The sequence below is a fragment of the Catalinimonas locisalis genome (assembly GCF_038039535.1).
Taxonomy (GTDB): Bacteria; Bacteroidota; Bacteroidia; order Cytophagales; family Cyclobacteriaceae; genus Catalinimonas.
Genome location: NZ_JBBPHP010000037.1, coordinates 1 through 57,671 on the forward strand (window position 1 = coordinate 1; position 57,671 = coordinate 57,671).

The following is a 57,671-nucleotide window of genomic DNA, read 5'->3' on the forward strand; positions in this document are numbered from 1 at the left end:
CAAGTTACCCACATTTCCACAACTCAACAACAACTGATTCTTCTAAGAATATTCATATGTAACAAACCTAAAGGTATCCACGCCGGGCGGCTATTTCCTATATACAAACTTTAATATAAGCTTATTTCCTATACTTTAAAGGGATAATTTATAAAAATAATAAGTTTGCAATATATCCATTTTAAACGCTTACAAACTTTTGCGAACCACTATTCCTACCAACTCTCATTTCGTTTTGGGAAGGGGATTTGTGAAAGAAGCTTTCTGAATTGACTCATGCCTTAATTTAATTCTTTTGAACTGCTATGCTAGCATTCAAAAATGCTGTTTCACACATTACTAAGCTCATAAAGTTCATAAACACGCCTCCCTACCCTTTTTCCATTGCTTCCCCTACCCCAAAAATAGTCTTTTTACTCCTCCTCAGAGTTACCTGTAAGCGGCCGCCGGAGTGGCGACTCCCGGAGTGGCGACTCCCGGAGTGGCGACTCCCGATGCGGGAACTCTGAGTTCTTCAACAATATTCAGTGTCCTCTGACGACAATTCCATTGGGGGTGGCACTGAGGGTGATTAAAGTATATATTTTTAGTCTTCATATCATCACTGATAGGTTGCAAGGTCCATGCTTATGTTGGCGGTAACGGTCTCTGGTATGAAATGTGGGCGATTAAATTACTTAAGTTTCTGCCCATGAAAAAGCTTATTAAGTGACGACAACTAACGGAAAACACTTTCTGCGCTTTGTTTTATAATCATTGTTGATTGTAGTGGAATTTATTTTTAGTCCCATATATCTGGGCGATTAATTTTCATTGTTCTTATATACGAAAGGAATTGCCCTGCGTGAACAGCTTCGTGGTATCCAATCCGTAATAAATATTTTCCAAGAATTTTCTTTTCTCCATTTCCGGGATGAATAATTATTGTTTCGTTTAATTCTGTATCTGAAAATTGACGAATACTTTCTAAAAATGTATTTCTATAGGGTTCGGCAAATTTAAGTTCGTCAGCAATGCTAATGAATGGACGATTTTCCCAAGGCGTTTTATAATTTGTCATACTTCGGTTATTAATTATCATATCCCATCCGTAATCGGCTTCTAATACATGCCTAATCATTTCTATGGCAGTCATTGCTTTTTCGTCAGGTTTCCAATTGTAATTGCTTTTAGGAAGTCCATTCCAAAGTTTTATGCTTCTTCTCCTTATTTCTGTTAAATTTAAAATTATGAGTTCAGATAGGGTCATTTTCTTTTTTTCAAGAATGTCGTTTAACAATACAACCAACATCCGAATAAACATAATTACATGGACAACTTGTATATATTTCCTTTACCTATTAACTTGGCTTTAGCTCTTACTCATCCTCAGCCTTAGCTACAGGCGGCCGCTCGAGTGGCAACTCCATTGCGGCAATTCCATTGGGGCAACTCCGTTATGGGAGACACTAAGGGTGGTTAATTAGTATCACGGTTTGGTTTTGCTTACAAAGTATAGTTTTATCCGAATACCACTGAACCCCGGGCTGTTTCATAACACATGTCAACCATAGGCCTCTTAATCTAGTATATCGCTTACACTGTTATTTCCTCTAATTATGATCTTTTGTTCTCTTTCTTCAGTCTCTAAATCAATATTTATAATTTGAAGAGAATCAAACCTATCAGATAAGTATTCAACATCTGAAATCTTATCCACTGTCACATAAATAAAATATGAATCATCAATCTTGATTGAGCTTGTATCATTGATGAGCTTTCCATTAATTTTAAAAGCAATATCCTTATCTTGTGCTGAATCTATATATTGACTTATAATCTCGCTTAATCTTAAAAAATCAAATTCATTGTTTTTAGTGTAAATGAAAACCTCTCCGGATCTTGACTGTTTTGATACGGAAATTGAATCAATACTTGAAGGGTTGATATAAACTTTTTTCCAATCAACTTTCTGATTATTTAAAAAGTAGTTGGGAGTATTACGCTCTTGTCCGCAAGCACTAAATCCGTTAATAATGACAAAAAACACCAATATCAGTTTATTCATGGGTATTCCTTTTGATTTATGTGATAGGTTCAGATCATTGATTATGGCCAACGGCCACCATAACCGCTGGCGAGGGTATTACCCGAAGCATAGAGGCTATGGCTTGTTGTGCGTTCGTTGAATTTATTTTTACCAACATTGTAACTCTTTTGTACTGTCTAACCTTGATAGTCTGGCATTGGTAGTAGTAGGAATCACATCTATTCTTTTGAACTCTTCAAAGCTATAGGGTATGCCTTTTACTTTAAATATCTTTTTTACAATAGCTTCTCTGCTGGGTGCATTGAAATAAGACTCTGTATGCGACAACATTATGCTGGTTTCTTCCGGACGCCATACTCCCTCACTAAGATATAAACCACCTTCATGGGCGCCTACAGTTTCATATCCATTTTCCCCAATGAAGTGTGACCATTTAATTTGTTCTAAATCAGGCTTTAGATCTACATTCGGACTTCTACTAACTAATTCATCAAGATTTCTTGAACCGATATAATACTCCGCTCTACTTGGACTGATGTACTCATCAGCGAGATTGGCAAAGGTATGACCTACTTCGTGTACAGCCATTTTTTCTTTCATTCTTCTACATGTGACTGCAATACCATAGGCCGCAATTCCCATTTCCCTATAATCATTGGCCAATACAATGATGATATCTCTTTGAGAATCGTAGTTAACAGCTTTGTGAGCATAGCGAAAACATGCATCAGGATCTTGAATAGTCAAGCGATCAGTTGCAAGACTTATTTCAATACCAAAAGCCGTTTGCCTGGGGAAAGACTTCTGCCTGATAAATTCATCTTTAGATTCAGCAAAAACAATATAAGCATTAAAATACTCCTGGTGAGTGGAAAAGGGCGGCACTGTAAAAAGATGTTCTATGATACTCCTCCCGGATTTTTCATAACTACCTCCCTTAGTTAAGTCTTTCTCGATAAATCCATCACCTAAAAAAATGACATTGATTCCCTTTGGGTCATTCTCAAAAAGCGTCAGTACCTCACCATTTTGGTAAAGTTCCGGTTGTTCACCAACATCTTCAGCTTCCTCACAACCTAGAATTGCGAGGACAATGAAAAATAGAATAATTTTTTTTTTCATTTAATAATGTATTTTTTTGGCTTATATGACGGCAACTGCAGGCGCTAGCGAGGGCATCGCCAGAAGCATAGCGCTTGCAGAGTGTTACAGCGCGTTTTCACTTTTTGGGTTTAAAATTTTAATCACTAGCTTAATCAAATTGCTACATCAAAATAGCTTTTCCTAATCTTATCTCATCAATTCCAGTAGTAAACTTGTATACGCACTATTGGTGCAATGAATAAACGGTCATCATCTACGTCACTGGTAAAACCTTTTCTCCAAAGTAGTGGTGCCGCTCCCAGGTCTGCACTTAAGCCCCAGTGTTTAGGTAAATCTATGGATATACCTAACGCAAAGTTGAGAAAGAGAAAACTATAAGAATTGCCGGTGTTAAAAGAGTCAGTATTGCCATTATATGTGTAATGCTGATCTTTACGATAGGTAAGACCAGTTCGGAAATAAAAAGGAGTTACATTATCATTGCCGTCTTTGAAAAAATATATATGATCTAATGAAAATGCGGTATGGTGGAGTTTGCTATTGATTCCTCGCCAAGGGAACAAAAGCCAATGATTAAAATCACGAACTATCCCAAATGAAGAACTCAAACGACCGCTGGGATATAGTTGATAAGCCCCTCCTACATGAAAAGTTTCCGCAGCACCTCCTCCGACGAAAAAGCTATATCTTTGCTGCTGTGCATGTCCCTCAATTATGAAAAACAGAATAGCCAAAATCGAAATTGCGATATGCTTCTTCATGTTTTGATCTTGGTTTTTCATTTTTTATGCGCTGTAACAACAGGATAGCGCAAATATCCACGCCGGGCGGCTATTTCCTATATACAAACTTCAATATAAGCTTATTTCCTATGCTTTAATTGGATAATTTATAAAAATAATAAGTTTACAACATATCCATTTATAAACATTTACAATCGTTTTTAAACTACTATTCCTGCCACCTCTCATTTCGTTTCGGGAAGGGAATTTGTGAAAGAAGCTTTCTGATTAACTTATGCCTTAATTTCATACTTTTCAACTGCCAGGCTGGCATTCAAAAATGCTGTTTCACACATTATTAAGCTCATAAAGTTCATAAACACGTCTCCCTACCCTTTTTCCATTGCTTCCCCTACCCCAAAAAACCGCTTTTCGCAAGTCCGTTTGCCGTTATGACGAATAGATGAACGCTTATTTATAGTTTGTAGAATCGTTCGGAACATAGATAAGGGCTTATCTATACTTTATCTGACCGTTCAACTAATAAATCAAGGGTGATCTATACTTTATTTCACGCGACAACTTATAGATAAGCAGTGATATGCTAATTATTCGGTCGTTCATGTAATAGATAAACGTTGATCTGAATGTTTTCCACCAGTACATGTAATAGATCACCATTCATCTGTTATTTTTCTGCTCGTTCATGTAATATATCACTGCTGATCTGTCAATGGTCCGATGCGATGAAGCCTGTTTTTATCGCGTAAGCCCATGATGTAAGAAAGCAAAGAGCGTAAAGAAGCAAAGTTATTTTATTTATATTATTTATTATTTTAATTATAATTAACCAGCTAACTTTATCTTGTTGAGCGGTCGTTCAATGCTGCGCTGGCGCGGGCCAAAAGCTCTTAAGTATATTTTAATAGCCCTTATGCCCGCATACGAAACCAAAACAGCTTTATCAAACGAATACAACTTCTTATGACAAGCAATAAGAAAGAGTACAAAAAAGGCTGGGTGAAAAATTCGCTGAGTGCTGCCCGCCAGCATACTGACATTCAAACTAGTATGCTCAACTTTGGCTATGATGATGTCAAGCTGGGGTTTGCCGACAATCTGCTGGTGGAGGTGGAAAAGTGGGATGCACTTTACTCGGAGCACTTGGGCGGACAGAAAAAGGCTACCCAGGATATCAAAGAGGCCCGGCAGGAGGTAAATTCCCGCTACAAAAAGCACCTGAAAATCGCCAGGGTGGCTTTGGAGTCTCGCAAAGACCTTTGGGACCTGCTCAGAATGGAAGGTCGCCGCAAAGTATCTCTACCCGAATGGCTGGGACAGGTAAAAGCCTTTTATTATCACTATGACAGGGCGGCCGACATCCTCAAGAAATTCAATATCACACGGAGTGAGGTAGACCAGACCATCGCCATGATAGAGGCCATTGAGGACTATAGGGTGCAGCAGGCGATGAGCCGCTCTCATGCGCAGGAAGCTACACAAAGACGTGATCAGTTCTCCCGTGAGCTGGACCGGTGGATGAGTGAGTTTATGTACGTCGCCAAGCTTGCCCTTAAGGCCCATCCGCAGTACCTGGAAGCTCTGGGTAAAACGGTGAAGTAGCTAAAAGAGCTCTGCCACCCTGAACAAACCTGACCTGACGACAGGCGGTAGCCAAATGTCAGGATCTCAGGGTGGCAGCGCTTTTCTTTCCAATGCAGTTGGTCAGCATTATTTGTCATCTCCTGCGCTAAGAAGAACCAGAAAGGCAGAAAAAGTCCTGAGAGACACAGGACCTGGAGACAAGTTTCTACTACACCAGCGTAAGCGTCCCGCTTGTGCGTAACAATATGGACCTGCTAAACCAGCGCATGCGTCCTGCTTGTGCGCCAAAATATGCACTATCTTTCGTTCAACATAAATTATGAGACAGCCATCTGCTGGAGCAGACACTACTCGATAAATACAGCAGGCTTTTCAGTTTTCTTGTAAGCCTGTAACATTTCATGATTGACAAGATCCCTCCGGCAGTCGCCACTGCGGGATGACTCAAACCAGCGCAAGCGTCCCGCTTGTGCGTACCCAAATGCACAACACCCCTGTGCTAAAAAGAATCATTCAGGGAGCTACTACTTAATCAATACAGCAGTCTTTCCAGATTTTTTATAAGCTTGAAGAGCCTTTTCTGCCTGTACCATATGGCGGCGATTATGGTAGATGACTACTCTAAAGGTATCGCCCAGTCTTAGCCTGATCCATTTTGAAATACTGATACCCGTTTTGGTACGACTCAGGCTTACTTTCCTGCTCTGGTCCAGTAATTCCAGGGTTTGCTTCTGCTGATCAATGAAGCGATCCAGCACTGACCTATCCAGTTTACTGTCCAGGGGATTTTTATCCTGGAAAGTCTTCATCTTATTCAGTTTTTCTCTGGGCAACATCGTCTTGGCAAAATAATTACCCAGCAAGCCGCTTTTAAAAACCTCTTCCGCAGGATACCTGCTCCGACTGATCTGCTTTTCTATTTCCGGCAGATAATAATCACCGTACAGATTGAGATGTTCTATGCACTCCAGCACATTCCACTGCTGCTCTGAAGCTTTCCACCTCAAAGCATCAAGAGGCATTTGTTTCAAGGCTTCCGCATCATTCAGATGTTGATGTGTCCATGCGATAAGTTCGCCGCGCAATTGTTCTGATTTCATTTTCATGGGTTAATGTTTTTTGTTCAAAGCTTAATGTATACCAAAGGTCAGCATCTGATTAGTTAAAAACATTGATTGAAATCAAGACTTTTTAAGTCGCGACAAAGTTTCGGGCGTCATCCGGAGGTAGGAAGCGATGTATTTGTGCGGTATTTCCTGAAAGAGCTGCGGGCTGCGTTTCAACACGCGCTGGTAACGTTCCTGCGGACTGGAAGTCAGTATATCTCTTTCCCGCTCCATCTGCTGATACACCATTTGCTCCATGATGGTATGCCAGAGATGAAGGTTTTCTGCTGAGCTGTTGACCAGTTCCATAAAAGCAGCCTTGCTGATAACCAGCAGCTCAGTCTGCTTTAAGGCCTGTATATAGAGTTCAGAAGCTTGCTCAGTGATGAACGAATCCAGGGCAGCGATAAAATTACCCTGATAGCCAAAGCGAATGGTATGTTCCTCATAAGCATCAATGACAAAGATCCGCAGGCTTCCACCTTGCACGTAATAAAGCCTGGTATCAACACTTCCCTTTACCTTGAGGTATTCATTTCGCTTCAGGCAAAGCTCTTTCTCCCACAACTGAGCTGTATTGATTTTATCAACGATTGCATGGATAGGGTTCATTGATTCTATAACATTGATCAGTTCTTTTTCAAGCTATCCAGCGCTTCATTGACCTGTTCAAAGGTGAATAGTGATAATACCTGCTTCATTTTACCAACGATCTGCTCATTGCAAAGATTGCCCAGACTACCTTCATGTGTGTGTTTCAATTCTTTCATCGGCCGATAAGTGCCATCGGCAATCTGGGCACCTACCTTTTTGTAAGCATCCCGGAAAGGTACACCATTCAGCACTTCCTGATTAACCGCCTCTACCGAAAAAAGATATTTGTACTTCTCATCCTCCATAATCTGCGTATTGACCTGCACATGATTGAGCATGTACTCGCTGATACTCAGGCAGTCTTTCAGGTCTTCAAAAGCAGGTAGAAAGCTTTCTTTCACCAATTGCAGATCACGATGATAGCCGGAAGTGAGGTTGGTAATGATGAGCGTAATCTCATTGGGCAAAGCCTGTAGTTTATTGGCCTTGGCACGCATCAGTTCAAACACATCGGGGTTCTTTTTATGCGGCATGATGGATGATCCGGTAGTCAGATGATCAGGCAGGGTGATGAAGCCAAAGTTCTGGCTCATATACAGGCATACATCAGCGGCCATCTTCCCTAGAGTCGCTGCCAGTGAAGCCAAAGCAAAGCTTACTGTCTTTTCTACCTTTCCCCTACCCATCTGCGCATAAACGACATTGTAACTCATGCTTTCAAAACCCAGCAATTGGGTAGTCATGCTGCGGTCCAGCGGAAAAGAACTGCCATAACCGGCAGCTGAACCCAAAGGATTCTGGTTAGAGACTTTGTAAGCGGCCTGCAATACTGTCAGATCATCCACCAGACTTTCGGCATAGGCACCAAACCATAAGCCAAAAGAGGAAGGCATAGCCACCTGGGTATGGGTATAGCCGGGAAGCAGCACATCCTTATGCTTTTCGGAAAGCCGGATGAGGGTGTTAAATAGTTTATTGGCTAGTTGTACCAGCGTTTCTATTTCATGACGAATATACAACCGTAAATCCAGCAGCACCTGGTCATTGCGGGAGCGACCGCTATGCACTTTCTTACCAACATCGCCCAGTTTACGGGTCAGCATCAATTCTACCTGAGAGTGAACATCTTCAATTCCCTCTTCTATCTCAAATTCACCTTTCTCTACCTCTGCATAAATGTCTTTCAGGCCTTGCAGCAACTGCTTAAGCTCTTCTTCTTCCAGCAATCCAATTTTGTGCAACATACGGCTGTGGGCCATAGAGCCTAAAATGTCAAATGGTGCCAGCCATACGTCCAGTTCCCGGTCTTTGCCGATGGTAAATGTTTCTATACGTTTGTCAATGGAAAAACCTTTGTCCCAGATTTTCACGATGCGCTAAATTTATAAGGTTAGTTCTTCTAATAATGCTAAATAAATACGGATGCCCTCTCTGATCTCTTCCGTAAGAATAAATTCGTCGGCCGTATGCGAGCGTTCGGATAAGCCCGGCCCTATTTTGAGGCTGGGAAAACCACTCATCAATGCCTGATCGGATAAAGTGGGTGAACCATAAGCATTCAGCCCTAACTGCTTACCCTTTTGCACGATGGGATGCTCCATTGGAATACCGGAAGCATTGAGGCGAAACGAACGAGGCGTAAGCACTGACTTCACTTCCTTTTGTAAAATCTCATACACCTGCTGATTGGAATACTGCTCATGCGTACGCACATCCACCACAAAGGTACAGGCATCCGGCACCACATTATGCTGCGTCCCGGCCTGGATTTGAGTCACTGAAATATGTATTTCACCCAGTGTTTCAGACTTAAGGGGAAACTGAAAGTCTTTGAGTAACTGAATATCTTCCAGGGCGATGTAAATAGCATTGACTCCCTCATTACGAGCGGCATGACCGGACTTGCCTTTGGCTTCGCCATCTATTACCATCAAGCCTTTCTCAGCCACGGCCATTTGCATACCCGTAGGTTCACCTACTATCGCCAAATCTATTTTTCCCAGTTCAGGCAATAATGCTGCAATTCCTTGTTTGCCAGAGATTTCTTCCTCAGCGCTGGCGGCAAAGATTAGGTTATAGGTTCTATCGCTTAAATCATTCAACTCTAGGAAAGTGTGTAACAGACAGACGAGCGCGCCGCCGGCATCATTGCTACCCAGGCCGTAGAGCTTACCATCCTCAATATCAGCAGCATAAGGATTACGGCTGTACGTAGAAGCTGGCTTTACTGTATCATGATGAGAGTTGAGTAAAATAGTAGGTTTCTGATCATCAAAATCCCTGGATTTCACCCATACATTGTTCATCAGACGGTTTACAAACAATCCCTGCTTTTCCAGATAATCTGCCAATATATCAGCGGTCTGATCTTCATCTTTACTCAGGGAAGTAGTCGCAATCAGTTTTTGCAGCAAATTAATAGCCTGCTCAGCAAGTATATCCAGTCTTGAGGTATCTACTTCAGGCATAGGGTTGTTCCTTCAAAACTTTCACCACCTACATGCTGTAATCCTTCGTAATGCATGATGCATACTTTTTCTACTCCAGCATGCAGAGTTTTAAAAGCATTTTCCAGCTTGGGAATCATTCCTTCTACCACTATGCCATCCGATTTGAGCTGGGTAAATTCTTCGGCAGTAATTCTTTCAATCAGGCTCGTATCATCCTCAGGATCAACCATTACGCCTTTCTTTTCAAAGCAATAGTATAACTCCACTGTTTTGTGCTTCGCCAATCCCTTAGCAACACTTGCCGCAATGTGATCGGCATTGGTATTGAGCATCTGACCTTGTCCATCGTGGGTAAGGGGGGCCATTACCGGAACTATCCCCTGTTCCAATAATCCTATGATGCCGAGAGCATTGACCTCATCAATATCTCCTACCAAACCATAATCCACAGGATTGGGAGCACGTTTGTGGGCTTTCATGGCATTCATGTCTGCTCCAGTGAGGCCTAGTGCATTACAGTTTTCAGCCTGTAGCAAAGCGGTTATCTTTTTATTCAGTCCACCATAGACCATGAGCACAATTTCCAGCATGGCTTCGTCGGTCACCCGACGGCCTTCTACCATTTTGGTCTCAATGCCCATCTTTTCGGCCAAAGTAGTAGCTGATCTTCCTCCGCCATGCACCAGTATTTTGGGTTGAGGTAGGGAAGCGAAGTCTTTCAGAAAGCTTTTAAGCAGTTCGGGCTGCTCAATCACCCTTCCTCCTATCTTGAATATTTTGATGTTTTCCACGACTACAGATTTAGGATTGCAAAATACTTTTGATCACGGCCTGGGCGGCTACTACACGATTGGCGGCCTGCTGAATGACGATGGATTGTTCGCTGTCTATTACTTCATCGGCTACGATTACATTCCGACGTACCGGCAGACAGTGCATGAATTTGGCCTGATTGGTCAGTTTCATTTTGTCAGCAGTCACCATCCACTGATCTCCTTTTTCTAATATCTCGCCGTAGCTTTGGTATGATGACCAGTTCTTGGTATAGATAAAGTCTGCGCCTTCAAATGCTTTTCGCTGATTATACTCTACTTTAACTCCCTGGGTAAACTGTTCATCCAATTCATAGCCCTGGGGATGAGTAACGGTAATATCCTGACCGGAAGCCAGCATCCACTCCAGAAATGAATTGGCCACCGCCTGCGGCAAAGCCTTGGGATGAGGTGCCCAGGTGAGCACAATTTTAGGCTTTTCTACTGTTTTGTGTTCTTCAATGGTAATCAGGTCGGTGAGGGATTGCAGCGGATGCCTTACCGGAGATTCCAGGCTGATCACGGGCACACCTGCATATTTTTGAAACTGCTTGATGACCAGTTCGGCATAATCTTCGGTTCTGTTTTGTAAATGTGCAAAGGCACGGATGCCGATGATATCATAGTACTGTCCGATCACAGCAGCCGCTTCTTTGACATGCTCCGGCTTATCCACATTCATGATGGTACCATCCTGAAACTCAAGATTCCACCCCCCCTGATTCATATCAAAAACCACAGTATCCAGACCAAGATTCATGGCCGCCCTCTGCGTACTGAGGCGAGTTCGGAGGCTGGGATTTAAAAAGATCAGGCACATGGCCTTGTTGGTGGAAAGATTTTTATCCGTAAAAGGAGAAGACTTTACATGAGCAGCAGTCTCAAGCAAAGTTTTTAGGTCAGGAACATCTTTTACAGAGGTAAAATGCTTCATAGGTATAGGTAATCTTAATAAAAAATCAAATCATCAATGATTTGCAAATACGTAGTTTTATTCAATCAACATCAAAGTTAAAGCTTCTTGTTGAACCTTTCCCAAAAAAACGGATAAAAAGGAAGAGACTTTATTTATGGAAGCTTAAATTTCCAGAAAAGATTTAACAACCACACATCTTTATGTTCAAGCCCATTTTTATCACGCTTAGTCTGTTCTTTTTTCATGCGTTTACTTTTGCACAAGCCAATATTCAAATAGGAGCAGCCCAATTGGATGCCTATCTGCCCCTGATCGGCTCAAAGAAGGTAGGCATGGTGGTTAACCAAACTACTACTGTAGGGGAAACACATCTGGTAGATACTTTACTGAGCAGAGGGGTAAATATCGCTGCCATTTACGCACCTGAGCATGGCTACCGGGGAACTACTGAAAGAGGAAAAACTGTTGATAATCAGGTAGATGAAGCTACTGGTATTACAATTCATTCCATTTACGGAAGCAAAAAGAAACCTTCTCCTGAAATTCTGAAAGACATAGACATCATGATCTTTGACATGCAGGATGTCGGGGCCCGTTTTTTTACTTATATCTCCTCTATGCATTACATCATGGAAGCCTGTGCCGAGAATAATATTTCTCTGTTGATTCTGGACCGTCCCAATCCACTGGGCCACTATGTTGATGGGCCCGTCCTGGATACAAGGTTCAGCTCGTTTATCGGCATGCACCCTATTCCCATTGTACATGGCATGACAATAGGTGAATATGCCCGGATGGTTAATGGAGAAGGTTGGCTCAAAAATGGTGTGAAGTGTGAACTGGAAATAATTAAAGTCAAAAACTACAGCCATCAAACGCATTATCAATTAGCCATACCGCCCTCTCCCAATGTACCGGATATGAAATCCATTTACCTATATCCCAGCATCTGTCTGTTTGAAGGTACAAAAGTGAGTGAAGGGAGAGGGACAATGAAGCCTTTTCAGCAATTCGGAACGCCTGATTATACTCCACAGCAAAATGCTTTTGTCCCAAAGCCTATCCCCAGCATGAGTTCTGAGCCTAAGTTTGAAGGAAAAACCTGTTATGGCTATGATTTATCCAGCCTCTCTTTGGAAGAACTTCAGCAAATTGATCGCATTGATTTATCTTATTTGCTGGAATTTTACCAGAAAGAAAAAGACAAGGAACATTTCTTTGAGCAATCATTTAATCTGCTGGCAGGATCAGAACAGTTGAAAAAGCAGATCATTGCAGGAAAAAGCGAAGAAGAGATCAGGGCAAGCTGGCAGCCTGCGCTTGAACAGTTCAAGCAAATGAGAAAAAAGTATCTGCTTTATGAAGAATAAATGATATGGATGGTGATAAGTACTACCGTCAATATATATTGATTTTAAGAAGTATGCGTATTATATTTCACCATTCCTGACTTCTTACCTACACTATCAACTAAGATGTATTACCCTCGACGTGCCTTTCTCAAAAAAGCAGGAAGCCTGAGTGCTTTTGCCGCTACTCTTCCACTTGCCAAAGTCCATCAAAATTTAAAGGGCTATGTAGCATCCGTAAGACATAAGTCTGCTATGGATGTGGCACAAGACGAAGCATTTTGGGATGAAGTACGAAAAACGTACAAAGTATCTGATGATTTTATCAATCTGGAAAACGGATATTACAGTATGGTTGCCGAGCCAGTCATCAATGCGCAGGAAGAGCATATTCGAATGATCAACCAGATTCCTTCCTACTATATGCGGAAACAGCAGTGGGATGATCATAAGCAGGTTAAACAAGCCATGGCTGATTTTGTAGGCGTAAGCCCTGAGGAGATTGTCATCTGCCGCAATACGACTGAGGCACTGGATACCGTGATACTGGGATTGAAAATGAATGCAGGGGATGAAGCCATCATGTGCGATCAGGATTATGGCAGTATGTTGGCAGCATTCAAACAGAGAGCCAGGCGAGATGGGATAGTGAATAAAGTCATCTCCTTACCCCTGCATCCCAAAAATGATCAGGAAATTGTGGATGCTTATGAGCAAGCCATTACGCCTAACACCAAAATCATACTGGTGACGCACCTGATCAACATCACAGGACAGGTGCTTCCGGTTAGAACAATTGCTGAAATGGCGCATGGCAAAAACGTTGAGGTCATTTCTGACTCCGCACATGCTGTGGGTCATCTTGATTTCAAAATCCACGAGCTGGGCTGTGATTATCTGGGTAGCAGTCTGCACAAATGGATAGGTGCTCCATTGGGTTCCGGACTTTTGTATGTGCGTAAAGACAAAATTGAAAAGGTATGGCCTCTCTTTGGAGATGATACTTATGCAGATGATGATATCCGAAAATTTGAACACATTGGCACACATCCCTGCTCCACAGATCTGGCCATTATTGATGCGCTCAACTTCCAGAAAACCATCGGGATTGCACGTAAGGAAGCCCGACTGAAATATTTGAAAAAATACTGGGTAGATCAGGTAAAAGGCCTGCCCAAAATTGTGATCAATACTCCTTTTGAAGAGGCACGCTCATCTGGTATTGCCAATGTAGGTGTTGAAGGTATTCCACCCGCTGAATTAGCTGACAAGTTATTTGAGGACTTTAACATCTTCACAGTGGCTATTGATACTGAAGCTGTAAAGGGTACAAGGGTAACCCCACATTTGTACACCAGCCTGAATGAGCTAGATCAGTTGGTTAGCGCGCTTAAAAAACTGAGTGCTTAATTCTTACTTAAAAAAGATAAATTTTCTAAGGCTATCAAAGTTTTGCTTAGTACTTTTACCGCATGAAATGGATTAAAATCATCACCCTCGTAATACTTACTGCTTCTCTGCAACATTGCATGATGGATGGTAGCAAGGAAAGTGCAACCATTGAAGAAAGTCAGGAAATGCAAAAGTCAATTTTGATTTACGGAAGCGATGAATGCAGTCACTGTGTAAACATTAAGAAGAAACTTGATTCTGCCGGATACACTTACACTTTTTATGATGTAGACAAAGACCAAAGCTATGCAGATCAAATGCTTCTCAAATTACAGCAAGTTGGGTTTAGGGGCAACATCAGCCTACCAGTAGTAGTACTTGAAGATGACATCAAAGTAGGGGCTACTTTTGAACAGGTAGAAAATTCTTTATAAGTTACTATTTCCTTCAAGCAAAGGATAATAGCGTTCTTTCAGTATTTTAATGTGGTGGAGTACATGTCCAACTATGGTAAATCCCAGTGCACCCACTGTGGTTTTCCGACCAAAGCAAACACCTTCTCGCTTCAGCATTTCCTGATTAAAGCTTTTATATAGAAAAATAGTAGACTGTCGCACTACTGAAAATTCATACAGCAACTCATCTACCGATCTTTCATTAGCATTAGTATTTGCTGCGAAAAGACGCTGATCCATACCAGCAAGTTCAGTATGATCATTTCTGGCAAAACGGAGGGCACGGTAAGCGAACACCCTTTCAGTATCTATCACATGCTGGAGAATATCTTTTACTGTCCATTTACCGGGGGCATAAACCTGATCTCTCAAAGCCATGAAATTCTTTTCTTCTCCTGTGACAAAATCAGCTCCATATTCATGAAGCGCTGAAGATAGCTCTATCGTATCACCTATCTGATTGATGTAGGTATCATAAAAGTCGGGGATGAAAGGTAGGTTGGATTTTAGCATTGTAATTCAGTTTTGTAGAATCTTTCTATTGATTACTCGCTTAATCAAGCTGTTAGTTTGCATTTTCACTTATTTCCAGCATTTTGAGCATAGTTTTCCAGTTTCTTGTGGTAGCGGGCTGCTTTAGTTTCTTTTCAAAAAAATCATTGGATAGTTTAGTTTTTCCGTAGCCATTCGTGCAATACAGGTAAATAATATCATCCATCAAATGGAATTCATCATGTGGAAATTTTAGTGCACTTAGTAATTCAGCTTGTTCTTTTTTCGAAATATCGGTGAGTAGAGTCAGGTAACATTTAGATATATCAGCACTTTCGTCCGATAAGTAAGGATTTTTTGTAATAATTTCCTTCAGTTGCGCTCCATTCTTTACAATGACCTTCACTTCAAATCCAAAGTCTTTCTCTATGCTTACTTCAATTTCTTTGCTTAAATAATCTGCTTTATTTTCTGAAGCACTGAAAACTATATTTCCACTCTGAATATACGTTTTCACATTGTTTAGGCCCATTCTTGCAAGGCTAAACTGTAAATCCTGCATCTTGATTTTTCTATGCCCACCAACATTGATCCCTCTTAAAAAAGCTACATAGGTCATAAGCTTTGTTGAGTTTGCATATTCTTTAAGAAGCTTGGCAGTGACTGAAAATGAGGCTTCTTCAGCCATCATTAAAGGAGTTTGACCACTTTCCATTACTGCATGTACATCTGCTCCATGATCAATCAGCAACTGAGTAATAGAGGTAAAACCATTGTGCGCTGCAGAATGAAGCGGTGTTACTCCCTGCTGTTGACGAGCATTAGGGTCAGCTCCATGTTCAAGCAGTAACTTGCATAGATCGTAATTCCCAATTGCCACAGCGGAATGTAGAGGTGTGACCTTGAAGTTATTTTCTGAAGGCTGATTTACATCGGCACCTTCTGAGATCAGATACGCTGCAATCGCCTCTTGACCAAAAAAGCAGGCCAGTCCCAAAGATGAAAAACCATCTGGAGAAGGTTGATGTACGATACCACTATCACTTTCTATGTGTGTCTGGACTATCTCATTATTACCAATACAGACTGCCTCATAGAGATTTAGAGACTCTTTGTATGCTACAAGCAAGTTTATCGCTTCCTGATTACGGCAATAAGCGGCAAACTGAAGTAAAGAGATACCCTGGGGGGTAAATTCATTTGCCAAACTTGGCTTTTCCTGGAGCAGTTGACTTAAGTCATCATTAAGACCTTTTTGTATAAGTTGCTGAATATCAAATACCTTCACCATCTTTATTTTTAAAGAAATAGATTGTTCTTTTTTTCTAAATATGAGAAATCAGCATTTCCTAAATATAGCTAATGGATCACAATTCCTGAATAAAAATATCTTTGTAATGAACTTCTAGGGGTGGTCCTGAATGTACCTGCAATCCAATTACTCCTTTTTGAGGCATATCTTCTTTTTCTCTGTATTCGGTGATGAGTTGATTATTGATCCATATTTTAATAAAGTTGTCTTCCGCTCTTATTCTGATTTCATTCCAATCTCCTTTTTTCAGCACCTCCGAGACCTTTCCGTAGTTCCCTAACGCAAGCACACGGGCTCTTCTGGATTCATCATACAGGCTTCCCCACAGCGGATAGGGCGTGTCATCTTCAAGGTTAGCTACTTGCTGTTTGAACTGATCAAAACTTTTCACCCAGGAAGCAGGAATAAATCCAATATCCGCCTGATAACCAGAAACTTCAGAACTATTAGAAACCCTTTCACTTCTGAATTGTACACCGCCATTATCCCCCTCTCCTACAAGCTTTGCTTTCAATATCAGATCAAAGTCTTGATACTCTTTGGTAGTACATAAAAATTCGTTTTGAGGAATGATAGAATCTAGTCTGCCCGCTACAATGGCATTATCCTCCACCCGAAAAAATTCTTTGTTTCCTTCCCAACCCTGCAACGACTCACCATTGAACAGAGGTGTAGTGATGGTTCTTTTATCGCAGGAAATGTTTACAAATCCGATCAATTGCAAAAAGAATATTATCACTACCTTAAAGTTGATCCTATGATGTTGCCAATAGCAATTCATATTTGTTGGTGTGGTTTGGTGTATTGTAATCTTATTACACTCACAATATCATCAACTGAGTGTTAAGACTCAAGCTTAGCTTTAAATATTCATCATACTTAAAAAATGCTCAGATTTAGCTTCATGGCGACTATACTTTAAACTCAAATATTGAGGATGTAATCCTTGTGGGTACTATGGTATTTTAGCATAAATCATGTACTTTTCCGTATCAATATGAATTGTAAAACCTAGCATTAAATACTTCTTAATACGATGAAAATTAGATTTATCATTCTTTTACTTGTTCTAGCAAATTGTCAAAGGGTTAAAATAAATGAGAGGATTTATACTTTGAAAAAAGGGGAAGAGAAAAAAATAACCGTACTCGGTGCCGTTGATAAAGAAGATCTAAGCTGGCAATCAGTCAACACAATGGTAGCTGTGGTAGATGAAGAAGGGCTGGTGAAAGGAGTAAATGCAGGTGAAACTTTTGTCAGAATGTTGATAAGTGCCAACAATCAATTGTTAGATAGCGTAAAAATTATCGTAGAACCATCTGGTGAAGATAGTACGGAGCGTGATACAGATGATCTTACTGAAGCAGGTAGCTTCACGCGTGGTATTGAAGGCCCGGCGGTTGATACTAATGGAAATGTGTATGCTGTTAATTTTCAGGAACAGGGTACTATCGGAAAAGTAAGTCCTGACGGAGAAGCTTCTTTATTTGTCAGACTTCCTGAAGGAAGTATCGGCAATGGTATACGTTTTAATAGTAAGGGTGAAATGCTCATTGCTGATTATCCTCAGCACAACATTCTCAAAGTAAATATGCAGGATCAGAGCATCAGCGTTTATGCACATGAAGCTAACATGAACCAGCCCAATGATATCGCGATCATGGACAATGACATTGTGTTTGCCAGTGACCCCAATTGGTCAGAAAATACCGGAAATCTCTGGCGTATCAATACGGATGGCTCAGTTGATTTGCTGGAAGAAAATATGGGTACCACCAATGGAATCGAGGTAAGTCCTGATCAGTCCAAATTGTATGTCAATGAAAGTGTACAACGTAAAGTCTGGGTATATGATTTAAGCCCTGAAGGTGAAATCAGCAATAAACGTCTACTAACCGAATTTCCCGATTTTGGCATGGATGGCATGCGTACGGATGTAGAAGGCAACTTGTACATTACCCGACATGGCAAAGGTACCGTGGCTATTGTTTCACCTGATGGGGAGATTTTAGACGAGATCTTTATGCAAGGGGAGCTACCTTCCAACATTGCTTTTGGTGGACCTGACGGACGTACCTGCTACGTAACCTTGCAGGACAGAGGCTGTATTGAATCTTTTCAGGTGGAAAACCCAGGCCGGGTCTGGAAAAATACTCCTTAAATAAATGTTTACTTGGTGAAGGAGGCTGTCTCGTTTCTGAGACAGCCTCTTTTATGTTTATAATTATTCGTAAACTTCCATGCTGGTCAGTTCTGGCCCACCACCCCGGTTACCACTTCCGGCAGCTATGTAGATTTTATCGTTGAAGACAAAAGCCTGTGTTCCGTGTCGTCCCTGATTCAAAGAAGGTAATGAATCCCATTCTCCGGTATTGATATTCAATGCTTCTACGTGATGATGAGCAGGCTCCATAGCTCCACTTTCACCACCAATGACAATTACCTGGTCTCCAATATTAACCGAAGCAGTACCAGCCCTTTCAGTCGGAATATTATTTTCCCAGGTAGACCATTTTCCAGAGTCAAAATCATAGACATCTACTTCAGGTACTGTCAATTCCATGGTTTGTCCGGTAGCAGCAGAAGTGGTTCTTCCCCCCGCAACGAATATCTTATTATCAGCAACTACAGCCTGCACGTGATCTCTCTGGTGAGGAGCATCTGGCAAAGTAGTCCAGGTATCAGTAGCAGGATCATATTCATCCAGCCAGTTGACGTATCCATCGGTATGGCCATTCTGTATACCATCTACTAAATAGAGCTTATCATTATAAGCAAAGGCACCCGCAGCTCCTCTCCTTCTGTCCTCAGGGATTTCGGGCCCCTTGGTCCATTCATCGGTAGCCGGATCGTAGATATAGATGTTAGGAATGGGTTTTTCATCAGGAAAGCCACCAGTCAGTGCTCCCATCACATATAATTTGCCATCATAGGAAACGGCTTGAAAATGGTGCATCTCCAGGGGTGGTGTTTGACCCTTAGACCACCGATTGTTTTCAGGATCATAGATATCTACAGGTCTTTCACCCCGACCTCCTACCAGATAGAATTTACCGTCTACTTCAGTAAAAGCATTTTCATGGCGGGCGGTAGGTTCATTCTCGGCGTTTACGGTTGACCAGGCCTGCTGTTCTTCTTCTGTATTAGTCTCCTGCTGTGCGGTAGTGTCAGTTTCTTCTTCGTTATTAGACTGACAAGCAAATACAAATAAGATGAATACGATTAGTAATTTATTCATAAGATAGATTTTAGTTGTATACTGATTTGCAATTTAGCTTTGTTTCTCTTTCCAGCCATCTAAAGCGAATAGAAATTTATCAATTTTACCCTGAGTAACATGCTCCATCACCACAATTTTTAACCAGCTAGGCTGAGTTTCATGGGTATCAGGAACCAGAAGAAACTGTCTGGCTAAAGTCGATGGAATATCTTCCGCCCGGATGGATACAATATTCATCGCCGGATTTCTAAAAAAGCGGATTCCTCTTTCACTCAGGTTTTCACAAAGGCGGTCCGTACGATCTATCAGTTTAAGGATTTTTGCTTTCCAGCCTTCCGAGCCATACGTACGCAATATCATCCAGACCGCAATCGCGTTGGCACCCGAACGGCTGCCCACTAAGGTATAATCCTTTCCTTTGACATATTGCGCTTCTTCCGTAAGGGCGTATTCTATCAGGGCTTTTCGTAAGAGGCAAATTCCTGTGCCGTAGGGTGACTGAACCAGTTTATGGGCATCAATAGAAAAGGAATTGATTTTAGAGTTCTGAAAGGTGAGGGATTCATTGCTGCATGTAAAAGGATAGATAAACCCACCATAAGCCCCGTCTACATGAATTCGGTAATCACAGTGCAAGGCATCCATTACCTCCATCGCCTGATCTACATCATCTACTGAGCCAAACATGGTAGTAGACATATTCATGATCAAGATAAAATACTTGTACCCTTCCGCCTGGACTTCGGCTACTATCCTTTTCATCGCTGCAAACTCAATCTCTCTGCTATTTTTCTCCACGGGTAATATTACCGACTTCAGCTGCAGCAGATTAGCCCCTTTGGGGATAGAATAGTGCGTATCCTCAGAGTAGATCACTGCTATTTCATCCAGCCGGGCGTTGTAGTCCCGCATATAAAGATTACGGTGTACCCATAAAGATTCAATATTGGCTTCGGTACCCCCGGAGGCGACATAGCCATCATAGCTCTTTTCTTCTGCTGAAAAGATCTGGGTAGCGCAAATATCAATCAGCTCTTTTTCAATCGCCTGAGTACCAGAAAAGGCAGGCTCAGCTTCTCCCAGCGTATGACAGCCAATATGGTTAGGATTGGCTATCATGGTCTGCATGTAGGGGGCATCTTTGAGGAAAGGAGCATCCTGATAGAATACTTCAGGGTCCAGATATGTAGCGGGTAAACCCAATACATCCTCAGTACGATAGTCAAGATTCTTTTTCAGCGCGTCTAAGACGGTCTGTTTTATCTTTTTGTGAGGGTACTTTTCCCAGTGCATGATCATCTGTTTATCGCTAAAAAAATCTGCTTGCTGAAATCTCGGAAAAAAACAAACAGTCCCCAAATGCCTGAGTTCAAAAGATATTGATTTCACTTAAAACTAAAGCATATGAACGTAGGATTTATAGGTTTAGGCATTATGGGGCAGCATATGGCTTCTAATCTCATCAAAGATGGTCATGTACTGCACCTCCACAACCGTACGAAGGAAAAGGCAAAACCTCTGATAGAACAGGGTGCCAAATTCTATGATAGTCCGGCTGAAGTAGCCAATAAAGTGGAGATGCTTTTTACCATGCTTGCCAGCCCTGAGGTTGTTAAAAAGATGGCACTGGGTGATAAAGGCTTCTTAGCCAATATGCACGAAGGCATGCTTTGGGTGGATTGCAGTACGGTAAACCCCAGCTTCTCCAGAGAAATGGCTGAAGAGGCCAGTAGGCACCACATCCGTTTTATTGACGCCCCGGTGGCAGGTAGCAAAGTACCGGCTGAGAAAGGAGAACTCAATATACTGGTAGGCGGAGATGAACAGGATGTGGAGGAAGCTATTCCACTTTTGGAACTGATGGGAAAAAAGGTCACCCATCTTGGTGGACACGGTTTGGGCACTTCTATGAAAATGATTATCAACGCACTATTGGGCAATGCTATGGCAGCCTTTGCTGAGGCCACTGCGCTGGGAGAGAAAATAGGCCTTGATCGTGAAAATATGATCCATACATTGCTGGAGGCACCAGTGACGGCTCCGTTTCTGAAAATGAAAAAAGATCAACTACTCAAGCAACAATTTGACACTGAATTTCCCCTCAAGTGGATGCATAAAGATATGCGGCTGGTTACCCAAACTGCTGAAGAGTACCAAGCACCTCATCAAATAAGCGATACGGTAAAAGCTCTTTATGCTTCGGCAGAAAAGGAAGCAGGTGAGCAGGATTTCTCAGCCATTTATGCCTATCTGAGAAAGTTGAATCAGTAATAGAAAAAGGGGCAGAGTATGTAATGTTTCTGGCCTGGCATTCAAGCGCCAATTACTTCAGATAAACTTTCTGGTAAACCGCTTTAAAGCTGAAACTATGCACATTCGGTTTAGCTAAGCGGGCGCTTTATTGTATATTTCCTATAATGTGGGTCTATGGTGAGTCCGTAGATCCTCCGTAGATCCTTCGTTTTATCTCCATGAAATGCCTTAATTACGTTTTTGTACTATTCATAGATTATTCCTCAGCCATCAACCTCAATGGCTAGACAAAAGTAAATGCTGATTAGGCCAAAAATGCTTTATACTCAGTTGATTTGCAGTAAGTAAGGTTAGAGAAGGTTTTTTAGCATTTTCAGCGGATCAACTCTTCTCTTACAATGCTGTTTCCGGGCAGGTCAGTGATGCGAACGACCAGGCGTAGCTCCTGATGATGGGTATGAGTATATTTTAAGGTATAAACCCATTCGTTTTCATACTCATCCAGATCGGCCAAACCTTGTTCCAGCAAACTACCATCTGCCTCACAAAATAAACAGTGCACTTTGGTGATTAGGTGGTCATCAGTAGCCTGAATCCACAGCCTGTTTCCTGCTTTCTTTTCAAAAGCATCAAGCTTTACCGCTACTATTACGGGTAGATTGAGATAGTCCGCTATGGCCTGGCAATAGGGACTTTTGTTACTCTGAGTTTTGACTGCATAAGTGGCCAGCAATGCGGGATCGTCCAGCACGTGTTGCGCGTATTTTACTGCCTCACGAAACCTGGCAGATTGTTTTTTCTGGGCTTCCGAACGTTCTTCCGGCATATTGGGCATGGCCGATACGATGGTCTTACCCCCCAACTGACGAAAAACGATTTGTCTGCCAATACTTCCGCTTAAACCGTCGGTGATGATGTTGTTTTTTACCTGAGCCATAGGGTTGGGATTATGTTATACTGTTGTTCCATATGTAGTACGCATACCATTCCTATACCAAATCCAACCGCATATTTTGGCTGGCTTGCAATGAAATTGCTAACCCTAAGTAAATTGTTCAGGTGAATGTTTTAACTCAAAAAAACTTACCAGCCATTGTATTCCAGGGTTAACTTTCCGCTGGTTTTGTTTTTCAGAAAGCTGAATAAGACAAAAGCAGTATGCTATACTTTCATCTTAAGATTTGCTCAGGGAAGCTGAATCACCTCCAACTCCCAAACAGATGATTCCAAGCGTTTGTACATTTCCGCTTCCAGGGCTTTCTTCTTCTCTTCAGCGATAGTAATTGGGATACCTTCACGATTCATCGGACGTTGGTGCCCGATATGTTGTAACAAGGCATAGTCATAAATCTGCCTTTTGGCGGCAATTAACTCATACAGCTGATGGGCTTTCTTGGCGAATGATAGGTGCTGGTATTGCAACTCATCGGATAAGGGGCCAAAATTAATGCCCTGCGCTAATTGCTGGCTGTTGAACTGCCCTACATAAATATTCTCATTGTAGAATTGGTATGTAGCTTCAGGACAATCAGTCATGTGACTTTTGAAACTGTAAGCCTGATCAATCAATTGGTTATAATCATCGTCAGCAGATAAAACTGTATGGTTGATTTCCGGAGACTGGGTGGTAAACGTTTTTGTTGTTGCTGCTTTCTCCAGATCTTTTTTATTCATCTCCTCTGCTGCAGACCATTTCCAATGCTGATCCTGTATTTCAGGTTTGATGTTCTTATAATCTGCGATGATGGTAAGTGCCATCAGCTGATGGCCCAATTGGTTAGGATGAATGACATCTTTTCCGTAGCAAATATCCTTAAACCTCCGCATAGGAGTCTGGATATCAATGGTTTGCACTTCTTGTATACTCATCACCCACTCCGCATAGCTGCGCATCACATCATCATAGGCAGCATAGGGTTTTGCATAGCTGTAATCATTACGTTGCTGATCTTCACGCGCTTTATCCCAGTCCTGAACAGGGGCAGCGTAGGGAGGTGGCGTAAGCAGGATCAGTTCGGCCTTGATCTGACTAGCTTTTTCCATTAACTTAACAATCCCCTCCTGGTAAGCCTCAAATCTATCGTTGTTTAAAGGGTGGTAAATTCCACAATTGATGCCGTAACAGGCAAAGATCAGATCTGGCTGGATGTAATCCAGTACCTTGTCCAGCCTGTTGTGCAGGTAGGGACGCGGATAGGGATGATTTTCTTCCGACAAACCTGATATGGTTTCACTTCCCAATCCCAGGTTCAGAACCTCAAAAGAAGTCTCAGGCTGAGCGATGCGCAGCTGGCACTCAAAGAAATTGATATAATCTCCGGCTTGCGTAATACTATCGCCCAGGAAGAGGATTTTCTTCGGCTCATCGTTAAGGATAGGTGATAAAGCTTTAATCTTGTCTTTAGAAGTAAGCGCAGCCCAGGGAGTTAGTGAACTTATGGATAATGCTCCCATGCTACTCTGACTGAGAAAAGTTCTTCTGTTCATGAAATTGAGATTAGGCAGAAAAGTAAATGCTGAATTTAGTAGATAGATAGCAAGGGTAAAAATACTATTTATGGAAATACAAACCGGCTTGAAGTTAGATCATGGCGTGGTTGATCTACATTTAGATAATGATTCAGATAAAAAAAACTGCTCTCTTACAAATTTGAATTGCTGTGCCTGAGCATCTGATTACTGATCTAACAGTTCTATAATCTTGTCTCGGACTTGCTGTAACTTATTAGCGTGGATACTGCCTATCTTGTAAAGAACAATATGCTCATACGCGGTAAATATCCTATTGGGACGAATATTACTGACTTTCTTTAAACTACCATTTACCATATCGCTATCCATTAGGTTGATGGCATAGGCATCTTTTGTTTGCTGACTAGTGATCTGGCATAAAAATAATGTCATTTCCCGGTAGGTTAGCCAGTACAAGCGCCGTCCGTTTTTTGGTGGCAGATAAATCTGAGAAGGGAAAAGGAAGAACGACAACATCACCTTTTATAAATCTTGCCATGCCTGTTCTTCTTCGGGACTGTTCCAATCTTTTCCTAGTACTTCTTCACTGGCATAGGCTGTTTCCATAGAAGCTGTATCCACTGGGGAACTTGCTTGATTTTTTTTATACTGAAGATACTTCATATACTCATGTAATTCTCCCAACAGATCATCTGGAATATGTTCTAATTCTTGTTTTAGCTTTTCTCGTGTTGTTATTTTGGCCATACTCAACTACATATTTTGTTTTTTATAAAGTTAACGATTTTATGTGGATATAGATTTTTCCGGCAGTTTAGTACTCTTCCAAAAGTACATAGGTGTATGGCGAATTAATGTTGACTTTTCCATTTTCTACCACTGCTTCCTGACCTGAATATGCATCTCTTAAGGGTGTATTATCTTCAAATATACCAGCGACTGAGATTTCTTTAGTTCCGGTTGGCGCGTCCAGCGCAACCACTACTTTATCTGAATAGTCAGCTTCTTCATAAGTTCTTGCAAATGTATAGGGATTATCTGTCAGTTGCTGATGTTGTCCGGCTCCCACCGCTACATGACGCTTTCTGAATGTTCCCAGCTTATTCCAGTGCTGTAGAACCTGCTGCACGCTATCAGTCTGTGCAATCGCTTCCCAATTCATGAATGAACGAAGGGTAGCATCTCCTTGTGTGCCTTCAATCACTAATGAACGATCAGATTCATCACCATAATAAATCTGTGCAGCGCCCTGGCTCAGTAATAACTTAGTTGCGGCTTCCTCACTTTTTTTTCGGTACGGATCGTAGGGTGATCCGTCATCATGAGAACTGAGATAATTGAGTACATTGACCCCCTCTAATGCGCCATCGTGCAGCAGGCTATCATACTTACTGAATATAGCTTCGTAGTCTTTTTCAGCATCATATTTAAAATCAAAGTTGATCAGGGATTCAAAACCATAATCAAAAAAGTTAACCGTAGTATCTCCATAATCATAAGGCTGACCAGCGGCTGCACTGTAGTTGTAGACCTCTCCCACCATCCAGAAAGGTGCCTCATCCATACGTTTATCAGGATTTTCTTCTTTCCATGCTTGTAGTGCGGCCAATGCCTGTGCTTTGAGTTCTGCCCAGATCTCAGCATCGGTATGCTTGGCAGTATCTACCCGGAATCCATCTACGCCCAGTTCACGCACATAGTCAGTTAGCCATTTGATGAGGTAATATTTGGGCGCTCTGGGGTATCCGGTTCTTGCAAAAAATTCCTCTAACTCCTGCATTTCCTCATCATATCGTCCTTCGGTCTGCCACTTTTCTAACAAAGAAGGGGGTAAATCCACTGCTTCCTCTTTTTCGGTATGGATATCGGGCAGATTTTCTACCAGCGTACATTCTACAGTAGATTCATAGCCCTGGTACGTACAGGTAGGATCTACCCTTACCCAGGCATCAGGCCACTGAGGGTCAATGTCGGTTACCGGACCAGTATGGTTAGCCACTACATCCAGCAGTACCCTTATGCCATGTTCATGGGCTGTATCTACCAATGCTTTGAGTTCGTCCATCGTACCGAAATTAGGATCAAGCGTAGTCCAGTCTTGGGCCCAGTATCCATGATAGGCATAGGTGAGACCGGTTCCTTCATCGGTAGCTCCATGGATTTGCTCAACAACGGGAGTAAACCAGATCGCGTTAACGCCCAGACTATCAAAATAGCCTTCCTCTATTTTTTGGGTAATGCCCACAATATCGCCTCCCTGAAAGTCCCTTAGTTTGGCAGCGTCTCGGGTGCGTTCAAAATTGACATCATTGGCTGAGTTTCCGTTATTAAAACGGTCAGTCAACAGAAAATAAACCGTGGCATTTCTCCAGTCAAAGGGAGTATCAACGACTGTTTCATCAGAAGAGTCGTTTTCCTGTTCAGGGGGATTGCATTGAATCAGCAAGAACAGAAAGCAGAGTAATAGAAGGTAGCCTTTCATTTTTGTCGGGTTGTTAGGGTGTAGTAGCGTTATAGTTTGAAACACTTTAAGTATGAAGACTTGTTTACAGTAAACTAAAAACTGGTTTCAGTCTTCAAGACTGAAATCATGAATAGGGCAAAGTCTGAGACTTTGCTTTATTTGTCAACTTCAGTTAGAAACTGAAGCGAGTATCTTGCTACTAATAGTGTCACTTACTTAACACTAAGAAAAATAAAACTTTTCTAAAGTCCATACTTCTTCATTTTTCGGTAAAGCGTACTTCTACCCATACCCAACTCCCTGGAAGCCTGACTGAGGTTTCCGCTGTGTTTTCGTATCACTTCTGATATCGTCTGCTTTTCCACATCTTCCAGATTATAAGATGATTGCACAGTATCATTGGGCGTTTGCCTTTTTTTAGACATCAGAAAATCATCGGTATCCAGCGTGACAGAATCGCTCATAATGACTGCCCGCTCCACCGCATGTTGTAGTTCACGCACATTACCCGGCCAGGGATATTTTTGCAAATGCTTCATAGTACGTTCGCTGATTCTCAACTTAGGTTTTTGGTACTTTTTTCCAAACTGTTCAAGGAAATGATGAGCCAAAACGGCAATATCTTCCTGCCTTTTGCGCAGGGGAGGAAGTTGAATTTCAACTGTGTTGATACGATAAAGTAAATCCTGACGAAAGCCAGGCTGGTCATGGCTGGCCATCTCATACAATTGCATATTGGTCGCACATATGAGTCTCACGTCAATGTGCAAAGGTCTATTTGTTCCTACCCTAACGATTTGTTTACTCTGTATGGCTGTCAACAGTTTGGCTTGCAGCGCTAATGAAAGATTACCGATCTCATCTAAGAACAAGGTACCTCCGGTAGCAATTTCAAACCTCCCGGCTCTATCCTCTACCGCCCCGGTAAATGCTCCCTTGGCATGGCCGAATAACTCAGATTCAAACAGCGTTTCTGTCACTGCACCCAAATCCACTTTGATAAATGGCTGAGATGCTCTCGGGGATGCGCGATGAATAGCTCTGGCTACCAGTTCTTTGCCTGTTCCGTTTTCTCCCAGGATCAGAACATTGGCATCTGTGGCTGATACTTTTTTGATGGTATCAAATACCTTGTCCATTGCGGCTGATTGGCTTATGATCTCCTGAAAAGAGCTTTCCAGATCCTGACTCAGTGCCTGTTCACGATGCTTCAGTTGGCTGACTTCCTGCTCCGAACGATGTCTGTGGTAGTGAGAAACTATCGTGGCCGCAAGCTTTTCCTTTTCCCAGGGCTTGGTCAGAAAATCCACGGCTCCATCTTTCATAGCATTAACCGCTAAATCTATATCTCCATAGGCAGTGGTGACCACAATCTGTGCTTCTTCATCAACTTTTAGCATCTCCTTAATCCAGAAGAGTCCTTCCTGCCCACTGGTTTTTCCCTGGGCAAAATTCATGTCCAGCAATATCACATCAAAATGTTCCTTTTCCAGCAGAGGCATTACCTGAGAAGGATGGCTTTCTGTTCTGACTTGGGTGAAGACTTGTTTCAGAATCATTTTAGCGGTGTACAGCACCGCCTGATCATCGTCTATGATAAGAATTTTGCCTTCTTTTTTTTCCATGGCTGAAGGTAGAATTTGTTCCAATATGATACAATGGTTAGCTTTAGTAAAACACCTACTTCTACTACGCATGAATACCAGAACCTTATTTTTTCTACTGATTGTATTGACCGTATCCATTTCATTTACTTTTTATTCTTTCAGGATTTTACACCCTACGACCAATCTTCCGGAGCAAATTACTACAGTAAATCCCACTTCCTGGAAACACTATTCTACCGAAACAGGTGATTTAGCCCCTCCCAATACTGGCAATCAGCAAACCGCTTCGCTGGTATGTGATCTGGATATGGATGGAATTCAAGACTTTGTCATCACAGAAAGAACTCAGGCCCCTTCGGTGGTCTGGTACAAAAAGCAGGGTGATCGTTGGGAAAGAAGTATAATAGAAGATGAAGCGCTTCGCATTGAAGCTGGTTCCGCTCATCTGGACATTGATGGAGATGGTGACCTGGATATTGTCTTTGGAGGTGAAAGTCGCAGCAATGAAGTCTGGTGGTGGGAAAACCCCTACCCTGATTTTAGTCAAAGCTGGAAGCGCTACACCATCAAAAAGTCCGGAAAGAATAAACATCATGACCAGCTTTTCGGAGATTTTGACGGTGACGGATTGCAGGAATTGGTATTTTGGAACCAGCAGTCACAAACGCTTTTTCTGGCAGAAATTCCTTCTAACCCAAAAACGGCTGAAGAGTGGCCACTCCAAAAGATCTATACCTATAGCACTGATAGTGAAATGGAGCAGCTGGGCCAGGAGGGTTATCCTGCCTGGAAAGCTACACACGAACATGAAGGGCTGGCCAAAGCTGATATTAACCAGGATGGGATTGAAGATATCATCGGTGGAGGAAGATATTTCACTTTTTCTGATGATGGCTACCATGAAAATATCATTGATGCCAGTTATACTTTTACCCGTGCAGCTGCAGGGCAGTTTATTGAAGGAGGGAGACCGGAAGTCATTTTAGTAGTTGGCGATGGTGTAGCACCCATGATGCTCTACGAATGGCAGAAAGGCACCTGGACAAGGAAAAGCATTATTGAAGAAGTAGATAATGGGCATACTCTACAGGTAGTGGACTTTAATCAGGATGGGCATCCCGATATTTTTACCGCAGAAATGCGCTTTGGTGAAGAAAACCCCGACGCCAAAACCAGAGTATTGCTGGGCGACGGAAAAGGTAATTTTCAGGAAGAATTGATTGCAACAGGCTTTGGTGTGCATGAGGGCAGAATGGTTGACCTGGATGGCGATGGCGACTATGATGTGTTAGGCAAACCCTATACCTGGAAAGCCCCACGCCTGGACATATGGATCAACGAAGGTGCACCATGAAGAGGTTTTTCTGTATTCTGTCAATTATACTTATTTCCTGCCAAAGCGATTCCCAAAAACCTAGGATCACAGTATGGTATGGTGAAGAGCAGCATTTTGGTAAGCTGGGCTACCCCCAACCGTGGATCAATATACTGGGAAATGTAAATAGTGATCAAGGCATTGCTCAATCCGTTTATCAAATCAATGGAGGAAAAGATCACTTTTTTAGTATGGGTGCAGATGGGCGCAGGCTGGCTCGCCAGGGAGACTTCAACCTGGACATTCATGTAGATTCGTTGCAACAGGGAGAAAATCAGCTTACTATTTTGGTTACTGACAGCCTGGGTAATCAGTCATCTACTAATATAAGTCTGTTTCTTCATCCCAGGCAAAACTGGGCACTGCCTTACCGCATCCATTGGGACAGTGTAGCAAACATACAGGATGTAGCGCTAATTGTAGATGGCAAATGGAAGCTCACCACAGAGGGAATACGCACCGAAGAACCTTATTATGATAGAGTAATTGCGATTGGTGGCAACAGTTGGCAAAATTATGAAGTCAGTACTTCGGTGATATTTCATGATTTTACGCCACCTCGGGAAGGTCCTCCAACTTTTGGGGTGAGCCATGCTGCCATTGCCAGCCGATGGCCGGGCCACGACCTGGATGAGCATCAACCCCATGTCAAATGGTATCCATTAGGGGCTACTTCAGAATTCAGACTTAGCACACAGTTGGATAGTTGCCGATGGCGCATTTTTGATGGAGAAAATTTATATGCTGAAGACAGCAGCAGTCTGCGCAGCATCCAACTGGATACAAAATACAGGATGATACATCAGGTAATCAGCATCAATGATAGCACCACTCGCTACAGTGTAAAACTTTGGGAAGCCAAACGACCTGAGCCTTCGGGCTGGGATTTTGTAGCTGAAGAAGTTGCTGAAAATAACATAACATCCGGTAGCGCTTTGATCATCGCCCACAATACTGATGTTACTTTTGGTGATATAGAAGTTGTACCCGTTCCATAAGCAGGCTCACTTTTTGAATCTTACCCTCAGCTTCACTTCCTGAGCAATGGCTTCTCCGTTGCGAGTAGCAGGTTCCCAATCAGGGCCATCCTGGATCAGCCGGATCGCTTCCTGATCCAGCCAATCTCCTGCGCTTTGCTCCACCATAATATCACTTAGTTTTCCATCCGGAAATACTGTGAAGGAGAGTTTGACTACCGCTTTATCTCCCTCTTTCCATTCGTCTGGATACTTTTGATTTTCATTCAGATATTTTCTATAAGCTCGCATCCCGTTCAAAGGTTTGGCTGAAGTGACGACGACTTCATCTCTGCTTCTTTCACTGCCATACCCCATCGTTACCACTTCACTCAATGATTGTATGTCATGCGCTAAGGCTACTGCTACACTATCCTGTTGATCAACATTTACTTCGGTAGTTTGATAACCAATTGATGAAATAACCAGATTATTATTATCCTTAGGTAAATCTATAACAAAGCGCCCTTCTACATCCGTAATGCTTCCAACTGTAGTTTCTTTTACCAGCACATTTACGCCGGGAATTGGATCTTTACTCTCCTGGTCTATAACTCTCCCACTGACCGTTTTCCAGCCTTCCTGAGTAATTTGAGGAGCTGCGGATGAAAGCTTTTTAGAACTTCTGATCTGGTTAGTAAGAGCTTCGCCTTTACTATATTCGTCATTAGTCTTAGCTCTACCGGATAAGGTAAAATTCTCATCAAACGCTTTAGATTCAACTTCTGACAAAGTTTGGGAAACATTGTCCATCCCAGAATCAGAGGCAGTAGAAGCGTTAAAGGAATCTTCAACTGAGTTTTCCGCTGAAAATGCTGACGTTTCTGAAGGTACTAAAGCCAAAGTCTGGGGCAATTCTTCATCTTGAAGCTGTTGGGAGTCCTCCAAACCCTCAGGTGGTAACAGACTAATCGGAGTAAGCTCTTGTTCCATCTTAGTACTCTCTTCAGGGGCATTAGTCGTAGGTATGGTTTCCTGACTGCTCAGGCTAGGGGTATCTGCTGGCAAAAGCACAGTATAAACAGCATAAAATGTTCCGATGAGCAATGCAACAGAAGCCGCAATAGGCAACCAGTAAATCTTTTGTCTTTTGGCAGCTTTCGTCCTTTCCAGAATGCGGGCCTGTAACTCATCAACCCCATGCCCAAAACGTTCTCCATCTTTCAGCACAGATGTTCCCTCCAACGCATCGGCTACAAAAGGATCTTGTGCTTTCAAAGCCTCCAAATAGGCTTCTTCTTCAGCAGACAAAGTCCCATCCCTGAATTTTTTCATCAGTTCTACCCTCAGTTGGTCGCTATCGTGATGCAGCTTACTCATGGTTCTTCTCTACAAAAATTTTCAGATTACGTTTACCATTCTGCAAATGACTTTTCACCGTCTTCATCTCAAAGCCGGTCAAAGCCGCCACTTCCTGATAAGATTTCTGTTCCAGATAAAACAGGCGAATACATTGCTGTTGTTCCTCCGGCAAGGTAGGCAGACCTTTCTCTATCAAACTCCAACGGTCAACGGCAAACTCTTCCGCACTTTTTTCTATCAATGCTTCTGAATTTGAGCCATGTCCATTTTCATGCAAATGATCAAAGCGCTCCAGTATATGCCTTTGCTGCGCTCTTAACTGCATCAGGCAATGATTTTTGCTTACGGTATACAACCAGTTTTTAAATTCCTTCACCTGAGTCTCTTTCAGACTTATTGTAAGCTTCTCAAAAATCTGCATCACCGCATCCTTACTGGCTTCTTCATCTTTAAGATATTTCAGACATACTCCATATACCAGGTGGGTATAGCGATGGTACAAATCGCCCAGGTACACCAAATCACCCGTGCTTGCATACTTTCGCAGCAAACTAGCGTCATCCGGAGGTACACGTGAAGTAAGTCTTTTTAAAAACATAAACAGCAGCGCTATTTGCAGTAGTCATAATTCTCTTACTGAACCAAGACTACTTCTTTGGTCAGTTTCAGTAGTAAGATGCAGTCTCCCTTCATTTTCCATAAATCATGCTGAAAAAAAAATTTTTCCTCTCTATTTATGGAATCTCCCTTATCCCGACATCTTCTTATAAAACAATTAAAATTATGAAAAAGTATATTTTTATATTCGCAACGCTTACCCTGATGGGCTTTGTTCATCCGCTTACCTCCTCCTATACTGTCAGCGGAACCGTCACCTCTGCTGATGATGCCAACCCACTGCCGGGTGTCTATGTGCTGGTCAAAGGTACCAATACAGGTACGATTACTGATCCAGATGGTAAATACGAGTTGGAAATTACTAGCGGTCAGGAAACATTGGTTTTTACCGTTATTGGCTTTGCCACTGAAGAAGTGAAAATCAAGCAGCGTCAAGAAATCAATGTAAAACTAAAGACTGATATACAGTCGCTGTCGGAAGTGGTAGTAACTGGTTACGGAAGAACGCGTCGTGCTAAGATGAACCATAGTGTAAGTATGGCGGAAGCAGAATATGCACCCTCTTTTTACGCTCCTCAGGATGAAGCCTTACCTCGGCACAATACGGAAAATTATGCAACTATTCATGAAAATGATTTTCTTGAGGTAAAAAACAACGCCCTTTCCACTTTTTCTATTGATGTGGATGCTGCCTCATACAGCAATATCCGCCGATTCATAGATCAGGGACAGATGCCTCCCAAAGATGCGGTGCGCATAGAAGAAATGGTGAACTATTTTACCTACGACTATGCCCAGCCCAGCGATGATACGCCTTTTGCCATTGCGACCGAACTCTCTGCCTGTCCCTGGAATGAGGACCATCAGTTGGTGCACATTGGTTTGGAGGGCAAAGAGATTCCTACCGAAGACCTGCCTCCTTCCAACCTGGTATTCCTGATAGATGTATCCGGCTCCATGGATGCCCCAAACAAACTGCCTCTTCTCAAAAGTGCTTTCCATATGCTGGTCAACCAAATGCGCCCCGAAGACAGGGTAGCCATCGTGGTGTATGCTGGGGCTGCCGGAATGGTGCTGCCCTCTACTCCTGCCAGTGAGAAAGAAAAGATCATGCAGGCACTGGAGCAGTTGCAGGCAGGCGGCTCTACTGCCGGAGGTGCAGGCATCAACCTGGCTTATAAAATTGCCAAAGAACACTTTCAGGAAGAAGGCAACAACCGGGTCATCCTGGCTACCGACGGAGATTTTAATGTGGGCGAATCTAGCGATGCCGGGATGGAAAGGCTTATTGAGCAGAAGCGTGAAGATGGCGTATTCCTGACCGTGCTGGGCTTTGGGATGGGCAACTACAAAGATTCTAAAATGGAGATCCTGGCGGATAAAGGCAATGGTAACTATGCCTATATTGACAATATTCAGGAAGCCAAGAAGGTGCTGGTCAGTGAATTTGGCGGCACGCTGTTCACCATCGCCAAAGATGTAAAGTTGCAGGTAGAATTTATTCCCACCAAGGTAAAAGCCTATCGCCTGATCGGCTACGAAAACCGTGCGCTTAAGAATGAAGACTTCAACAATGACAAGAAAGACGCCGGTGAACTGGGTTCCGGCCATACAGTAACCGCCATGTATGAGATCATTCCTGCCGATAGTGAAGAAGAAGTATCTTCCATAGATCCACTGAAATACCAGGAGCAGAAAATTAAAGCTGGTGCCCGAAATTCCGATGAGTTGCTGACATTGAAGCTGCGTTACAAAAGTCCCAAGGGCAGAAAAAGTCAGTTGATAGAACAGCCCCTGATGGACCGTGCGGTAAGGCTGGACAAAAGTAGCGATAATTTCCGTTTTGCTGCAGCCGTCGCAGGATTTGGGATGCTACTGCGGGATTCAGAACACAAAGGAAACCTGACGTATGATGCCGTAGCTACTCTGGCCCAGGATGCCAGAGGCGAAGACAAGGAAGGCTATCGTCAGGAGTTTGTCCGCATGGTAGAATCCTGTAACCTGATGGCAAGCAAGTAAAATATTCATGAGGGGTTTCCATTTTCAGTGCAAAATGGAAACCCCTCTTTTCATTCCACATGGTTTATATGTACAAAATGATACCAATAGAAGTGGGCATTCTATTTCTGATAAAATTCTTGAGACAGATCGCAACATCCCTATAAAGCTGTCAGTTGAATTGATAAATATTTTTTCAGAATAGTACCCCATTTTTTATTCGTATGGATCAGTCAATATTGCAAAAACTGAGTCAAGGACTCTCAGCTATAGAAAACTTTGTCCGTGAACTTGAAAAACAATACGCAGAGCTGATTGAGAAAGTAAACCCTGACGCACAAGAAAGTGCACGGAACCTTCTTCATTATCTGGCTTTGAGGAATGAAGACATCAGCAACTATCAGGACGCTCTCTCTGAACTTGGTATTTCCTCGCTGCAGCATGCGGAAAGTCATGTGCTGGCTAACATGAGTGCTGTGCAAAGCATCCTATACCACTACCAGGAGCGCTCTTACCAAGAGCCTAAGCCATTAATTTCTATTCATGAGGGAGAGGCATTAATGAAAAAACACAGAGAGGCCCTGTTGGGACCGGAGCCTCAGCCCAAAAGGGCTTATACCATGGTCACTATGGATACCGATATGGCAGACGACTACCAGTTGGTCCATGAAATGTTAGCTGCCGGAATGGATTGCGCCCGTATTAACTGTGCAAAAGATGATGCCGATGTCTGGAAACGTATCATTGCACATGTGCATAAAGCCAGTAAAGCACTGGAAAAGCCCTGTAAAATTCTGATGGACCTGGGTGGGCCAAAGATAAGGACAGGAAGTATTCAGAAAGGACCTAGGCTGATTCAGATCAAGCCAGTACGAGATGAGCGGGGAGAAACCATCTCTCCGGGCTTATTAAAACTGGTAACAGAAATAGATACCAGTGAAGAATTTTTGCAGGTACCTGTTGACCAGGATTGGCTTGCCCAGCTTAATGTGGGAGACAACATACGTTTTGAAGATACCCGTAAAGTGAAGCAGGAAGCCAAAGTTGTTGATGTAGACGATCAGGGTGTAGTCATTTCTTTTGAGGAAGAAGTTTACATTGAAACCGGACTTAGTCTTGAGCTTTGGCAGAATGGGAAGAAGGTTGCTAATGCAAAAGTAGGCAAGCTACCCAATACCCGACAAAAGATTTATCTCAAAGAAGGAGATACGCTGATCTTGCACGGAAAAAATCAGGAGGGCGAGCCTGCCCGATATGATGATAATGGAGAGCTCGCTTCTCCTGCACATATTTCCTGTACACTACCGGAAGTTTTCAAAAGTGTAAAAAAAGATCAGGCAGTACGTTTTGACGATGGTAAAATTGAAGGAATAGTACTCGAAACCTCTGAAGATGAGCTACACATAGAAATCACTCATGCAAAAAATGGTAAGCGCACTCTTAAAGAAAATAAGGGTATCAACTTTCCAGATACAGATTTGCAGATCAGTGGGCTGACCGAAAAAGATAAGCAGGACCTGGACTTCGTAGTGAAACATACAGATATCGTCAATTTATCATTTGTTCGTAGTCCGGAAGATGTATCGGATTTTCTGAATGAACTGAAGCAAAGAGATGCCAACAACATAGGCATCATGCTGAAAATAGAAACCGAAGAAGCTGTCAACCAACTACCCTGGCTGCTACTCCAAGCCCTACAGCATTATCCGGTAGGCGTTATGATTGCCCGAGGCGATCTGGCAGTTGAGATCGGCTGGGAACGTATGTCTGTTCTACAGGAAGAAATTTTGTGGTTGTGTCAGGCTGCGCATATTCCCAACGTTTGGGCCACACAGGTACTGGAAGGCGTAGCCAAAAAAGGTATACCCAAACGTGCTGAAATCACAGATGCTGCCATGGCTGACCAGGCCGATTGTATTATGTTGAACAAAGGCGATTACATTATTAGAGCTATTGAGATGCTGGGAGCAATCTCAAGAAGGGTAGAAAAACAAAAGAAAAAAAGCTCAAGCATCGTACAAAACCTGGAATTGAAAAATAAGTAACTTTTAAATGTGTATCATTATGGTACAACTATCGTTTTAGAATGAAACACTGAAACGATAGTTTAAGCTTTAAACCTGCCCTAGGATCAATTGAAGGGCTTGGCATAGCTTTTTCATTGCTTAATGAAGAATGATTGATGATTGATCATTAGTCACTTATCATTAACCATTATGCTAAAAAACTACTTTAAAATAGCTTACCGCAATCTGCTGAAGAATAAGGTTTTTTCATTAATCAACCTGATAGGTTTTTCCTTAGGCTTTATCGCTGTGATCTTCATTGCTCTATATGTTATAGATGAGCTAAGCTTTGATCAGTACCACAGCAAAGCCGATAGAATTTACAGAATTACAGAAACCCTGCATGATGAGAATGGTGAACGACAGGTGCCAGGTGTTGCTACCCTTATCGCACCCTCAGCCATAGAAAATGTACCTGAAGTGGAAAATGCTGTCAGGCTCAATATTTTTGGTAGGCTTACCCTTGGTTACAATGAGTTTCGGGCTTACGAAAACTTTTTAGCCGTTGATTCTTCTTTCTTTCAGATTTTTGACTGCCAGTTTATTGAAGGCAACCCGGATACTGCCTTAGATAAACCGTATTCGGTAGTGCTTACTGAAAGTCTTGCCAAAAAATATTTTGGTAATGAATCTCCGCTAGGTAAAAGTATGTATGCCAGTTGGTTTGAAGATGAAATCATCGTTACCGGTCTAATCAAAGATTTTCCTTCTAACACTCACATAAGGCCTGCACTATTTTTTTCAATGGCCACTGCCTTTACATTTGAAAGCTTTAGAAAAAGTGCAGAAAGTGATTGGTCCTCTAATGCATTTGCCACTTATCTGCTATTAGATGATGAGGCCAAACCTGAAGCTGTTGCCGAGCAACTGACTACCCTGGCAAATGCAAACAGGCCAGAAGCGTTTCAAAACAATCATTTCAGTTTGCAGGCATTGCCAGATATACACTTTCACTCTCAACAGTTGGAAGGGGATTATATAGTACCCGGGGATATAGCCTATGTCTATGTTTTTACTGGAATTGGCCTGCTGATTCTGCTCATCGCATTTATAAATTATGTCAATCTCTCCACCGCCAGAGCCATGAAGCGCTTTAAGGAAGTCGGCTTGCGCAAAACCGTAGGCGCCAGCCGTAAACAATTGATGTATCAGTTTATGGGCGAGTCCATCCTGATAGTGCTCATTACCCTGGTGCTGGCCGTTACAGTGGTACAGTTGCTGATGCCTTATTTCAATGATTTGGCTGAGAAAACACTTGAGCTTAATCTTTTTAATAGTTACATATTGCTGATTTTACTAGTAGTAGGCATCGTTTCCGGTATACTGGCAGGGGCTTATCCTGCTTTCTATTTGTCTCGAATCAAACCATCTCTGATTCTTAAGCAGCATTCTACTTCCCGAGAAAATACATCTCTTCGTCAGTTGCTGGTCGTCGCGCAGTTTGCATTTGCCATTGTAATGATCACCGCTACCATCGTCAACTACCGGCAAATGAATTTTATACGCAATACCGATCTGGGATATGATCGTGAGCAATTGGTCACAGTAGACATCAACAGCCAGATTTTAAGGGAGAAATACGAAACCGTAAAAGCAACATTCCAGGCTTTGCCCAATGTGAAAAGTGTAACTGCTACCACAAGGGTGCCTGGTGAATGGAAATGGATTTCCAGCATCAGTGCGAAAAAAGAGAATGCTTTGGTTGAATTTCTATACTTCGCAGGTGATGAGGATTTTCTACCCACTTATGACATTCAACTAACGCAGGGGCGAAATTTCAGACATACCTCTGCCGACTCAGCTAAAATTCTGATCAATGAAACGGCAGTCAAAACGATGGGATTGAGTGATCCTGTTGGGCAGATCATTGAGTTTAGTCATTTTAATCAGGATGAACTGGATCAACCCTTCCTGGCCGAAATAATTGGGGTTTTCAAGGATGTACACTTTAAATCCGTTCACGAAAAAATAGCGCCCACACTAATTACTTATTATCGGAATCCCCATTACCCGATTGATTACTATACTTTAAAAATTGGTACAGAAGATATACCGCAAACTATTGCTGCCATTGAGGAGGTCACACAACAATTTGATCCGGCCAATCCGCTGGAATACCATTTTCTGGAAGACAAATTTGAAGAACTGTACCGGGCTGATACCAAAACCGGTGAGATCATCAGTATTGCCGCTTTACTGGCAATCGTCATTGCCTGCCTGGGCTTGTTTGGTCTGACCAACCTCTCAGTAGAGCAGAGAATCAAAGAAGTAGGCATTCGCAAAGTGCTTGGAGCCAAAGTAAGTCAGATTACGTGGCTGATTTCAAGAAAATTTCTCAGACTGGTAGGTATTGCCTTTGTAGTTGCAGCACCTTTTGCCTGGTGGGCGACCCAGGAGTGGCTTAGTGAATTTGCCTATCATTTTGAAGTGTCCTGGGACCTGCTTTTTATTTCAGGAGGAGTGGTGCTATTAATTGCGATCTTCACCGTCAGTTTTCAAACTATCAAAGCAGCGATGTCAAATCCGGCGGAATCGCTGCGGTATGAGTAAATTTTATTGAGTAGGTTATTTCCAGCCACTCTACAATCATCATTAGCTATTATTCATTCATCAATAATCATCCTTCATTATGATTAGGAATTATATAAAAATAGCCTACCGCAACCTACTCAAGAATAAGGTTTTTTCCTTGATCAATATTTCTGGACTTTCTATTGGGATGGCCGCCTGTATACTGATTTTACAGTATGTGAGTTATGAACTGAGCTATGATGATTTCCATACCCGTGCGGAAGACATTTATCGGGTAACACTGGATATTCATAAAAACGAGGGACAGCAAACCCGCATTGCCAGAGTGTCACCGGCAGTAGGCTCTGCTTTTCAGGCTGAATTTCCAGAGGTTGAAAACTACACGCGTATGATTATTCTGGGACCGGATGCTGTGCTGACGTATGAAAATAAGTACAAAGGCGAAGCCGGAGTCTATCTGGCTGACTCTGCTTTCTTTGATGTATTCTCTTATCCATTGATACGGGGTAATCCGAAGACGGCGTTAAATGAGCCTTTTTCTATCGTGATCACCGAAAGTACTGCCCGGAGTCTCTTTCAGGATGAAAATCCGCTGGGGAAAGATGTGGTGCTCAACGCAGCAAATCTTGATGAAACCTCTTTTCCATTCAAAGTAACAGGTATTATTGAAGACTTTCCGGAAAACACCCATTTACAGCCTGCTGTACTGATCTCCTATCCTACTCTTTTTGAATTCGTTGGCCATCAGTTTGACGAATCCTGGACATGGAATGAGACCTATACCTATGTCCGGCTCAATGGGCATGCTGATCCCAAAATGCTGCAAGCCAGATTTTCTGAAGTAGTACAGCGTTTCAACCAGGCCTATATGGAAGAACAGCACATGGACTGGCATTACCGGCTTCAACCCATCACTGATATTCACCTCCATTCTGACCTTCAGCATGAATCTTCGGTCAACGGCAATGCTTTTTATGTCTATTTTCTGGCAGTAGTAGGCCTGATGATACTCCTGATCGCGTATATCAATTTTGTCAATCTGGTAACGGTCAAAGCCCTCAACCGGGCCAAAGAAGTAGGCATACGAAAAGTTTCCGGTGCGTATCGCGGGCAGTTGATCGCTCAGTTTTTTCTGGAATCATTGATGGTCAACCTGATTGCAGGTATTCTTTGCATTACACTATTGCAAATAACAGCCCCTTACTTTGCTCAGCTGTTTGATGTGAAACTTGCTTTTATGCATGAAAGTCAAACTATTCTATGGATATCTTTTGCCTTATTACTACTCTTTCTCATCCTGAGTAGCGGGTTTTATCCGGCTTTTGTCCTCTCTCGCTACAAGCCAGCAAAGGTCCTCAAGGGAAACATGAGCAGAGATAGATCAGGGGGCACGCTCAGAAAAACATTAGTCACCGGACAGTTTGCCATCACGATGGTGCTGATTGCTTTGACATTGGCCGCGACCGTACAAATCCGTTTTATGCAGCAGCAATCGCTGGGCTTCAGCCCGGAGCAGATTGTAGTCATCAAAGGTGCAAAGTCATATGATTATGGCTTCGGAGACAACTTTGCTGCATTTGAAAACAAAGTCACCTCTCTAGCCTCTGTAAGAAGTGTATCGGGTTCCATTGTAGTGCCCGGACATGAGATTTATAATTATAATGATCATATTTTGTTGAATGGTAAAGAAACAGCAGGCGTTTTTTCTCTGAATTATGTAGACAAAAATTACTTTGCTCATTATGGCATCCCACTTCTCAGTGGACGAATGTTTACCGAAGAGGCACAACCCAAATGGATAATTAATGAGTCAGCAATGCGCCTTTTTGGATTTGACAAACCTGAGGAGGCGCTCTCCCAAATTATTGACAGAAACGGCCAGCAAGGAGAGATCATCGGGGTAGTCAAAGATTTTCATCACCAAAGTTTGAAAAAAGCTATCAGCCCAACCTTATTTTACTGTAGCAGGCAGCACAATTATTATTCAGTAAAAGTTGAAAGTGGACAGATAGCCGAAACGCTTAAGCAAATCAAAGCATCATACAAGGAATTGTTTCCTGGCAGTCCTTACGACTACTTCTTTCTGGATGAGTTTTTCAACCGGCAGTACAAAGCCGAGCAGCAGTTTAACATCTTTTTCCGCATTTTTTCTGGTTTGGCTATTTTTATAGCCTGCCTGGGTTTGTTTGGGCTGTCCACTTTTATGGCTACTCAACGCACCAAAGAGATAGGCATTAGAAAAGTGCTGGGTGCATCGGTTAGCAACATTCTTACTTTGCTCTCCAGGGATTTTATCAAGCTGATCATAATTGCCAGCATATTGGCAATTCCTTTGGCCTATTGGGTAATACAAAAATGGCTGGAAAACTACGCTTTCCATTTTGAGCTTTCATGGTGGCTTTTATTAGCTCCGGTGCTGGTCTTAATCATAATTACATTATTTACAGTAAGCTTCCATACCATCAAAGCCGCTTTCACTGATCCGGCCAAATCACTGCGTTACGAATAGATTTTTTAATGATGGATGATGACTATGTAATTAATGTCATCAGTCATTATACATTCTTCATTAGTCATCACTAATCCATAACATTTATGCTGAGAAACTATTTTACAATCGCTTGGAGAAACTTGATCAAGCACAAGGGTTTTTCTTTTATCAATATCTTCGGATTGGCGACTGGCATAGCCGCTTTTGTGCTGATTTTTCAGTATGTACAGTTTGAACTGAGTTACGATACTTTTCAGGAGGAAGGGGAAAATATTTATAGGGTAAGGGTAGATCGCTATCAGGATGGAGAGTTGGAATACAGAAATGCTTTTACCGTACCAGCCTTGGGTCCTACTATTATGGGTGAGATACCCGGCGTAGAGGATTATTTCCGGCTGGCTTACTGGGCCAAAAGCAGCACCCTGATCTATCAGCCGAATGAAAAAGAAATGCCGCTAACTTTTAAAGAAGAGCATGTCATTTTTGCTGACCCTGATTTTATCCCCTACTTTTCTCTGGATTTGCTGGTTAAACAAAGCGACTCCCTGCTAGCACAACCTCATCAGATGATCATAGCGAAATCTATTGCCCAAAAGTATTTTGGAGAAGACTGGCAAAAGGAAGCCATTGGCAAAACAATCACTGCTTATAATTCTACCAAAGAAGGTAAGGTCAATTTTGAAGTGGCAGGTGTTTATGAAGATATTCCCCAAAACTCACACCTGAATTATGATATCATCTTTTCTCATGCTACCCTACCTTACTTTTTACCAGAAGAAATACCGGAAGAACAACGGCTGAGCATGTTTGAAACTGCCTGGGGCCCCAATGCCTGGTATACTTATTTGGTATTGAATGGTGAAGTCAGTTCTGAGGAGGTTGGACAAAAAATTACTGATCTTATACAGAGCCGAAATCAGGCAGAGAACACCAAAGACATATATCAATTACAAGCCATACAGAAAATTCATCTACATTCTAACCTGCTCAATGAACCTACTGCAACGGGCAATGTGAGGTGGGTTTATGCAATGGGCATAATTGCATTCATTACCCTAAGCATTGCCTGGATCAATTACATTAATCTGTCTACCGCCAGAGCCGTGAGCAGAGCCAGAGAAGTAGGACTACGAAAAGTAGTTGGCGCCAGAAAATTTCAGCTATTAGGGCAGTTTCTGCTGGAAGTAGCCATGATCAATACTGTCGCCTTTGTATTAGCCATTACCCTGATTCAGCTCAGTACTCCCTATTTCAATAATCTGAGTGGAATATCTTTCAGCTTATTTTCAGCTGAACTAGCCTGGCTGTGGGCAATCATTTTAGGAGCCTTTACTATTAGTACAGTATTGATCGGCCTTTACCCTGCCCTGATACTCTCTTCCTTTCGTCCTACTACAGTCCTGAAAAATCAGCTTGGCTCTCCGGTAAAAGGCCTTAACATCAGAAAAGTACTGGTGGTCTTTCAGTTTGCTATTTCCCTGATATTGATCACCGGGACAATGGTCATTTACCAACAGATTACTTTCATGAAAGAGAAGGACCTGGGATTTGAGACCACCCAAAAACTAATCATTGAAGGTGCCAATGTGATGGAACAGGAAACTTCTTTTTTGCAAACTGTTAAAAACTTACGAAATGTAGCCACTATTAATCCTGCAATTAAAGCGGTAAGCGCGGCCAGTTACGTACCTGGTGAAACAGATCGTGAAACCCGGATGATTGGCAGGGATGAAGAAAATGTTAAAGAAATCCGAGACATCAGTATAGACGCTGACTATTTTCCAACCATGGAAATTCAACTTTTGGCCGGCAGAAATTTTTCTGATATTGAAGAACAAAACCAACACAAAGTCATAATCAATGAGTCGGCTTCACAGTTGCTGGATTTCAGTTCACCAGAAGCTACCATAGGTGAAACATTTGGTGTAATCAACAATTGGGGAATTACATCCTATGAAATCATCGGGGTGGCTCCTGATTTTCACCAAAATGCCTTACAAAATGATTATGAACCCATTGCTTTTTTTAACGAAATATATGATGGTAGCTATGTCATACAAATTGATCCCACACAAACAACTTCTATCAGCAATACTATTGCTTTTCTGAAAGCCAAGTGGGAAGAAGTATTACCCAACAACCCTTTTAATTACTATTTTCTGGATACCTATTTTGACCGCCAATACCAGTCAGACCAACGCTTTGCCAGCATTTTCGGTTTATTCTCTGTACTCGCCATAATCATTGCCTGCCTGGGACTTTTAGGCTTGTCTTTTTTTTCGGCTGTGCAACGTACCCAGGAAATTGGCATTCGCAAAGTATTGGGTGCATCGGTCAGCAGTATCCTTAGACTGCTTTCCAGAGATTTTGTCAAGTTAATACTCCTTGCCGGTATCATTGCTATTCCTTTTGCATATTGGGCAATGTACAAGTGGTTGCAGAACTATGCTTTCCGCATTGAAATCAGTTGGTGGCTGCTGATTCTTCCGCTTATTTTGGTAATGGTTCTGGCGTTACTCACAGTATCCGTACATACCATTAGAGCAGCATTTACTAATCCCTCACAATCACTGCGGTATGAATGAATTGAAGTAAGCCAATAGTCATTTTGATGGGAATAATCAGTTAGTACAAAACAGAATGCCAGCACTTACGTTCAATAACTAAACCCTTGTGTTATGTCGCGAATTTTCCCACTTATCATGCTGGCATTTCTGGTCAGTGCCTGTCAGGATTTTGACTCTACAAAAATTATTGCTCCTACTGACTTTCAGATAGAGGCAGTTAGTCTTAATCTAAATGGTGATGTATTGCCTACCAATGTGGCCGCTCAGAAGGTAGAGCAAAATTCACAATATACGCTCGTAGGTGCTACCTTAAAGCGTCAAGGTAAAGAAATAGTGGGTATCTGGCTGTTTGATGAAAACGACCCTCAAGCCATAAAAAGCATCAATGAAATCGCACTGACTTATTCGCCTTTTCCTAAGCAGAATAAATTAAAGGTTACGAGCGAAGCCCGTAACCTTTCAGCTTTTTTACAGCGATAAAAGAACCTTTATTCTTCTTTGTCCAATATCTTTTCGATTCGGTAAAGCACGTCATCTAGGTGGATGTTGGTTTCACGATTTGTATTTCGGCGAAGTGCTAGTCCTACATCATTTTGTAGCATATTCAACTCCTCACGTACTATGGCTCTTATATCCGATTGGCTAACGTCTACATCGGTCCAGCCGTAGTACTCTTTATAATTATCAGACATGCTGCCCAATTCATTGTCCAACAGAAATTCCATTCTTTCCAGGTAGGCTCTCTGAAGGTTTCTCCGGTAAGGATCAATATTTTGTCCCCGGTAAATTTCCGACCATATGCCTTCTCTCAGATCATCCATCATTACCAGCGCAGTATAGGTATCCTGTCCATGCAAAGCTTCCGCCTCAAGTTGACGCGCCAGTCGCTGAGGGTGCATCAGATCATTAAGTACATTTTCCTGAAACTTCCTGATTCTGTCCAGTATTCCTGCATGCTCAATTCTGGTCAGTATTTCTTCGTTGATCATCCATTCCGGTGTTTCAAAGGCATTTTGGAGCAGAAATTTCATGGCCTGCTTTTGCTTATCTTCGGAAACTACTTCATAAACGGGACCTTCCTGATCGTAGGTTTTGTAGTTTTCGTATACTCCTCCTACATTCTTGGTTACGTGCCCCATATAGCGGTACCACTGCGAAATTAGCTGACCGTATATTTCCTGTAGCTCCTCATAGGTCTCGTTTTCTCTATACGTCCATTCCATCAGTTCTGGCATGATTTGCTTTAGATTGGCCAATCCATAGCCACTCGCTTTGACAGCATCATCACCTAAATCTTCATTTTGTGAGCGTGGATCAATTTTAGCTCCGGACTGGCGACCATAAAAATAGGCCGGATCATCTGCCTTTTCTTTCACCCACTCATCCAATACTTCCTCAACCGCTTCTGGAGACTCTTTGTCAGGAAAATAGGTATACCCCCACTTGATCGCCCACTTATCATATTCTCCTATGGCTGGGAAAAAATTTGTCACTCCATCTTCCGGCTGAGCGATGTAGTTAAAACGTGCATAGTCCATGATAGATGGAGCAGTACCATGCGTAGCAGTAAATGAAGGCGACCTAAGAGAATCTACCGGATAAGCATAACTGGAACCCCAGTTGTGAGGAAGTCCAAGCGTGTGCCCTACCTCATGAGCAGCCACAAAACGAATAAGCTGCCCCATCAGCTCTTCTTCAAATTCCACATTACGAGCCTCAGGATTTGCTGCTGCTGTCTGTACCAGGTACCAGTTGCGCAGCAGATTCATGACATTATGATACCAAAGTATATCACTTTCCAAGATCTCTCCGGTGCGAGGATCATGCACATGAGGTCCCTGCGCATTCTGGATGGGTGTTGTGATGTAACGAATTACAGAATAGCGCACATCTTCAGGAGAGAATTCAGGATCTTCTTCTTCACTGGGCGGATCTTTGGCAATGATGGCATTCTTAAATCCAGCTTCTTCAAAAGCTTTTTGCCAATCTTCTATGCCTTGTTTCAAATAAGGTCTCCACTCCATGGGAGTGGCAGGGTCAAGATAATAAACGATGGGTTTTACCGGCTCCACCAATTCTCCCCGCTTATAGGCCTCTTCGTCTTTGGGTACCAATTGCCATTTGGTGATATATTCGCGTTGAAAAGCCTTCTGCTTGTTCATGCCATAATCATACTGCTCTATGCTGAAGTAGCCTACCCTGTTATCAGCCAGACGGGGCATCATAGGCTCTTCCGGTAAAAGTATCATGGACTGATTCATTTCCAAGGAAAGCGTACCTGATTCAGCATCTGCGGGAGGCTCATCGGCATTATAGGTAAGTACATGTCGTACCTCCACATTTTTGGGATAACTGTGCATATGCTGCACAAAACTACGACTTCCGTCCAGGTTCTTCACTTTGAAGTTCTTACGTTGAGAATCGTTCAAAGCACTGATGAGAGGAACATCAGAGGTAAAAAAATCATCCACTTCTATCACCACCGTGCTGGAATCTTCGGCTATCGTCTGAATCTTAAAACTCTGAATCACCGGTTCAAAATTGTTGTTTTTGACCGATTGGTAGATGGGCTGCTCCATATCCGCCACATTGGTATAAGATACATGGCGCATCAATATTTGCTTGTCTTTTCGCTGAAAGCGGATAACCTGCTGAGAACGCGCTTTCATTCCGGCACCACCAAAACTTAAATTCGGTGTTACCCCAGAAATTCTGCTGACCAAAAGTATTTCTCTTTCCAGCAAGGTATCGGGCAACTCGAAGTAATAGTTGTCTTCTACCTTATGCACAATAAAAAGCCCGCTGTCTGTCTGGGCTTCTTCAGTGATCACTTCATCGTAAGCGGTGAACTCACCATTTTTTTCATCCTCTTTGGCAGAAGCATTTTCAGCATCAGCATCTTTTTTGGAAGATGCTCCTTTAAATACCGAACAGCCGGCCAAAAGCATACACAAGATTAGAGTTAGGTAATTAATTCTGTTTTTCTTCATTATTGGCTCGTTTTTACATCTATTATTCCTTTGTGGCAGTTAAAAAATTTAGGTAAAGTATGCCACACTGCGAATTAAACCAATTATCTAAAAGATACCAACAAATAATTAATCTACTCATTATCAAATAATTGCAAAAAATACCTGTGTTGTGTACGACTTTTATCGTACTATTATTTGCAATTACGACAAACATCGTATATTATTGAAGTACGATAATAATCGTACAACTATGAAAGACAAAGAAAACAACATCCCCAAACCTACCGAAGCGGAGCTGGAAATACTACAGGTACTTTGGCAATCAGGTCCGGCCACGGTAAGAGAAGTACATGAAAAACTGGCTGAGAAGCGAGATATTGGCTACACCACTACCTTGAAAAACATGCAGAACATGGTACAGAAAGCCATGCTCACCCGCGATGAGGAAAGTCGTAGCCATATTTATCATGCGCAACTTCAGCAAAAGCAAACACAACAAATGTTACTGGATCGTTTTATGGAAAGTGCTTTCGGAGGTTCAGCCATGAATCTGGTGATGCAGGCATTAGGTAATCGTAAAACATCTAAAGAAGATCTACAAAAAATCAGAGCACTCATCAATAAACTTGAAGGAGGTGAAAAATGAAAGAAGCAACTTTAGATCAGTTAATCAATGCACTGGGTTGGACCTTACTCCACAGCCTTTGGCAGTCTTCCTTAATCGCACTTTTTCTGTACCTCGTAATCGTATTTTCTAATAAGTTAAGTCCCAATATCAAATACATTTTAGGGGTCACTGCCCTGCTCTTTACAGGCATACTTTCGGGTACCACATTCCTAGACCTCTATTTTCATCATCAGCCTGAATTGAAAAATCTTCAAGATGAAATTTACCTGGGAAGTGGTTTTAGCGCTGCTCCTTTCCAGATTACCTACGAGAGAGCAACAGCTTCTGAAGCAGCTAACCAAAGCTGGCAATTTTCATCATTCGTTGATCAGGCAAAATTATATATTAATTCTCATCTGCACTGGATTGTCCTGGGATGGGTAGTGGGTGTATTGGTATTTTCTTTAAAGTTTGCAGGTTCATTGATCTACATTGAGAGGCTTAAGAAAAGATGGGTAACACCTCTTGCTGAAGATTGGCAAAACAAGGTGCATTGGATGACGAAGTGTCTGAGACTTCAGCAAAATGTAAAGGTGATGGTATCTCATATGGCTAAAGTTCCGATGATGTTGGGGCACCTGAAACCCATTATCCTCATCCCTGCTTCAATGCTGAGCAGGCTACCTGAAGATCAGTTAGAAGCAATCATCGCTCACGAGATTGCCCATGTTTACAGAAAAGACTACTGGATCAACCTCCTACAATCCCTATTTGAAATTATTTTCTTTTTCCATCCGGCAATCTGGTGGATCAACAATGTAATCCGCTATGAAAGAGAAAAATGCTGCGATGACCTGGCCATTGGCATTTGCGGAAGCTCTCTTACCTATGCAAAAGCTCTGGCTAGTGTGGAAGAAGCTAAACTTCAACATAGCAGTATGGCTCTGGCGATTAATGGAGGAAAAAGTAGCCTATTACACAGAATAGAAAGAATACTGGAACCGGGAAAAAACGACGGAAATCCGATGGCTCGCTTTGTATCTGTCAGTCTGATAGTGGCAATACTACTTCTACTAAGCGCAAGTGGGGAAAGTATAGCATTTCGCTACGGCGATAAAGTACTAGATACATGGGAAGCGGTTCAATTTCCCAATTCCTTAGCAAAGCTGGATACTTCAATACAAGTGGACATTGATAATGACATAGACCTTGAGTTTGATGAGGAGGTAGAAATTTCTGAAGAAGATAATTTGGATAAAGAGATTGACCTGGACCTGGATATTGATATTTCTGATATAAATTCTGATACTCTGCCAAACACAAAAGAAGGTAATTTATCAACCATTACCATACTGCGTCAGTTGAGTGATAGCCTTTCGGCTCTGCATAATCTGGCAATTCCTAATACTCCGCATCCCGATTCACTTCATGCCTACATGTTTTCTCTAACAGACAGCAACATGGTGAAAAGTTTGCAGCGATTGAAGCAACTCAATTCAACCCAGCAGTATCATTTGCCTGCCCCACCCTCAGCATCTGGAATATATTTGTTTGACGTTGATTCTTTGATACAAATCCATGGGCTAAGCAAGGCAATATCACCGACTGTAATAAGGCTTGACTCTGTTTTGAACGATATGCGTTTACGTACTAAAACATTAAAACCTGCCAATATACTACAGGACACTACTTTGGAAAAGAGGCTGCGAGAACTGGCGGCTTCTATGAGAGAAAAAGAAAGAGAATTTGAGAAGCTCATGAGAGAAAAGGAAGAGATCATTCGGGAGCTAATGGAAGAAAAAGAGGTAGAGCAAAGGGAGCAGAAAAGAGTGATGGATGAGCAAATGGAAGAACAGTTAGAACAACTGAAAGAACTCATGCAGAAACAGGAGAAGCTTGATGAAGACCAAATGCGTGAACAGGAGAAACAAATGAAATTGCAGGAAGAGCAATTAATGAAACAGATGGAGGAGCAGGAAAAACTAATGAGACAGCAAGAGGAGAAAATGGAGAGGCAGGAAAGTCGTTTTGATAAGGCAAATCAGGCCCTTGAATCTGAGCTTTTAGAGGATGGCCTTATTGAGCCGGGGGAAAGATATAGCTTCAAAATCTCAAATGAGGGCTTTTTTCTGAATGATAAAAAACAATCTGATCAACTCTATCAGAAATATCTAGACTGGCTCAAAGACAATGATGTATTTAGGTATGAAGAAGGTTCTACTTTAAGTATCAACCTTGTGGCAGAATAATTATTGATCATACCCATTTGATAAATTAAAACACAGCTGGGTTGGCTGTGTTTTTTATTGAAATTCAAGTTTAATATTCGTTGAGTTTCACTTTAATTTGCTTTAAATTAGTTTTGTGACACAATAGAATACAATCAATTTGAGTAATAGTAACAGGAGGTAGAGGAACATGACAAGCCACGAATTTGAAAAATTACCCAGAGAGAAGAAGTGCAAATATGTGTGGAACCGCTGCACTTTTTTAGCTACCCGCTTTCATTACGATCATCAGCGTCGCTTCAGGATTAACCTGTATCACAACGGTAAATTTTTTGTAGAGATCTGGTATAACAGCAAATATGATTATATAGGGGATATTGTTTCTTTTACTGACAACAAATTGCTGGATCCCTACTTGTCCGATATCAAACTAAACACTTTTCCTGCCTAGCTTGATAATCAGTTTTGCATTTTTACTTTCTTCTTGATGATCGTCTTTGTAGTGAATGATAAAATGGCTACTGCACCTAAGGCAATGCCGATAGCTATCCATTCTCTTCCTCCCAGCATTTCCAGTTCAAAAATATCTCGGATACCGGGTACATAAATCAGTATCACCTGAAGTACTAAGCTGGTTGCTACGCCTATCCATAACCACTTATTGGTAAATATTGGTATAGAGAAGTAGCTCCTCACTGCTAATAGCAATATGAATTCTGAGATTACAACGTATGTAAATGCTGTAGTCTGGGCTAGCTGTAGCTGTTCTTTATCGTTTCCTCCAACCCAGTAAAAAAGAATTAGTGCACCAATGGTAGAAATTACTGCCAGAATACAGGTAAGAATGAGTTCTGGCTTAGGAAGAATTCCAGAGCTCCCTTTTTTAGGCTTCCGCTCCATTATATCATCTCCATAAGGATCTACTGCCAAAGCCAGAGCAGGTGCCCCATCTGAAATTAGGTTGATCCAAAGTAACATAATGGCTGTAAGTGGTAAGTTCCAACCTAGTAGAGTAGCTATAAAAATAATAAGCACTTCAGATAAATTACCAGACAATAGGTGCATGATTGCCTTTTGTATATTGTCATAGATACCCCTTCCCTCTTCAATGGCATGTACAATGTTGGTAAAAGAGTCATCCATAAGAACAAAGTCTGATGCCTCCTTAGCCACATCAGTACCTGAACCCACTGCTACACCGATATTTGCTTTTTTCAAGGCAGGAGCATCGTTAACACCATCACCAGTCATGGCCACCACATTTCCATTTCTCTGGAGAGCTGCAATTATTTTTTGCTTATGTTCGGGAATCACACGAGCGAAAACACTAGCACCTTTCTCCAGGTGAGACTCCAGTTCTTCATCCGACATATTACTCAGGTCTGCCCCGGTAAGTACTTCTCCTTCTATGCCTACATCATCACCAATGGCACTTGCCGTTTCCTTATAGTCACCGGTAATCATAATCACTCTGATACCTGCTTTTTTTGTAATCTCAATAGAATCAACTACATCTGGGCGGGGTGGATCAATCATTGCCTGTAAGCCGACAAATGTGAGCCCATCTTCTTTAAACTCTCCGTTATTTTCTTTATATGCAAAGGCCAGTACTCTCAACGCCTGTTTGGAAAAGTTATCTACCTGCTCTTGTATACTATTCTTGACTTCTTCGTTCAGCTCTACTTTTTCATCTCCATTCATTGCATGCGAACATACTTCCAGAATCTGATCGGGCGCACCTTTGGTATAGACATAGTCTTTACCATCTTTCTTTACCAGAACGCTCATTCGCTTTCGGTCAGAGTTAAAAGGGATTTCGTCCAGACGTTCGACCTGACCATTTATTTTGGCTTTATCAGCCACTACTAATAAAGCTGCTTCTGTAGGATCTCCTGAGATTTTCCATTCCCCTTCTTCTTTCCCTATTGAAGAATTATTACAGACTTTCCCAATTTCAAAAAGTAGTGCCGATATCTCTTCTTTCACTTCTCCTTCAGGTTCATAACCAGAACCTTCAATTTCTGTCTCACTCTCCAATGTCCAGGCTTTTTTTACCGTCATCTGGTTCTGGGTGATCGTACCGGTTTTATCAGAACATATCACATTACAAGAACCAAGCGTTTCTACCGAAGACAGTTCGCGAACCAGTGCTTTGCGCTTCAACAATTTTTTTACACCTGCACTTAGTGCAATAGTCACTACTGCCGGTAAGCCTGAAGGAACTGCAGCTACAGCTAATGCTGCTGCTACCAATAAAGCATCAAGTATAGCATTCCATGAAAAGCCATTTTCCAGATAATCGCGTATCCCAATCACTGCAAGTACAATTATACATATGCCGATGACTGCAAAACCAAGACGTTTACCAAACCTATCCAGTCTTTTCTGCAGGGGGGTGAGCTGTTTTTCTGAGGTTTTAACCATCTCGGTGATCTTGCCGATCTCGGTCTCCATGCCGGTTCTCACTACTACTGCTCTGGCTGTTCCACTCTGAATATTGGTAGAAGAAAACAGCATGTTTGACTGATCCCCGATCTGCACATCCTCATCAAGCTTATCTACACTTTTTTCAACCGCTAAACTTTCGCCGGTAAGCGCTGACTCTTCTACTTTTAGCTCTTTAGCTTCAAATACTCTTACATCTGCCGGCACCTTATCTCCGGCTTTCAGGTAAATCACATCCCCTTTGACTAAGTATTTAGAGTCTATTTCTTTGGTTTTGCCATCTCTTACCACATTAGCCTTCACTATGCCCATCTCTTTTAATGCCTGTAAAGACTCCTGGGCGCTTACTTCCTGGTAATAACCGATGATCGCATTGGCAATAAGTATGGCGGCTATCACGATTGCATCAGAATATTCACCCAGTATCAGGGACAACACCAGTGCAAAAAGCATGATGTAAATGATAAAAGATTTGAATTGATTGATGAGTATTTTGAGCTTATTAATCTTTGTTTCTGTATCAAGCTCATTGGGCCCGTCTTTTTCCAATCGTTGTTTGGCCTCGCTTTCAGAAATTCCCTCCGGTGATGAACTTAGTTCTTCAAAAGTATTCTCAGAGGACTGCAGGTAGTATTCCAAGGTAATTGTTAGGTTAAAAAGTAATAGCTAAAAAAATTATCGGATATATATGGCTAAACTCAAAATTTAGAGAAGTGTTTTATGCTAATCAAGCTCATTGAGTAAAAAAAGTAGTTCGCTAAGCATCATAGCAGTAGCCCCCCAAATAGTTTTTCCTCTAATTTGAAAGGATGGTGCCTCTAGTACTCGCCCATCATAGATTTTTATATCTTTTACATCATAATTTTCGGGAGCTTGTAATGCATTGACACTCACTTCTGTGATATCTTCTACTTCTAGTGGGTCAGGTAAATAAGAGGGTTGGTTCTCAATCATAGCTAAGATTGGAGAGACGGTAATATTACTTGGCGGTATATACAACTTAGACAATTCTCCTAACACAAACTTACGATCTACTTTCACCCCAATTTCTTCATGAGTCTCGCGTAAGGCAGTTGCTATTAGGTCTGTATCCTGCGGTTCATGTTTACCACCTGGCAGCGCCATCTGCCCACTATGCACTCCATCATATATAGGTCGCTGTATTAACGGCATCCATAATTGATTGTCCTGAACGAAAAGTAAAATAAGTACAGCAGCCCGCCTGGTATGCCTGGGTGGAGTAAGCCTTGCATTTTTATGCATATGCGTAGACATCTTAAGATGGGCCTCCCAGCCAGGCAGGCTCCGGGCTATCCTTTCTGTTAATAACTTTTTTATAGAATCAATTTCCATATTCAGCATTCAGAATTATATAAAAAGCTATATTTAATTTGTCTACTTTAAGGCGTACAGCAGTTAGTGTATTTATAGCTTTTCCGTTTATGTATTTTATTTATATGGTTTTGAGCGCCGCACATTGACAATAAATATTACTCTCCGCTTACCAATTGTCAAGTGTTTGCAAAGGTTACTTCTCGGATAGAATTCGGTTTTGTAATAAACAAACCCGGGAATCAGGTTTATCAATTTTCATTTTGCTAGGCTAATAACCATTTAAGAATCGCTCTTTATATTAAAATGATAATAATTTTAATTTAACTTATAACAAAGTTTTGTTTGTTTCATTAGACTAAAAGAATCACTACTTTTCAACAGCTTACATTGTGATAAATGCACATTAATCTGCATTAATATTTTTAACAACCGTCCATGCCATCTTTTACTAATTACAACAAGAAAATATCACTCAGAGTTAATTATAAAAAAATTATCAATATAGAGTTGATCATTGTCGCTTCTTTGCTTCTGCTAAATTTGATTCAGCAATTTCTCATCTATCAGGGCATACTTCCGAAGCTTATCACTTTCATTGATTTAAATGAGGAAAATAATTTCCCATCATTTTTTTCAGGTATGAATCTGATTTTTACAGGCTTAATTGTACTATTAATCAGCCTTTGTAACGATAAAAAAAACAAGTTTTATAAACACTGGTTCTTCATCTCATTTCTTTTTTTCTTTCTGGGTACTGATGAACTGGCAAGTATTCATGAAAGAGTCGGAAGATATACTTCCATTTTTCTTGGTGTAGAGAATACTATTGGTGGGTTTATTTGGGTTCTTCCATTTTCCATCTTTCTCCTTATCCTTGCATATTTTTATCTCCCCTTTTTGCTTCACCTTCCTTATAAATATAAAAAATTGCTGATTATTGCTAGTATCGTATTTGTTGGTGGAGGAATGGTAATGGAAAGTATCGGTTCAACTTTAGTGGGGGTAAGTGATTATTATCCACTTGAGTATATCATTGAAGAAACAATGGAGATGCTCGGAGTAATTATTTTTTTGTATGCTTTTTTTAAATATCTAAAAAATGAAGTGGGCAATTTCAACTTGTCATTTTTCTTCAATGATTCAGAAACTGCTAATCAATAATCAGTATTGTAGCATTTTTCAGTTAATCGTTCTAAAAAAAAACTGCTAATAATTGTGAATAATTAGCAGTGAGATGGTAACGAAATCTAGATTTTATTAATTTTTTACTCTACCTCTTCAATTACCAGATTATGATTTGTATAAATACATATATCTGCAGCAATGTGAAGGGCATCAGTGACAATCTCTTTGGCAGATAGTTGTGGGGCATGCTTTTTCATAGCCATTGCCGCAGATTGAGCATACATACTTCCTGAACCGATGGCAGCAATTCCATTGTCAGGTTCAAGAACATCTCCGTTTCCAGAAATGACTAAAATTTCATCCTGATCACAAACGATCATCATGGCTTCCAGACGGCGGAGATAGCGATCGGTGCGCCAGTCTTTGGCAAGTTCTATCGCTGCTCTTTTCATATTTCCGCTATACGCTCCTAACTTCTCATCAAATCGGCCAATCAGGGTAAATGCGTCAGCAGTAGAGCCAGCAAATCCTGTAATGATTTTACCTTCCTGAAGCTTCCTGATTTTCTTTACATTTCCTTTGGCAACAGTATTTCCCATTGTAGCCTGTCCGTCTGCTCCTATCGCTACTTTTCCGTTGTGAATAACTGCGAGGACTGTAGTTGATTTTACTTTTGGCATCATAAAATGTTTTTTTAAAAAAGGCTCAACACATATGTATCAAGCCTTTTTAAGCAATATTAATTTATATCAAAATCCGGATAGGATCTTCCATATAAGATTTAAAAGTTTGAAGGAAAGCGGCCCCAATGGCACCATCTACAGCACGGTGATCACAAGAGAGCGTAACTTTCATGACATTGCCCGGAACGATCTGCCCGTCTTTTACTACCGGAGTCTCTTTGATACCTCCCACTGCCATGATACAGGCATCCGGTGGATTAACGATAGCAGTAAATTCTTCTATGCCAAACATGCCCAGATTGGAAATAGTGAAAGTACTGCCTTCCCAATCTTTAGGTTGTAATTGTTTGTTTTTAGCTTTGTTAGCAAGATCTTTTACTTCAGCAGATATATGTGAAATGGTTTTGTTATCCGCAAAACGAACCACGGGAACCAGAAGTCCTTCATCTACTGCTACAGCAATACCAATATTGATATGTTGATTGAAACGCATCTTATCTCCTCTCCATGAAACATTCACTTTAGGATGCTGACGCAGCGCAGCAGCTACTGCTTTTACTACTATGTCATTAAAAGATATTTTTACCTGAGCAATCTCATTCATACTCTTACGCGCAGCAATTGCTTTTTCCATGTTAATCTCCATGGTAAGGTAAAAATGAGGCGCAGTAAATTTGCTTTCAGCCAATCTGCGCGCGATGGTTTTACGCATTTGAGATACGTTTACCTCTTCATAGCGTTCCTCTCCTACTATTTCAGGAAGCTTAACCGGAGCGGCTTGTTTGGCTGTATCTTTTTGGGCAGCGGCGGGTTGGTCGGCTGCTGGAGCAGCAGAAGGCTTATAGCTCTCTATATCTTTTTTGACGATTCTTCCATTCTCTCCTGAACCAGCTATCTTAGAAATATCGAAACCCTTATCAGCTGCCATTTTACGTGCTAAGGGAGATGCTTTTACACGTCCACTATCAGAAGTTGAAGCACTGCTCTCTTCAGCATGAGTCGGCGTATAGGCAGGAGCATTTTTTTCCTCAGCCTCACTTTTATCCTGACCGTTGGAAGCACTACTTTCTGCTTCGCTTTTGGGCTCTTCACCGCCTTTTTTCTTAGACTTTCTAGCTTTTAATAGTTTTTCATAATCTGCCCCTTCCTCACCTATTACTGCAATTACACCATCTATCTCAACCGATCCACCTTCCTCTACGCCTACATAAAGAAGGGTTCCATCTTCATAAGACTCAAGTTCCATAGTAGCCTTGTCAGTTTCCACTTCAGCCAGTATGTCTCCGGATTCAACTTTGTCACCTACTTTCTTTAGCCAGGAAGCGATTACACCTTCTGTCATCGTATCACTCATCTTAGGCATGGTGACAACAGTAGCATTAACATCCGAAGCATCCACTGATTCTTCAGCTTCTTCTTTACTTTCATCATCTGCTTGATCAGACTCATCATCGTCTTCAGATGCAGTAGATTCTCCGCTTTCAATTTGCTTTAACAGGCTGTCGATATTTTCTCCTTCTTCCCCAATTATTGCTATAACTCCATCTACCGGTACAGCTTCGTTTTCTTTTACTCCGATATAAAGCAAGGTTCCGTCTTCAAATGACTCAAGCTCCATTGTTGCTTTATCGGTTTCTACTTCAGCGAGTATATCGCCAGACTCGACTTTATCGCCTACTTTTTTCTGCCAAGACGCGATCACACCCTCTTCCATGGTGTCGCTCATCTTGGGCATTCTGATAATTTCTGCCATAGATTTAGTTAGGAATATTTATTTGCCTAAAGTTATTTTGTTCAAAGCACACTGCAATATGCAAAAAACGAAGCCAAATTACAGATGATAATAAACTATATCAATGAGAAAAAGCCTTATTTGTTTATTAAATAGCTAATATACAGTGATGTGATGCTTTTTAAAAAAGTTAGGCCGGGACTTCTACTAAGCTAATTATCAAGT

49 protein-coding genes (1 of these 49 running past the window's edge) are annotated in these 57,671 nt (G+C 41.8%); 19 read left to right on the top strand and 30 right to left on the bottom strand.

The window, feature by feature from the left end:
• Window positions 1–429 precede the first annotated feature (429 nt).
• The 5 genes from WJR50_RS26955 to WJR50_RS26975 all read right to left on the bottom strand — a co-directional run bounded on the left by WJR50_RS26955 (window position 430) and on the right by WJR50_RS26975 (window position 3,894).
• Entirely contained in the window at window positions 430–597 is a 168-nt protein-coding gene (locus tag WJR50_RS26955) for a hypothetical protein (RefSeq protein ID WP_341296423.1), read from the bottom strand.
• A gap of 184 nt (window positions 598–781) precedes the next feature.
• Window positions 782–1,303 (bottom strand): DinB family protein, encoded by a 522-nt coding sequence (locus WJR50_RS26960; RefSeq protein ID WP_341296424.1) that lies wholly within the window; start codon window positions 1,301–1,303, stop codon window positions 782–784.
• 255 nt (window positions 1,304–1,558) lie between these two features.
• Window positions 1,559–2,047, bottom strand: a complete 489-nt coding sequence (locus WJR50_RS26965; protein WP_341296425.1) for a hypothetical protein — start codon at window positions 2,045–2,047, stop codon at window positions 1,559–1,561.
• Between the two features lie 129 nt (window positions 2,048–2,176).
• A complete protein-coding gene (locus WJR50_RS26970) occupies window positions 2,177–3,151 on the bottom strand; it encodes a M64 family metallopeptidase (RefSeq protein WP_341296426.1) in 975 nt (324 codons plus the stop codon).
• A 176-nt stretch (window positions 3,152–3,327) separates the two neighbouring features.
• Window positions 3,328–3,894: a hypothetical protein gene (locus WJR50_RS26975; RefSeq protein ID WP_341296427.1), complete on the bottom strand. Its 567-nt coding sequence runs from the start codon at window positions 3,892–3,894 to the stop codon at window positions 3,328–3,330.
• Window positions 3,895–4,839: 945 nt separating this feature from the next.
• Between WJR50_RS26975 and WJR50_RS26980 the strand changes: the two genes are divergently transcribed.
• Together WJR50_RS26980 and WJR50_RS26985 are read left to right on the top strand one after the other, a co-directional pair.
• Window positions 4,840–5,478, top strand: coding sequence for a PQLLE family protein (locus WJR50_RS26980; protein ID WP_341296428.1), 639 nt, complete (start codon window positions 4,840–4,842; stop codon window positions 5,476–5,478).
• Between the two features lie 55 nt (window positions 5,479–5,533).
• Window positions 5,534–5,701: a hypothetical protein gene (locus WJR50_RS26985; protein ID WP_341296429.1), complete on the top strand. Its 168-nt coding sequence runs from the start codon at window positions 5,534–5,536 to the stop codon at window positions 5,699–5,701.
• Between the two features lie 283 nt (window positions 5,702–5,984).
• Here WJR50_RS26985 and WJR50_RS26990 read toward each other — a convergent pair whose 3' ends face one another.
• The 6 genes from WJR50_RS26990 to WJR50_RS27015 form a co-directional block, all read right to left on the bottom strand.
• Window positions 5,985–6,566 (bottom strand): DinB family protein, encoded by a 582-nt coding sequence (locus WJR50_RS26990; RefSeq protein ID WP_341296430.1) that lies wholly within the window; start codon window positions 6,564–6,566, stop codon window positions 5,985–5,987.
• A 75-nt stretch (window positions 6,567–6,641) separates the two neighbouring features.
• The gene (locus WJR50_RS26995) at window positions 6,642–7,178 is read right to left on the bottom strand and encodes a Crp/Fnr family transcriptional regulator (RefSeq protein WP_341296431.1); all 537 of its coding nucleotides are present in this window, start codon (window positions 7,176–7,178) and stop codon (window positions 6,642–6,644) included.
• 17 nt (window positions 7,179–7,195) lie between these two features.
• Window positions 7,196–8,530, bottom strand: coding sequence for an argininosuccinate lyase (gene argH, locus WJR50_RS27000; RefSeq protein ID WP_341296432.1), 1,335 nt, complete (start codon window positions 8,528–8,530; stop codon window positions 7,196–7,198).
• 12 nt (window positions 8,531–8,542) lie between these two features.
• The gene (locus WJR50_RS27005; RefSeq protein WP_341296433.1) at window positions 8,543–9,628 is read right to left on the bottom strand and encodes a M20 family metallo-hydrolase; all 1,086 of its coding nucleotides are present in this window, start codon (window positions 9,626–9,628) and stop codon (window positions 8,543–8,545) included.
• Complete coding sequence (gene argB / locus WJR50_RS27010) at window positions 9,616–10,401, bottom strand: acetylglutamate kinase (protein ID WP_341296434.1); 786 nt, start codon at window positions 10,399–10,401, stop codon at window positions 9,616–9,618. Before argB ends, WJR50_RS27005 begins: the two co-directional genes overlap by 13 nt.
• Before the next feature lie 10 nt (window positions 10,402–10,411).
• A complete protein-coding gene (locus tag WJR50_RS27015) occupies window positions 10,412–11,356 on the bottom strand; it encodes an N-acetylornithine carbamoyltransferase (RefSeq protein WP_341296435.1) in 945 nt (314 codons plus the stop codon).
• Between the two features lie 182 nt (window positions 11,357–11,538).
• Here WJR50_RS27015 and WJR50_RS27020 point away from each other — a divergent pair, with 182 nt between their 5' ends.
• From WJR50_RS27020 to WJR50_RS27030, 3 genes are all read left to right on the top strand, one after another.
• Entirely contained in the window at window positions 11,539–12,708 is a 1,170-nt protein-coding gene (locus WJR50_RS27020) for an exo-beta-N-acetylmuramidase NamZ family protein (RefSeq protein ID WP_341296436.1), read from the top strand.
• 105 nt (window positions 12,709–12,813) lie between these two features.
• Complete coding sequence (locus WJR50_RS27025; protein ID WP_341296437.1) at window positions 12,814–14,097, top strand: aminotransferase class V-fold PLP-dependent enzyme; 1,284 nt, start codon at window positions 12,814–12,816, stop codon at window positions 14,095–14,097.
• Window positions 14,098–14,159: 62 nt separating this feature from the next.
• A complete protein-coding gene (locus tag WJR50_RS27030) occupies window positions 14,160–14,513 on the top strand; it encodes a glutaredoxin family protein (RefSeq protein ID WP_341296438.1) in 354 nt (117 codons plus the stop codon).
• Here the strand turns inward: WJR50_RS27030 and WJR50_RS27035 are convergent.
• From WJR50_RS27035 to WJR50_RS27045, 3 genes are all read right to left on the bottom strand, one after another.
• Window positions 14,508–15,047, bottom strand: a complete 540-nt coding sequence (locus WJR50_RS27035) for a DinB family protein (protein WP_341296439.1) — start codon at window positions 15,045–15,047, stop codon at window positions 14,508–14,510. The genes WJR50_RS27030 and WJR50_RS27035 overlap by 6 nt on opposite strands.
• A 52-nt stretch (window positions 15,048–15,099) precedes the next feature.
• Window positions 15,100–16,317, bottom strand: a complete 1,218-nt coding sequence (locus WJR50_RS27040) for a DUF1697 domain-containing protein (RefSeq protein ID WP_341296440.1) — start codon at window positions 16,315–16,317, stop codon at window positions 15,100–15,102.
• Window positions 16,318–16,393: 76 nt separating this feature from the next.
• Window positions 16,394–17,119: a 3-keto-disaccharide hydrolase gene (locus WJR50_RS27045; RefSeq protein ID WP_341296441.1), complete on the bottom strand. Its 726-nt coding sequence runs from the start codon at window positions 17,117–17,119 to the stop codon at window positions 16,394–16,396.
• A gap of 255 nt (window positions 17,120–17,374) precedes the next feature.
• On the opposite strand from WJR50_RS27045, the gene WJR50_RS27050 reads away from it, so the two are divergent.
• The gene (locus WJR50_RS27050) at window positions 17,375–18,499 is read left to right on the top strand and encodes an SMP-30/gluconolactonase/LRE family protein (RefSeq protein ID WP_341296442.1); all 1,125 of its coding nucleotides are present in this window, start codon (window positions 17,375–17,377) and stop codon (window positions 18,497–18,499) included.
• 63 nt (window positions 18,500–18,562) lie between these two features.
• Here the strand turns inward: WJR50_RS27050 and WJR50_RS27055 are convergent, their stop codons facing one another.
• Entirely contained in the window at window positions 18,563–19,576 is a 1,014-nt protein-coding gene (locus WJR50_RS27055; protein WP_341296443.1) for a Kelch repeat-containing protein, read from the bottom strand.
• Between the two features lie 33 nt (window positions 19,577–19,609).
• Window positions 19,610–20,851: a pyridoxal-dependent decarboxylase gene (locus tag WJR50_RS27060; protein ID WP_341296444.1), complete on the bottom strand. Its 1,242-nt coding sequence runs from the start codon at window positions 20,849–20,851 to the stop codon at window positions 19,610–19,612.
• Window positions 20,852–20,962: 111 nt separating this feature from the next.
• On the opposite strand from WJR50_RS27060, the gene WJR50_RS27065 reads away from it, so the two are divergent.
• Complete coding sequence (locus WJR50_RS27065) at window positions 20,963–21,829, top strand: NAD(P)-dependent oxidoreductase (protein ID WP_341296445.1); 867 nt, start codon at window positions 20,963–20,965, stop codon at window positions 21,827–21,829.
• 355 nt (window positions 21,830–22,184) lie between these two features.
• Here WJR50_RS27065 and WJR50_RS27070 read toward each other — a convergent pair whose 3' ends face one another.
• The 6 genes from WJR50_RS27070 to WJR50_RS27095 form a co-directional block, all read right to left on the bottom strand.
• On the bottom strand, window positions 22,185–22,748 hold the full coding sequence (locus tag WJR50_RS27070) for a hypothetical protein (protein WP_341296446.1): 564 nt from the start codon (window positions 22,746–22,748) through the stop codon (window positions 22,185–22,187).
• A 248-nt stretch (window positions 22,749–22,996) separates the two neighbouring features.
• Window positions 22,997–24,298: an SGNH/GDSL hydrolase family protein gene (locus WJR50_RS27075; RefSeq protein WP_341296447.1), complete on the bottom strand. Its 1,302-nt coding sequence runs from the start codon at window positions 24,296–24,298 to the stop codon at window positions 22,997–22,999.
• A gap of 189 nt (window positions 24,299–24,487) precedes the next feature.
• Window positions 24,488–24,715: a hypothetical protein gene (locus WJR50_RS27080; protein WP_341296448.1), complete on the bottom strand. Its 228-nt coding sequence runs from the start codon at window positions 24,713–24,715 to the stop codon at window positions 24,488–24,490.
• Window positions 24,716–24,805: 90 nt separating this feature from the next.
• On the bottom strand, window positions 24,806–25,030 hold the full coding sequence (locus WJR50_RS27085) for a hypothetical protein (RefSeq protein WP_341296449.1): 225 nt from the start codon (window positions 25,028–25,030) through the stop codon (window positions 24,806–24,808).
• A 67-nt stretch (window positions 25,031–25,097) separates the two neighbouring features.
• The gene (locus tag WJR50_RS27090; RefSeq protein ID WP_341296450.1) at window positions 25,098–26,765 is read right to left on the bottom strand and encodes an alpha-amylase family glycosyl hydrolase; all 1,668 of its coding nucleotides are present in this window, start codon (window positions 26,763–26,765) and stop codon (window positions 25,098–25,100) included.
• Between the two features lie 224 nt (window positions 26,766–26,989).
• The gene (locus tag WJR50_RS27095) at window positions 26,990–28,372 is read right to left on the bottom strand and encodes a sigma-54-dependent transcriptional regulator (RefSeq protein WP_341296451.1); all 1,383 of its coding nucleotides are present in this window, start codon (window positions 28,370–28,372) and stop codon (window positions 26,990–26,992) included.
• A 70-nt stretch (window positions 28,373–28,442) separates the two neighbouring features.
• Between WJR50_RS27095 and WJR50_RS27100 the strand changes: the two genes are divergently transcribed.
• Window positions 28,443–29,708 carry an FG-GAP repeat domain-containing protein gene (locus WJR50_RS27100; RefSeq protein WP_341296452.1) on the top strand — a complete coding sequence of 422 codons (1,266 nt, stop codon included), beginning with the start codon at window positions 28,443–28,445 and terminating at the stop codon, window positions 29,706–29,708.
• Window positions 29,705–30,727, top strand: coding sequence for a hypothetical protein (locus tag WJR50_RS27105; protein WP_341296453.1), 1,023 nt, complete (start codon window positions 29,705–29,707; stop codon window positions 30,725–30,727). The genes WJR50_RS27100 and WJR50_RS27105 overlap by 4 nt, the downstream gene beginning before the upstream one ends.
• A gap of 6 nt (window positions 30,728–30,733) precedes the next feature.
• On the opposite strand, the gene WJR50_RS27110 is transcribed toward WJR50_RS27105, so the two are convergent.
• Window positions 30,734–32,065 (bottom strand): energy transducer TonB, encoded by a 1,332-nt coding sequence (locus WJR50_RS27110; protein ID WP_341296454.1) that lies wholly within the window; start codon window positions 32,063–32,065, stop codon window positions 30,734–30,736.
• Window positions 32,058–32,645 carry an RNA polymerase sigma factor gene (locus tag WJR50_RS27115; protein ID WP_341296455.1) on the bottom strand — a complete coding sequence of 196 codons (588 nt, stop codon included), beginning with the start codon at window positions 32,643–32,645 and terminating at the stop codon, window positions 32,058–32,060. The genes WJR50_RS27110 and WJR50_RS27115 overlap by 8 nt, the downstream gene beginning before the upstream one ends.
• Window positions 32,646–32,830: 185 nt before the next feature.
• Here WJR50_RS27115 and WJR50_RS27120 point away from each other — a divergent pair, with 185 nt between their 5' ends.
• The 6 genes from WJR50_RS27120 to WJR50_RS27145 all read left to right on the top strand — a co-directional run bounded on the left by WJR50_RS27120 (window position 32,831) and on the right by WJR50_RS27145 (window position 44,799).
• Window positions 32,831–34,684, top strand: coding sequence for a vWA domain-containing protein (locus tag WJR50_RS27120; RefSeq protein ID WP_341296456.1), 1,854 nt, complete (start codon window positions 32,831–32,833; stop codon window positions 34,682–34,684).
• Window positions 34,685–34,887: 203 nt separating this feature from the next.
• Window positions 34,888–36,708 (top strand): pyruvate kinase, encoded by a 1,821-nt coding sequence (locus WJR50_RS27125; protein WP_341296457.1) that lies wholly within the window; start codon window positions 34,888–34,890, stop codon window positions 36,706–36,708.
• Window positions 36,709–36,879: 171 nt separating this feature from the next.
• Complete coding sequence (locus WJR50_RS27130) at window positions 36,880–39,279, top strand: ABC transporter permease (RefSeq protein WP_341296458.1); 2,400 nt, start codon at window positions 36,880–36,882, stop codon at window positions 39,277–39,279.
• Between the two features lie 79 nt (window positions 39,280–39,358).
• Window positions 39,359–41,770: an ABC transporter permease gene (locus WJR50_RS27135; protein ID WP_341296459.1), complete on the top strand. Its 2,412-nt coding sequence runs from the start codon at window positions 39,359–39,361 to the stop codon at window positions 41,768–41,770.
• 86 nt (window positions 41,771–41,856) lie between these two features.
• Window positions 41,857–44,337, top strand: a complete 2,481-nt coding sequence (locus tag WJR50_RS27140) for an ABC transporter permease (RefSeq protein ID WP_341296460.1) — start codon at window positions 41,857–41,859, stop codon at window positions 44,335–44,337.
• Between the two features lie 93 nt (window positions 44,338–44,430).
• The gene (locus tag WJR50_RS27145) at window positions 44,431–44,799 is read left to right on the top strand and encodes a hypothetical protein (RefSeq protein WP_341296461.1); all 369 of its coding nucleotides are present in this window, start codon (window positions 44,431–44,433) and stop codon (window positions 44,797–44,799) included.
• 8 nt (window positions 44,800–44,807) lie between these two features.
• Here the strand turns inward: WJR50_RS27145 and WJR50_RS27150 are convergent, their stop codons facing one another.
• Window positions 44,808–47,309, bottom strand: a complete 2,502-nt coding sequence (locus WJR50_RS27150; RefSeq protein WP_341296462.1) for a zinc-dependent metalloprotease — start codon at window positions 47,307–47,309, stop codon at window positions 44,808–44,810.
• A gap of 232 nt (window positions 47,310–47,541) precedes the next feature.
• Between WJR50_RS27150 and WJR50_RS27155 the strand changes: the two genes are divergently transcribed.
• From WJR50_RS27155 to WJR50_RS27165, 3 genes are all read left to right on the top strand, one after another.
• Complete coding sequence (locus WJR50_RS27155) at window positions 47,542–47,937, top strand: BlaI/MecI/CopY family transcriptional regulator (RefSeq protein ID WP_341296463.1); 396 nt, start codon at window positions 47,542–47,544, stop codon at window positions 47,935–47,937.
• Entirely contained in the window at window positions 47,934–50,147 is a 2,214-nt protein-coding gene (locus WJR50_RS27160) for a M56 family metallopeptidase (RefSeq protein WP_341296464.1), read from the top strand. Before WJR50_RS27155 ends, WJR50_RS27160 begins: the two co-directional genes overlap by 4 nt.
• A 169-nt stretch (window positions 50,148–50,316) precedes the next feature.
• Window positions 50,317–50,577: a hypothetical protein gene (locus WJR50_RS27165; RefSeq protein ID WP_341296465.1), complete on the top strand. Its 261-nt coding sequence runs from the start codon at window positions 50,317–50,319 to the stop codon at window positions 50,575–50,577.
• 8 nt (window positions 50,578–50,585) lie between these two features.
• Here the strand turns inward: WJR50_RS27165 and WJR50_RS27170 are convergent, their stop codons facing one another.
• Window positions 50,586–53,210: a cation-translocating P-type ATPase gene (locus WJR50_RS27170; protein WP_341296466.1), complete on the bottom strand. Its 2,625-nt coding sequence runs from the start codon at window positions 53,208–53,210 to the stop codon at window positions 50,586–50,588.
• Between the two features lie 84 nt (window positions 53,211–53,294).
• The gene (locus tag WJR50_RS27175; RefSeq protein ID WP_341296467.1) at window positions 53,295–53,924 is read right to left on the bottom strand and encodes an NUDIX hydrolase; all 630 of its coding nucleotides are present in this window, start codon (window positions 53,922–53,924) and stop codon (window positions 53,295–53,297) included.
• A gap of 417 nt (window positions 53,925–54,341) precedes the next feature.
• On the opposite strand from WJR50_RS27175, the gene WJR50_RS27180 reads away from it, so the two are divergent.
• Window positions 54,342–55,067 (top strand): DUF8692 domain-containing protein, encoded by a 726-nt coding sequence (locus WJR50_RS27180; protein WP_341296468.1) that lies wholly within the window; start codon window positions 54,342–54,344, stop codon window positions 55,065–55,067.
• 104 nt (window positions 55,068–55,171) lie between these two features.
• Here WJR50_RS27180 and hslV read toward each other — a convergent pair whose 3' ends face one another.
• The 3 genes from hslV to WJR50_RS27195 all read right to left on the bottom strand — a co-directional run.
• The gene (hslV, locus tag WJR50_RS27185) at window positions 55,172–55,711 is read right to left on the bottom strand and encodes an ATP-dependent protease subunit HslV (RefSeq protein ID WP_277487643.1); all 540 of its coding nucleotides are present in this window, start codon (window positions 55,709–55,711) and stop codon (window positions 55,172–55,174) included.
• A gap of 64 nt (window positions 55,712–55,775) precedes the next feature.
• On the bottom strand, window positions 55,776–57,467 hold the full coding sequence (locus tag WJR50_RS27190; RefSeq protein WP_341296469.1) for a pyruvate dehydrogenase complex dihydrolipoamide acetyltransferase: 1,692 nt from the start codon (window positions 57,465–57,467) through the stop codon (window positions 55,776–55,778).
• Between the two features lie 191 nt (window positions 57,468–57,658).
• Window positions 57,659–57,671: the end of an alginate lyase family protein gene (locus WJR50_RS27195; RefSeq protein WP_341296470.1), read on the bottom strand. The gene runs 1,934 nt beyond the window's last position; only the last 13 of its 1,947 coding nucleotides appear in the window; its start codon lies beyond the right edge, outside the window — the gene reads right to left on this strand; it ends in the stop codon at window positions 57,659–57,661.

Excerpts from the sequence above, each read along its gene's own strand:
- WJR50_RS26955 (WP_341296423.1), bottom strand. The coding sequence starts at position 597 with ATGAAGACTAAAAATATATACTTTAATCACCCTCAGTGCCACCCCCAA.
- WJR50_RS26960 (WP_341296424.1), bottom strand. The coding sequence starts at position 1,303 with ATGTTTATTCGGATGTTGGTTGTATTGTTAAACGACATTCTTGAAAAA.
- WJR50_RS26965 (WP_341296425.1), bottom strand. The coding sequence starts at position 2,047 with ATGAATAAACTGATATTGGTGTTTTTTGTCATTATTAACGGATTTAGT.
- WJR50_RS26970 (WP_341296426.1), bottom strand. The coding sequence starts at position 3,151 with ATGAAAAAAAAAATTATTCTATTTTTCATTGTCCTCGCAATTCTAGGT.
- WJR50_RS26975 (WP_341296427.1), bottom strand. The coding sequence starts at position 3,894 with ATGAAGAAGCATATCGCAATTTCGATTTTGGCTATTCTGTTTTTCATA.
- WJR50_RS26980 (WP_341296428.1), top strand. The coding sequence starts at position 4,840 with ATGACAAGCAATAAGAAAGAGTACAAAAAAGGCTGGGTGAAAAATTCG.
- WJR50_RS26985 (WP_341296429.1), top strand. The coding sequence starts at position 5,534 with ATGTCAGGATCTCAGGGTGGCAGCGCTTTTCTTTCCAATGCAGTTGGT.
- WJR50_RS26990 (WP_341296430.1), bottom strand. The coding sequence starts at position 6,566 with ATGAAAATGAAATCAGAACAATTGCGCGGCGAACTTATCGCATGGACA.
- WJR50_RS26995 (WP_341296431.1), bottom strand. The coding sequence starts at position 7,178 with ATGAACCCTATCCATGCAATCGTTGATAAAATCAATACAGCTCAGTTG.
- WJR50_RS27005 (WP_341296433.1), bottom strand. The coding sequence starts at position 9,628 with ATGCCTGAAGTAGATACCTCAAGACTGGATATACTTGCTGAGCAGGCT.
- WJR50_RS27015 (WP_341296435.1), bottom strand. The coding sequence starts at position 11,356 with ATGAAGCATTTTACCTCTGTAAAAGATGTTCCTGACCTAAAAACTTTG.
- WJR50_RS27020 (WP_341296436.1), top strand. The coding sequence starts at position 11,539 with ATGTTCAAGCCCATTTTTATCACGCTTAGTCTGTTCTTTTTTCATGCG.
- WJR50_RS27025 (WP_341296437.1), top strand. The coding sequence starts at position 12,814 with ATGTATTACCCTCGACGTGCCTTTCTCAAAAAAGCAGGAAGCCTGAGT.
- WJR50_RS27030 (WP_341296438.1), top strand. The coding sequence starts at position 14,160 with ATGAAATGGATTAAAATCATCACCCTCGTAATACTTACTGCTTCTCTG.
- WJR50_RS27035 (WP_341296439.1), bottom strand. The coding sequence starts at position 15,047 with ATGCTAAAATCCAACCTACCTTTCATCCCCGACTTTTATGATACCTAC.
- WJR50_RS27040 (WP_341296440.1), bottom strand. The coding sequence starts at position 16,317 with ATGGTGAAGGTATTTGATATTCAGCAACTTATACAAAAAGGTCTTAAT.
- WJR50_RS27045 (WP_341296441.1), bottom strand. The coding sequence starts at position 17,119 with ATGAATTGCTATTGGCAACATCATAGGATCAACTTTAAGGTAGTGATA.
- WJR50_RS27050 (WP_341296442.1), top strand. The coding sequence starts at position 17,375 with ATGAAAATTAGATTTATCATTCTTTTACTTGTTCTAGCAAATTGTCAA.
- WJR50_RS27055 (WP_341296443.1), bottom strand. The coding sequence starts at position 19,576 with ATGAATAAATTACTAATCGTATTCATCTTATTTGTATTTGCTTGTCAG.
- WJR50_RS27060 (WP_341296444.1), bottom strand. The coding sequence starts at position 20,851 with ATGCACTGGGAAAAGTACCCTCACAAAAAGATAAAACAGACCGTCTTA.
- WJR50_RS27065 (WP_341296445.1), top strand. The coding sequence starts at position 20,963 with ATGAACGTAGGATTTATAGGTTTAGGCATTATGGGGCAGCATATGGCT.
- WJR50_RS27070 (WP_341296446.1), bottom strand. The coding sequence starts at position 22,748 with ATGGCTCAGGTAAAAAACAACATCATCACCGACGGTTTAAGCGGAAGT.
- WJR50_RS27075 (WP_341296447.1), bottom strand. The coding sequence starts at position 24,298 with ATGAACAGAAGAACTTTTCTCAGTCAGAGTAGCATGGGAGCATTATCC.
- WJR50_RS27080 (WP_341296448.1), bottom strand. The coding sequence starts at position 24,715 with ATGACATTATTTTTATGCCAGATCACTAGTCAGCAAACAAAAGATGCC.
- WJR50_RS27085 (WP_341296449.1), bottom strand. The coding sequence starts at position 25,030 with ATGGCCAAAATAACAACACGAGAAAAGCTAAAACAAGAATTAGAACAT.
- WJR50_RS27090 (WP_341296450.1), bottom strand. The coding sequence starts at position 26,765 with ATGAAAGGCTACCTTCTATTACTCTGCTTTCTGTTCTTGCTGATTCAA.
- WJR50_RS27095 (WP_341296451.1), bottom strand. The coding sequence starts at position 28,372 with ATGGAAAAAAAAGAAGGCAAAATTCTTATCATAGACGATGATCAGGCG.
- WJR50_RS27100 (WP_341296452.1), top strand. The coding sequence starts at position 28,443 with ATGAATACCAGAACCTTATTTTTTCTACTGATTGTATTGACCGTATCC.
- WJR50_RS27105 (WP_341296453.1), top strand. The coding sequence starts at position 29,705 with ATGAAGAGGTTTTTCTGTATTCTGTCAATTATACTTATTTCCTGCCAA.
- WJR50_RS27110 (WP_341296454.1), bottom strand. The coding sequence starts at position 32,065 with ATGAGTAAGCTGCATCACGATAGCGACCAACTGAGGGTAGAACTGATG.
- WJR50_RS27115 (WP_341296455.1), bottom strand. The coding sequence starts at position 32,645 with ATGTTTTTAAAAAGACTTACTTCACGTGTACCTCCGGATGACGCTAGT.
- WJR50_RS27120 (WP_341296456.1), top strand. The coding sequence starts at position 32,831 with ATGAAAAAGTATATTTTTATATTCGCAACGCTTACCCTGATGGGCTTT.
- WJR50_RS27125 (WP_341296457.1), top strand. The coding sequence starts at position 34,888 with ATGGATCAGTCAATATTGCAAAAACTGAGTCAAGGACTCTCAGCTATA.
- WJR50_RS27130 (WP_341296458.1), top strand. The coding sequence starts at position 36,880 with ATGCTAAAAAACTACTTTAAAATAGCTTACCGCAATCTGCTGAAGAAT.
- WJR50_RS27135 (WP_341296459.1), top strand. The coding sequence starts at position 39,359 with ATGATTAGGAATTATATAAAAATAGCCTACCGCAACCTACTCAAGAAT.
- WJR50_RS27140 (WP_341296460.1), top strand. The coding sequence starts at position 41,857 with ATGCTGAGAAACTATTTTACAATCGCTTGGAGAAACTTGATCAAGCAC.
- WJR50_RS27145 (WP_341296461.1), top strand. The coding sequence starts at position 44,431 with ATGTCGCGAATTTTCCCACTTATCATGCTGGCATTTCTGGTCAGTGCC.
- WJR50_RS27150 (WP_341296462.1), bottom strand. The coding sequence starts at position 47,309 with ATGAAGAAAAACAGAATTAATTACCTAACTCTAATCTTGTGTATGCTT.
- WJR50_RS27155 (WP_341296463.1), top strand. The coding sequence starts at position 47,542 with ATGAAAGACAAAGAAAACAACATCCCCAAACCTACCGAAGCGGAGCTG.
- WJR50_RS27160 (WP_341296464.1), top strand. The coding sequence starts at position 47,934 with ATGAAAGAAGCAACTTTAGATCAGTTAATCAATGCACTGGGTTGGACC.
- WJR50_RS27165 (WP_341296465.1), top strand. The coding sequence starts at position 50,317 with ATGACAAGCCACGAATTTGAAAAATTACCCAGAGAGAAGAAGTGCAAA.
- WJR50_RS27175 (WP_341296467.1), bottom strand. The coding sequence starts at position 53,924 with ATGGAAATTGATTCTATAAAAAAGTTATTAACAGAAAGGATAGCCCGG.
- WJR50_RS27180 (WP_341296468.1), top strand. The coding sequence starts at position 54,342 with ATGCCATCTTTTACTAATTACAACAAGAAAATATCACTCAGAGTTAAT.
- hslV (WP_277487643.1), bottom strand. The coding sequence starts at position 55,711 with ATGCCAAAAGTAAAATCAACTACAGTCCTCGCAGTTATTCACAACGGA.
- WJR50_RS27190 (WP_341296469.1), bottom strand. The coding sequence starts at position 57,467 with ATGGCAGAAATTATCAGAATGCCCAAGATGAGCGACACCATGGAAGAG.